This is a genomic window from Streptomyces sp. NBC_00203 (genome assembly GCF_045206325.1).
GTDB lineage: Bacteria > Actinomycetota > Actinomycetes > Streptomycetales > Streptomycetaceae > Streptomyces > Streptomyces lutosisoli.
Map to the genome: position 1 here is coordinate 687,158 of NZ_CP108126.1, position 55,844 is coordinate 743,001.

The 55,844-nt window shown below is 70.5% G+C and carries 54 protein-coding genes and 3 pseudogenes (1 of these 57 cut by a window edge); 31 read left to right on the top strand and 26 right to left on the bottom strand.

All coding sequences use genetic code 11. The features are described 5' to 3' along the window. The first annotated feature begins 166 nt into the window (after positions 1–166). Entirely contained in the window at positions 167–1,054 is an 888-nt protein-coding gene (locus OG975_RS03390) for an aminoglycoside phosphotransferase family protein (protein ID WP_406327294.1), read from the top strand. Between the two features lie 118 nt (positions 1,055–1,172). Here the strand turns inward: OG975_RS03390 and OG975_RS03395 are convergent, their stop codons facing one another. Further along, complete coding sequence (locus OG975_RS03395) at positions 1,173–2,015, bottom strand: helix-turn-helix transcriptional regulator (protein ID WP_406327296.1); 843 nt, start codon at positions 2,013–2,015, stop codon at positions 1,173–1,175. Positions 2,016–2,117: 102 nt separating this feature from the next. Between OG975_RS03395 and OG975_RS03400 the strand changes: the two genes are divergently transcribed. Together OG975_RS03400 and OG975_RS03405 are read left to right on the top strand one after the other, a co-directional pair. Continuing rightward, on the top strand, positions 2,118–2,825 hold the full coding sequence (locus tag OG975_RS03400; RefSeq protein WP_406327298.1) for an SDR family NAD(P)-dependent oxidoreductase: 708 nt from the start codon (positions 2,118–2,120) through the stop codon (positions 2,823–2,825). 58 nt (positions 2,826–2,883) lie between these two features. After that, positions 2,884–3,510 carry an alpha-ketoglutarate-dependent dioxygenase AlkB family protein gene (locus OG975_RS03405; RefSeq protein ID WP_406327299.1) on the top strand — a complete coding sequence of 209 codons (627 nt, stop codon included), beginning with the start codon at positions 2,884–2,886 and terminating at the stop codon, positions 3,508–3,510. 49 nt (positions 3,511–3,559) lie between these two features. Here OG975_RS03405 and OG975_RS03410 read toward each other — a convergent pair whose 3' ends face one another. The 3 genes and pseudogenes from OG975_RS03410 to OG975_RS03420 form a co-directional block, all read right to left on the bottom strand. Next, positions 3,560–4,159 (bottom strand): TetR family transcriptional regulator, encoded by a 600-nt coding sequence (locus OG975_RS03410; RefSeq protein ID WP_406327301.1) that lies wholly within the window; start codon positions 4,157–4,159, stop codon positions 3,560–3,562. Next, positions 4,156–5,601, bottom strand: coding sequence for an MFS transporter (locus tag OG975_RS03415; RefSeq protein WP_406327303.1), 1,446 nt, complete (start codon positions 5,599–5,601; stop codon positions 4,156–4,158). Before OG975_RS03415 ends, OG975_RS03410 begins: the two co-directional genes overlap by 4 nt. A gap of 101 nt (positions 5,602–5,702) precedes the next feature. Further along, positions 5,703–6,904: pseudogene (locus OG975_RS03420) on the bottom strand (FAD-dependent monooxygenase). A 338-nt stretch (positions 6,905–7,242) separates the two neighbouring features. On the opposite strand from OG975_RS03420, the gene melC1 reads away from it, so the two are divergent. The 3 genes from melC1 to OG975_RS03435 all read left to right on the top strand — a co-directional run bounded on the left by melC1 (position 7,243) and on the right by OG975_RS03435 (position 9,200). Then, positions 7,243–7,611, top strand: a complete 369-nt coding sequence (gene melC1, locus OG975_RS03425; RefSeq protein ID WP_406327305.1) for an apotyrosinase chaperone MelC1 — start codon at positions 7,243–7,245, stop codon at positions 7,609–7,611. A gap of 33 nt (positions 7,612–7,644) precedes the next feature. Beyond that, positions 7,645–8,469, top strand: coding sequence for a tyrosinase MelC2 (gene melC2 / locus OG975_RS03430; RefSeq protein WP_406327307.1), 825 nt, complete (start codon positions 7,645–7,647; stop codon positions 8,467–8,469). A gap of 92 nt (positions 8,470–8,561) precedes the next feature. Continuing rightward, complete coding sequence (locus OG975_RS03435; protein WP_406327309.1) at positions 8,562–9,200, top strand: hypothetical protein; 639 nt, start codon at positions 8,562–8,564, stop codon at positions 9,198–9,200. A gap of 30 nt (positions 9,201–9,230) precedes the next feature. Here the strand turns inward: OG975_RS03435 and OG975_RS03440 are convergent, their stop codons facing one another. The 3 genes from OG975_RS03440 to OG975_RS03450 all read right to left on the bottom strand — a co-directional run bounded on the left by OG975_RS03440 (position 9,231) and on the right by OG975_RS03450 (position 11,868). Then, complete coding sequence (locus OG975_RS03440) at positions 9,231–9,929, bottom strand: ribonuclease H (protein ID WP_406327311.1); 699 nt, start codon at positions 9,927–9,929, stop codon at positions 9,231–9,233. A gap of 33 nt (positions 9,930–9,962) precedes the next feature. Then, positions 9,963–10,961 carry an ArsR/SmtB family transcription factor gene (locus tag OG975_RS03445; RefSeq protein WP_406327313.1) on the bottom strand — a complete coding sequence of 333 codons (999 nt, stop codon included), beginning with the start codon at positions 10,959–10,961 and terminating at the stop codon, positions 9,963–9,965. 112 nt (positions 10,962–11,073) lie between these two features. Next, entirely contained in the window at positions 11,074–11,868 is a 795-nt protein-coding gene (locus OG975_RS03450; RefSeq protein WP_406327315.1) for a VOC family protein, read from the bottom strand. A gap of 146 nt (positions 11,869–12,014) precedes the next feature. Here OG975_RS03450 and OG975_RS03455 point away from each other — a divergent pair, with 146 nt between their 5' ends. Next, positions 12,015–13,031 (top strand): zinc-binding alcohol dehydrogenase family protein, encoded by a 1,017-nt coding sequence (locus OG975_RS03455; RefSeq protein WP_406336130.1) that lies wholly within the window; start codon positions 12,015–12,017, stop codon positions 13,029–13,031. A gap of 62 nt (positions 13,032–13,093) precedes the next feature. Continuing rightward, positions 13,094–14,314: a PP2C family protein-serine/threonine phosphatase gene (locus OG975_RS03460; RefSeq protein ID WP_406327317.1), complete on the top strand. Its 1,221-nt coding sequence runs from the start codon at positions 13,094–13,096 to the stop codon at positions 14,312–14,314. A 6-nt stretch (positions 14,315–14,320) separates the two neighbouring features. Here OG975_RS03460 and OG975_RS03465 read toward each other — a convergent pair whose 3' ends face one another. Continuing rightward, entirely contained in the window at positions 14,321–14,722 is a 402-nt protein-coding gene (locus tag OG975_RS03465) for an STAS domain-containing protein (RefSeq protein WP_406327319.1), read from the bottom strand. Positions 14,723–15,002: 280 nt separating this feature from the next. Here OG975_RS03465 and OG975_RS03470 point away from each other — a divergent pair, with 280 nt between their 5' ends. The 6 genes from OG975_RS03470 (at position 15,003) to OG975_RS03495 (ending at position 22,906) form a co-directional block, all read left to right on the top strand. Then, a complete protein-coding gene (locus OG975_RS03470) occupies positions 15,003–15,677 on the top strand; it encodes a response regulator transcription factor (protein ID WP_406327321.1) in 675 nt (224 codons plus the stop codon). 8 nt (positions 15,678–15,685) lie between these two features. Then, positions 15,686–17,392, top strand: a complete 1,707-nt coding sequence (locus OG975_RS03475) for an ATP-binding protein (RefSeq protein ID WP_406327323.1) — start codon at positions 15,686–15,688, stop codon at positions 17,390–17,392. Between the two features lie 45 nt (positions 17,393–17,437). Then, on the top strand, positions 17,438–18,118 hold the full coding sequence (locus OG975_RS03480; RefSeq protein ID WP_406327325.1) for an IclR family transcriptional regulator: 681 nt from the start codon (positions 17,438–17,440) through the stop codon (positions 18,116–18,118). A gap of 147 nt (positions 18,119–18,265) precedes the next feature. Then, a complete protein-coding gene (locus OG975_RS03485) occupies positions 18,266–20,641 on the top strand; it encodes a hypothetical protein (RefSeq protein ID WP_406327327.1) in 2,376 nt (791 codons plus the stop codon). An 11-nt stretch (positions 20,642–20,652) separates the two neighbouring features. Further along, the gene (locus tag OG975_RS03490) at positions 20,653–21,852 is read left to right on the top strand and encodes a hypothetical protein (protein ID WP_406327329.1); all 1,200 of its coding nucleotides are present in this window, start codon (positions 20,653–20,655) and stop codon (positions 21,850–21,852) included. 121 nt (positions 21,853–21,973) lie between these two features. Then, positions 21,974–22,906 (top strand): SGNH/GDSL hydrolase family protein, encoded by a 933-nt coding sequence (locus OG975_RS03495; protein WP_406327331.1) that lies wholly within the window; start codon positions 21,974–21,976, stop codon positions 22,904–22,906. 49 nt (positions 22,907–22,955) lie between these two features. Here the strand turns inward: OG975_RS03495 and OG975_RS03500 are convergent, their stop codons facing one another. The 6 genes and pseudogenes from OG975_RS03500 to OG975_RS03525 all read right to left on the bottom strand — a co-directional run bounded on the left by OG975_RS03500 (position 22,956) and on the right by OG975_RS03525 (position 28,033). Next, on the bottom strand, positions 22,956–23,711 hold the full coding sequence (locus OG975_RS03500; RefSeq protein WP_406327333.1) for a hypothetical protein: 756 nt from the start codon (positions 23,709–23,711) through the stop codon (positions 22,956–22,958). 222 nt (positions 23,712–23,933) lie between these two features. Further along, positions 23,934–24,779 (bottom strand): annotated as a pseudogene (locus OG975_RS03505) (protein kinase domain-containing protein); the annotation flags it as partial. 174 nt (positions 24,780–24,953) lie between these two features. Continuing rightward, positions 24,954–25,703 (bottom strand): annotated as a pseudogene (locus tag OG975_RS03510) (caspase domain-containing protein); the annotation flags it as partial. Next, a complete protein-coding gene (locus OG975_RS03515) occupies positions 25,657–26,109 on the bottom strand; it encodes a hypothetical protein (RefSeq protein ID WP_406327335.1) in 453 nt (150 codons plus the stop codon). The pseudogene OG975_RS03510 and the gene OG975_RS03515, both read right to left, overlap by 47 nt. Before the next feature lie 40 nt (positions 26,110–26,149). Further along, a complete protein-coding gene (locus OG975_RS03520) occupies positions 26,150–27,349 on the bottom strand; it encodes a GDSL-type esterase/lipase family protein (RefSeq protein ID WP_406327337.1) in 1,200 nt (399 codons plus the stop codon). Positions 27,350–27,463: 114 nt separating this feature from the next. Next, entirely contained in the window at positions 27,464–28,033 is a 570-nt protein-coding gene (locus OG975_RS03525) for a WHG domain-containing protein (protein WP_330302280.1), read from the bottom strand. A 71-nt stretch (positions 28,034–28,104) separates the two neighbouring features. On the opposite strand from OG975_RS03525, the gene OG975_RS03530 reads away from it, so the two are divergent. The 3 genes from OG975_RS03530 (at position 28,105) to OG975_RS03540 (ending at position 30,167) form a co-directional block, all read left to right on the top strand. After that, complete coding sequence (locus OG975_RS03530; protein ID WP_406327339.1) at positions 28,105–28,596, top strand: FBP domain-containing protein; 492 nt, start codon at positions 28,105–28,107, stop codon at positions 28,594–28,596. Between the two features lie 247 nt (positions 28,597–28,843). After that, on the top strand, positions 28,844–29,431 hold the full coding sequence (locus OG975_RS03535; protein ID WP_406327341.1) for an RNA polymerase sigma factor: 588 nt from the start codon (positions 28,844–28,846) through the stop codon (positions 29,429–29,431). After that, positions 29,421–30,167 carry a hypothetical protein gene (locus tag OG975_RS03540; RefSeq protein ID WP_406327343.1) on the top strand — a complete coding sequence of 249 codons (747 nt, stop codon included), beginning with the start codon at positions 29,421–29,423 and terminating at the stop codon, positions 30,165–30,167. Before OG975_RS03535 ends, OG975_RS03540 begins: the two co-directional genes overlap by 11 nt. A 125-nt stretch (positions 30,168–30,292) precedes the next feature. Here the strand turns inward: OG975_RS03540 and OG975_RS03545 are convergent, their stop codons facing one another. After that, complete coding sequence (locus OG975_RS03545) at positions 30,293–30,646, bottom strand: hypothetical protein (protein ID WP_406327345.1); 354 nt, start codon at positions 30,644–30,646, stop codon at positions 30,293–30,295. Positions 30,647–31,221: 575 nt separating this feature from the next. On the opposite strand from OG975_RS03545, the gene OG975_RS03550 reads away from it, so the two are divergent. Beyond that, a complete protein-coding gene (locus tag OG975_RS03550; RefSeq protein ID WP_406327347.1) occupies positions 31,222–33,009 on the top strand; it encodes an ABC transporter ATP-binding protein in 1,788 nt (595 codons plus the stop codon). Between the two features lie 108 nt (positions 33,010–33,117). Here OG975_RS03550 and OG975_RS03555 read toward each other — a convergent pair whose 3' ends face one another. Next, the gene (locus OG975_RS03555) at positions 33,118–33,600 is read right to left on the bottom strand and encodes a VOC family protein (protein ID WP_406327349.1); all 483 of its coding nucleotides are present in this window, start codon (positions 33,598–33,600) and stop codon (positions 33,118–33,120) included. A 124-nt stretch (positions 33,601–33,724) separates the two neighbouring features. Here OG975_RS03555 and OG975_RS03560 point away from each other — a divergent pair, with 124 nt between their 5' ends. The 4 genes from OG975_RS03560 to OG975_RS03575 all read left to right on the top strand — a co-directional run bounded on the left by OG975_RS03560 (position 33,725) and on the right by OG975_RS03575 (position 36,881). Then, on the top strand, positions 33,725–34,921 hold the full coding sequence (locus OG975_RS03560; protein ID WP_406327351.1) for an epoxide hydrolase family protein: 1,197 nt from the start codon (positions 33,725–33,727) through the stop codon (positions 34,919–34,921). A gap of 131 nt (positions 34,922–35,052) precedes the next feature. Beyond that, positions 35,053–35,484 (top strand): (2Fe-2S) ferredoxin domain-containing protein, encoded by a 432-nt coding sequence (locus tag OG975_RS03565; protein ID WP_406327353.1) that lies wholly within the window; start codon positions 35,053–35,055, stop codon positions 35,482–35,484. 139 nt (positions 35,485–35,623) lie between these two features. Continuing rightward, on the top strand, positions 35,624–36,277 hold the full coding sequence (locus OG975_RS03570) for an ATP-dependent Clp protease proteolytic subunit (RefSeq protein WP_330302289.1): 654 nt from the start codon (positions 35,624–35,626) through the stop codon (positions 36,275–36,277). A gap of 1 nt (position 36,278) precedes the next feature. Then, positions 36,279–36,881 (top strand): ClpP family protease, encoded by a 603-nt coding sequence (locus OG975_RS03575; RefSeq protein ID WP_369255088.1) that lies wholly within the window; start codon positions 36,279–36,281, stop codon positions 36,879–36,881. A 40-nt stretch (positions 36,882–36,921) separates the two neighbouring features. Here the strand turns inward: OG975_RS03575 and OG975_RS03580 are convergent, their stop codons facing one another. Next, on the bottom strand, positions 36,922–37,374 hold the full coding sequence (locus OG975_RS03580) for a helix-turn-helix domain-containing protein (protein ID WP_406327356.1): 453 nt from the start codon (positions 37,372–37,374) through the stop codon (positions 36,922–36,924). Between the two features lie 81 nt (positions 37,375–37,455). Then, a complete protein-coding gene (locus tag OG975_RS03585) occupies positions 37,456–37,977 on the bottom strand; it encodes a DinB family protein (protein ID WP_406336132.1) in 522 nt (173 codons plus the stop codon). 158 nt (positions 37,978–38,135) lie between these two features. On the opposite strand from OG975_RS03585, the gene OG975_RS03590 reads away from it, so the two are divergent. Further along, positions 38,136–38,618, top strand: coding sequence for a hypothetical protein (locus OG975_RS03590; RefSeq protein WP_406327357.1), 483 nt, complete (start codon positions 38,136–38,138; stop codon positions 38,616–38,618). A gap of 54 nt (positions 38,619–38,672) precedes the next feature. Then, positions 38,673–40,409 carry a multicopper oxidase family protein gene (locus tag OG975_RS03595; protein WP_406327359.1) on the top strand — a complete coding sequence of 579 codons (1,737 nt, stop codon included), beginning with the start codon at positions 38,673–38,675 and terminating at the stop codon, positions 40,407–40,409. Positions 40,410–40,462: 53 nt separating this feature from the next. Here the strand turns inward: OG975_RS03595 and OG975_RS03600 are convergent, their stop codons facing one another. After that, complete coding sequence (locus OG975_RS03600; RefSeq protein ID WP_406327361.1) at positions 40,463–41,911, bottom strand: DUF6777 domain-containing protein; 1,449 nt, start codon at positions 41,909–41,911, stop codon at positions 40,463–40,465. 163 nt (positions 41,912–42,074) lie between these two features. Here OG975_RS03600 and OG975_RS03605 point away from each other — a divergent pair, with 163 nt between their 5' ends. Further along, positions 42,075–43,382, top strand: coding sequence for a streptophobe family protein (locus OG975_RS03605; protein ID WP_406327363.1), 1,308 nt, complete (start codon positions 42,075–42,077; stop codon positions 43,380–43,382). Positions 43,383–43,406: 24 nt separating this feature from the next. On the opposite strand, the gene OG975_RS03610 is transcribed toward OG975_RS03605, so the two are convergent. The 4 genes from OG975_RS03610 to OG975_RS03625 all read right to left on the bottom strand — a co-directional run bounded on the left by OG975_RS03610 (position 43,407) and on the right by OG975_RS03625 (position 47,981). Continuing rightward, on the bottom strand, positions 43,407–44,435 hold the full coding sequence (locus tag OG975_RS03610) for a serine/threonine-protein kinase (RefSeq protein ID WP_406327365.1): 1,029 nt from the start codon (positions 44,433–44,435) through the stop codon (positions 43,407–43,409). Between the two features lie 34 nt (positions 44,436–44,469). Continuing rightward, positions 44,470–45,081: a hypothetical protein gene (locus tag OG975_RS03615; RefSeq protein WP_406327367.1), complete on the bottom strand. Its 612-nt coding sequence runs from the start codon at positions 45,079–45,081 to the stop codon at positions 44,470–44,472. Between the two features lie 6 nt (positions 45,082–45,087). Beyond that, positions 45,088–47,430 carry an FHA domain-containing protein gene (locus OG975_RS03620; RefSeq protein ID WP_406327368.1) on the bottom strand — a complete coding sequence of 781 codons (2,343 nt, stop codon included), beginning with the start codon at positions 47,428–47,430 and terminating at the stop codon, positions 45,088–45,090. A 140-nt stretch (positions 47,431–47,570) separates the two neighbouring features. Beyond that, entirely contained in the window at positions 47,571–47,981 is a 411-nt protein-coding gene (locus OG975_RS03625; protein WP_406327370.1) for a hypothetical protein, read from the bottom strand. A gap of 359 nt (positions 47,982–48,340) precedes the next feature. Between OG975_RS03625 and OG975_RS03630 the strand changes: the two genes are divergently transcribed. Then, on the top strand, positions 48,341–48,718 hold the full coding sequence (locus tag OG975_RS03630; protein WP_406327371.1) for a nuclear transport factor 2 family protein: 378 nt from the start codon (positions 48,341–48,343) through the stop codon (positions 48,716–48,718). A gap of 211 nt (positions 48,719–48,929) precedes the next feature. On the opposite strand, the gene mgrA is transcribed toward OG975_RS03630, so the two are convergent. Next, the gene (mgrA, locus tag OG975_RS03635) at positions 48,930–49,922 is read right to left on the bottom strand and encodes an L-glyceraldehyde 3-phosphate reductase (protein WP_406336133.1); all 993 of its coding nucleotides are present in this window, start codon (positions 49,920–49,922) and stop codon (positions 48,930–48,932) included. 172 nt (positions 49,923–50,094) lie between these two features. Between mgrA and OG975_RS03640 the strand changes: the two genes are divergently transcribed. The 3 genes from OG975_RS03640 to OG975_RS03650 all read left to right on the top strand — a co-directional run bounded on the left by OG975_RS03640 (position 50,095) and on the right by OG975_RS03650 (position 53,109). Continuing rightward, entirely contained in the window at positions 50,095–50,985 is an 891-nt protein-coding gene (locus OG975_RS03640) for a LysR substrate-binding domain-containing protein (protein ID WP_406327372.1), read from the top strand. A gap of 99 nt (positions 50,986–51,084) precedes the next feature. After that, positions 51,085–52,572, top strand: coding sequence for a carotenoid oxygenase family protein (locus OG975_RS03645; protein ID WP_406327373.1), 1,488 nt, complete (start codon positions 51,085–51,087; stop codon positions 52,570–52,572). A gap of 27 nt (positions 52,573–52,599) precedes the next feature. Beyond that, on the top strand, positions 52,600–53,109 hold the full coding sequence (locus OG975_RS03650; protein WP_406327374.1) for a mycothiol transferase: 510 nt from the start codon (positions 52,600–52,602) through the stop codon (positions 53,107–53,109). Here OG975_RS03650 and OG975_RS03655 read toward each other — a convergent pair. Both OG975_RS03655 and OG975_RS03660 read right to left on the bottom strand, forming a co-directional pair. Then, positions 53,097–54,161: an adenosine deaminase gene (locus OG975_RS03655; protein WP_330302307.1), complete on the bottom strand. Its 1,065-nt coding sequence runs from the start codon at positions 54,159–54,161 to the stop codon at positions 53,097–53,099. The genes OG975_RS03650 and OG975_RS03655 overlap by 13 nt on opposite strands. Positions 54,162–54,206: 45 nt before the next feature. Continuing rightward, positions 54,207–54,599: a VOC family protein gene (locus OG975_RS03660; RefSeq protein ID WP_381251926.1), complete on the bottom strand. Its 393-nt coding sequence runs from the start codon at positions 54,597–54,599 to the stop codon at positions 54,207–54,209. Between the two features lie 224 nt (positions 54,600–54,823). Between OG975_RS03660 and OG975_RS03665 the strand changes: the two genes are divergently transcribed. Together OG975_RS03665 and OG975_RS03670 are read left to right on the top strand one after the other, a co-directional pair. Next, complete coding sequence (locus tag OG975_RS03665; RefSeq protein WP_406327375.1) at positions 54,824–55,567, top strand: phosphatase PAP2 family protein; 744 nt, start codon at positions 54,824–54,826, stop codon at positions 55,565–55,567. Further along, positions 55,521–55,844: the beginning of a sodium-dependent transporter gene (locus OG975_RS03670; protein WP_406327376.1), read on the top strand. It continues 729 nt past the right edge of the window; 324 of the gene's 1,053 nt are visible here — the first part of the coding sequence; its start codon is at positions 55,521–55,523; its stop codon lies beyond the right edge, outside the window. Before OG975_RS03665 ends, OG975_RS03670 begins: the two co-directional genes overlap by 47 nt.

Consider the following 55,844-nt stretch of genomic DNA (forward strand, 5'->3'; position numbering starts at 1 on the left):
CCTCACTCACCAAGGTTCACGCGCTGCCCACCCGTTGCCGATCAAGACGACGGCGGCGCCCGCAAGGTTGCCTGGCCTTGCGGGGAAGCCGAAATTGCGCTGCGAGGAAGCTTGAACGAGCCACAGAATGGCGGAAGTTGACCTCTCACACCGGAAGCAGGCGCCGATGCCCGCAAGCCCGATGCACGCCGACGAGGCGCGGATCGACGACTCGCTCGTACGACGGCTGCTGGCCGCGCAGTTCCCGGTGTGGGCCGACCTGCCGTTGAAGCGCGTCGAGTCGTCCGGCACCGTCAACGCCGTCTACCGGCTCGGCGACGACCTGGCCGTACGCCTCCCGCGCATCCCGGCGGGCGCCGGTGACGTGGAGAAGGAGGGGGACTGGCTGCCACGGCTCGCGCCGCTGCTGCCCTTCGCCGTGCCCGAGATCCTCGCCATCGGTGTGCCCGGGGAGGGGTACCCCTGGTCGTGGGCCGTGCTCCGCTGGCTCGACGGCGAACTTCCCGTCCCCGGCCGCCTCCCCGACGCCCAGGCGCTGGCCGTCGATCTCGGCCGGTTCGTCGCCGCGCTGCGACAGGTCGACCTGCCCGGAGGGCCGCCCGCCTACCGGGGCGGGCCCCTGACGGCGGTGGACGCCGAGACGCGCTCGGCGATCGCCGAACTCCACGGCGTGATCGACACGTCGGCCGCGACCGCGGCCTGGGAGGCCGCGCTGGCGGCACCTCGATGGACCGGCCCGCCCGTGTGGGTCCACTCCGACCTGATGCCGATGAACCTCCTCACCCACCAGGGCCGCCTCAGCGCCGTCCTCGACTTCGCCACCCTCGGCACCGGCGACCCCGCCAGCGACCTCATCCCGGCCTGGAATCTCCTCCCCGCCGAGGCGAGACCCGCGTTCCGAAGCACCGTGGGCACCGACGACGCCATGTGGGCACGGGGGCGCGGCTGGGCCCTGTCCATGGCCCTGACCCAACTCCCGTACTACCGCACCACGAACCCCGTCATCGCGGCCAACGCCGAGCATGTGATCGGTGAGGTCCTTGCCGATCTCTAGCCCGGACTCGTATCAGATCCGCTACGGGTGGACGCGTGGATCCCGCCCGGCTCAAGGAAGCGGTCCAGGGGTTCGCCCCGGGGAACGGGTCTTCGGCGACGTCGCCTAGGGAAGTCCCCTAGGACTCCACGAGCGCCTGCGTGCCCAACACGCCCAGCAGCGCGAGCCGTTCGGCGTCCTGGGTGCCGGGCTCGGCCGTGTAGAGCATGATGCGCAGGTCGCCGCCCGCGACGCTGAGGATGTCGCAGTCGAGGGTCACGGGCCCGACCTGGGGGTGGTCGATGGTCTTGCGGGACGCCTCGTGGCGGCCCACGGCTCCGGACTCCCACAGTTCGGCGCACCGGTCGCTGTTCGCGCGCAGTTCCGCGATCAGGCGCCGTAGCCGCTGGTCGGCCGGATACCGGCTCGCGGTCGCGCGGAGGTCGGCGACGAGCGTGGCCTCGAATGTGCGCCGCTCCTCGGGGGTGTGGCGGACGCGGCTGCCCGGGCCGATGAAGTTGCGCCAGACGCCGTTGCGCTCGTTGCCGCGCCAGCCCGACGGATCGCCCAGCAGCGCCGCGTACAGCGGGTTGGCCAGCAGCAGGGTCCACGCCGCGTCGTAGACCGCGGCGGGCGTGCCGGTGAGCCGGTCCAGCAGCCGGTGCACGCCCGGTGTGATGTGGGCGGGCACCATGTCCCGCCCCGGCGGTACGAGCCCGGCGACATGGAACAGATGCTCGCGCTCGGCTCCGGACAGCCGCAGCGCGCGGCCCAGCGCCTCGACGACCTGCTCCGACGGGTTGGCCGCCCGGCCCTGTTCGAGGCGGGTGACGTAGTCGACGGAGATCCCGGCCAGCAGGGCCAGCTCCTCGCGGCGCAGCCCGGCGGCGCGGCGGTGGCCGCCGGCCGGCAGTCCGGCCGCCTCCGGCGGGACCCGGTCGCGCCAGCGCCGCACCATCTGCCCGAACTCCGTACTCGCCATGCCATCAACTGTGCACCGCCCGGCGCGGACATGCCTGGTACTGACAGTCCCAGGAAGACAGGACTCCTGGCTGACCGCACCGCCGCGCCGGAACCTGGACCCATGACTACGACACTGATCACCGGAGCGAACAAGGGGCTCGGTTTCGAGACCGCCCGTCAGCTCATCGAGGCAGGCCACACTGTCTACATCGGCAGCCGGGACCCGGAGCGCGGGCGACGGGCCGCCGAACAGCTGGGGGCGCGGCTGGTCGTCCTCGACGTCACCGACGACGCGTCCGTCGCCGCCGCCGCGAAGACCATCGAGGCCGACGGCGGACTCGACGTGCTCGTCAACAACGCCGGCGTCGAAGGGCGCGGCGAGGGGAACACCGTGGTCGGCGCCGCGGACGTGACCGCCGACATGATGCGGTCGGTGTTCGAGACGAACGTCTTCGGCGTAGTACGCGTCACCCACGCGTTCCTGCCACTGCTGCGACAGTCCGCCGCCCCCGTCGTGGTGAACGTGAGCAGCGGCCTCGGCTCGATGGCCCTGGTCACCGCCCCCGACACCCCGACGTACGCCTACCCGGGCGTCGCCTACCCGGCGTCCAAGACCACCGTCAACATGATCACCGCGCAGTACGCGAAGGCGTTCCCGGCCATGCGGATCAACGCGGTGGAGCCGGGCTACACCGCGACCGACCTGAACGGCCGCACGGGTACGCAGACCGTCGCGGAGGGCGCCGAGATCATCGTCCGCATGGCGCGGACCGGCTCGGAAGGACCCACCGGCGGCTACTTCGACGCCTCGGGACCGGTCCCCTGGTGAGCGAGACGACCACACCGGACATGGAACATATATTCGATTACGGGGGTACGCTGGTCGCATGGCCATGCACCTCCAGGGCTCGCTCTTCGACCAGACCGACGAGCTCCACCTCAGTCCGCTGAACCGGATACGCCGGACCGCGCTGGGCGCCGGGGCCTGGATCGACCTGCTGCCCGGGTGGCTCGGCGGGGCCGACGCGCTCTTCGACCGGCTCGCCGCGGAGGTGCCGTGGCGGGCCGAGCGACGGCAGATGTACGAGCACGTGGTGGACGTACCGCGGCTGCTCGCCTCCTACCGCGCGGGCGACCCGCTGCCGCATCCGATCCTGGACGAGGCCCGGGACGCGCTGTCCGCGCACTACGCCGCAGAGCTGGGCGAGCCGTTCACGACGGCCGGGCTCTGCTACTACCGGGACGGCCGGGACAGCGTGGCCTGGCACGGGGACAAGATCGGGCGGGGCGCCCGTGAGGACACCATGGTCGCCATTCTGTCGGTGGGCGCTCCGCGCGATCTCCTGCTGCGGCCGCGCAGTGGCGGGGACACCGTGCGGCGCCCCCTCGGCCACGGCGACCTGATCGTCATGGGCGGCTCCTGCCAGCGCACGTGGGAGCACGCCATCCCCAAGACGGCGCGGGCGGCGGGACCTCGGATCAGCATCCAGTTCCGGCCGCACGGGGTGAACTGAGTCCGCGGCCACACCGAGCGGAACGCGCTACCGCTCTTCGAGGGACACCTCAGGGTGTGAGCTGGCTCTGCACCGTCGGTGCGTACCGTTCGACGATGTCGTCGATCGTGGTGGCGCGCAGACGGGTGCCGCGCGCGATGCCGTACATCACGCCGAGGCCGAGCAGGGTGCTGACGGCGAGTTCGGCGCGCAGGCCCGCGTCGGGGCCGGTGAGGCGCTCGGCGAGGCGATCGCTGACCTGGGTACGGAAGTTGGCGCGCAGTATGTCGCCCTGCTCGCCCTGGAGCGGGGCGAAGACGATCCGCAGAATGGGGTCGGCGCCGCGCTGGGTCTGGCCTTCGAGGAGATGGCGGACCATATGGCGGCCGAGTTCCTCCAGCGGCGCGTCCAGCAGGGCGTCGGCGTCGGACTCGAAGGACATCACGCGCGCGAACAGCGCGTCCTTGTTGCCGAAGTACTTGAGGATCAGCGGCGCGCTCACTCCCGCCCGGTCGGCGACCGCCTTGAGCGTGATGTCCGCGTGCGCGTGCCGGGCCAGCAGATAGCGGGCCGCACGCAGGATGGCCGCCTTCGTCGCCTCCGCGTCACGGCGCGGCGGTGCGGCGGGGGGTGCCGTGAGACCGGGGTGCGGGGTGGTCACGGTGCTCATGCTCCTTCGAGGGCTTCGTCGCGGGGCGCCGTCGTACGGCGGCGGGCGCGCCGGGTGTCGCTTGAGGCGGGGTCGGCGGGTATGGCGAGGGCGGCGGCGCAGGCCACCAGTGCGACCGTACCCGCCATGGCGAAGGCCAGCAGATAGCCGTGCAGCGTGGGGACCGGGGCGCCGCCGATCAGGCTCGTGTGGTGGACGAGTACGGCGGCGACGGCGGCGCTGCACATGGCCTGTCCGATGGTGCGCATCAGGACGTTGACGCCGTTGGCGGACGCGGTCTGCCCGGGGGGAACGGCGCGCAGGATGAGGGTGGGGAGGGCCGAGTACGCGAAGGTCGTGCCCGTCGCGCAGATGGTCGAGCCCACGATGATCACCCACAGGTCGCGGCTGTCCGCGATGCGTATGACATAGCCGAAGGCGATGATCGCGGCCCCGATGGCCAGCGTCACGCGCGGACCGCGGGCCGCCGAGATGCGCGCCGACACGGGCGACAGCAGCAGCATGGTCACTCCGCCGGGCAGCAGGCACACGCCCGTCGCCACGATGGAGAGTCCGAGCCCGTAGCCGGTCGCCTCCGGCGCCTGCACCAGTTGCGCCGTCACCAGCGAGTTGCCGTAGAAGGCGAACCCGGTCAGGAGCGCGGCGATGTGCGGCAGGGCGACCCGCGGGCGGGCGGCCAGTTTCAGGTCGACCAGGGGGCGTTCGGCGCGCCGCTGCTGCACCCACCACAGGGCCAGGATGACCACGCAGGCCACGAGCAGACCCAGGATCCGGGGGCTGGTCCAGCCCCACGTACCGCCCTGGGACACCCCCAGCAGCAGGCATACGAGTCCCGCGGCCAGGCCCAGCGCGCCCGTCGTGTCAAAGCGGCCCGGCTCGCGTACGGGCGACTCGCGCACCGCCCACCAGGCCAGCGTCAGTCCGCAGACGCCGAGCGCGGTCGTCGCCCAGAACATGACATGCCAGTTGGCGTACTGGACGATCAGCGCGGCGAGCGGCAGACCGAGCGCGGCGCCGATCCCCACGGTGGAGCTCATCAGCGCGACGGCGGAGCCCGTGCGCTCCGGCGGCAGTTCGTCCCGCAGGATGCTGATCGACAGCGGTACGACGGCGGCGGCCGCGCCCTGCAGGGCCCGCGCCGCGATGAGCAGACGGATGTCCGACGTGAGGGCACACACGAGCGAGCCCACCGTCATCATCCCGAGGGCCATCAGCAGCACGCGCCGCTTGCCGTACATGTCTCCCGCGCGGCCCAGCACCGGCGTCAGCACCGCTCCGGACAGCAGCGTCGCCGTCACCATCCAGGAGACCGTGCTCGCCGAGGCGCCCGTCAGCCGGGGCAGATCCGGGAGCAGGGGCACCACCACCGTCTGCATGACGGCCATGAGAATCCCGCCGAACGCCAGGACAGGGACCGCCAGCCGATCGCGCAGGACCGCCATGGGCACTCCAGAAGTCGACGCGAAAAAGAAGGTGAATGGTGATTCACCATAGCGGTGAATCACCATTCACCCAAATGCGCCGGCGACATATTGCCAGGTTGCTACCGGTGGGAGCGGGCCTGCACCGTGCGGGCCACCTGGGGGCCCAGCCAGCGCTTGAAGCGGCGCAGCGCCTCCAGCTGTCCGGCCGCGCGGTCGATCCGGTAGTACAACTGCGGCGGGATGTACGGCAGCAGCGGTGAGTGCCGCTGGCCGAGCAGGGCGAACATCTGCGCCGGTGGGAGACGGATGTAACGCGGGAGGTTCTCGTACCACTGGGCGCTGTGCCGGGCCGCGCTCTGGACCGACAGGAGCGCGGATTTGCGTTCCCGCTCGTAGTCGGCGAGCGCGGACTCCAGTTTCTGGTGGTCGCGCAGCGCTCCGGCCAGGGAGATGGCGTCCTCCAGGGCGAGGGTGGTGCCCGCGCCGATCGAGTAGTGCGTGGTGTGGGCGGCGTCGCCGAGCAGGACGAGGTTGCCGCGGCGCCAGGTCCGGTTGGTCAGGGTGCGGAAGTTGAGCCACTGCGCGCTGCCGTCGGCCTGCGCCCTGCCGATCAGCCCGTGTCCGTCCAGCAGGTCGGCGAAGAGCTTCTCCAGCCGGGCCAGCCCGTCGGCCTCGCTCGCCCGGTCGAGCCCGAGGCCGGTCCAGGTCTCCGGGGAGCATTCGACGACGAGGGTGCTGTGGTCGTCGCCGAACCGGTAGGCGTAACACCAGATCCAGCCGTGGTCCGTCTCCACGAACGAGAAGGTGAAGGAGTCGAAGACCTTCGTCGTGCCGAGCCAGATGTAGATGTTGCGGCCCAGCGTGACCTTGCTGCCGAAGTGGTCGGCGTGCCGCTCGCGCAGCGCGCTGTTCACCCCGTCGCCGGCGACGACGAGGTCCGCGTCGGGCAGCCGGCCGGGCGTGATCTCGTGCTCGAACTCGACGCGTACGCCGAGCGATGCGGCACGCTCGGCGAGCAGGTCGAGCATCCGCCGACGTCCGATGCCGAATCCCTCGTCACCGTGGTGGACCGTCGTCCGGCCGCCGACGTGGGCCACCCCGTCGCTCCAGCGGACCGAGTTCTCGCTGACGGCGAGCGCGGACTCGGAGTCGCCCTCGCGCAGTTTGTCGAGCAGGCCCGAGCAGTAGGTCACCCCCAGCCGTAGGTGGATCCGGCCGGGTTCCGCTCGTAGACGGCGATGTCATGGGACGGGTCCTGGCGCTTCATCAGGATCGAGAAGTACAGGCTTGCGGGTCCGCCACCGACGCACGCGATCTTCACGCGCACTCCCCTTTGTTGCACAAAGCGGTCAATTGATCACGAAGAGTAGCAGGAGGTATCACCGTGGGAGTTCACGTCACCTTGCGGGCGTGAGCCGCGCCACTCACCGCGAGCCACCCCAGCAAGATCATCGCCAGCGGGCCGCCCAACGGGAGGAATTTCGCCCTCCGGTGGCTCGCGAGCCCCTCCGACAGCAAGATCATCTTCGTTCAAGCTTGCACGACATTTACTTAATTGTCCGGATCACAGCCAACCGACATTCGGCGATTTCTCCCGCTCTTTGAGGACCCGATAGGCATGACGAGTCGTCAACAGAGCTGATCACTGGAGGTCTCCGCATGCCGGAACTCACTCGTCGCCGTGCCCTCGGGGCCGCGGCCGCGCTGGCCGTCGCGGCCGGAACCCAGGCCGTCGCCGCACCCGCGGCGTCCGCCGCCGAACACCACCACGGCGGGCCCGACCCCTTCGACGAGGTCTACCGCGGACGCCGAATAGAAGGCCGTCCCGTCAGCGGGGGCGGTCACCACCACGACGCCGGATACACCGTGCTCATCGACGGCGTGGAACTACACGTCATGCGGAACGCCGACGGCACCTGGATCAGCGTCGTCAGCCACTACGACCCCGTACCCACCCCCCGCGCCGCCGCCCGCGCCGCGGTCGTGGAGCTGCAAGGGGCCCCGCTCGTCCCCTTCCACACCAACTGAACCGCCCCGCAAGCAGATCGTGGAGTCCCGCACATGACCGTACGCAAGAACCAGGCGAGCCTGAGCGCCGACGAGAAGCGGCGTTTCACCGACGCGCTCGTGCAGCTCAAGCGCAGTGGCCGGTACGACGCCTTCGTCACCACGCACAACGCCTTCATCATGGGTGACACCGACAACGGCGAGCGGACGGGTCACCGTTCACCGTCGTTCCTGCCCTGGCACCGCAGATTCCTCCTCGAGTTCGAGCAGGCCCTGCAGTCCGTCGACTCCTCCGTCGCGCTGCCGTACTGGGACTGGAGCACCGACCGCACGGCGCGCTCGTCCCTGTGGGCGCCCGACTTCCTCGGCGGCACCGGGCGCAGCCTGGACGGCCGGGTGATGGACGGCCCGTTCGCGGCCGCGTCGGGCAACTGGCCGATCAACGTGCGTGTCGACAGCCGTACGTACCTGCGCAGGTCGCTCGGTGGCAGCACCCGGGAGCTGCCGGCCCGCGCCGAGGTGGAGTCCGTGCTCGCCATGGCGACGTACGACATGGCGCCCTGGAACAGTTCCTCGGACGGCTTCCGCAATCACCTCGAAGGCTGGCGGGGCGTCAATCTGCACAACCGCGTCCACGTCTGGGTGGGCGGTCAGATGGCCACCGGCGTCTCCCCCAACGACCCGGTCTTCTGGCTCCACCACGCCTACATAGACAAGCTGTGGGCCGACTGGCAGCGCCGCCACCCCGACTCCGGCTATCTGCCGCTCGCCGGTACCCCCGACGTCGTCGACCTCAACGACACGATGAAGCCGTGGAACGACGTGCGGCCGGCGGATCTGCTGGATCACACCGCGTACTACACGTTCGACACCGCCTGACCAGGACCGGCTCCGGTCGCGGAGGATCCTCGCACGAGGGGCCTCCGCGACCCGCGGAAAAGGAGCGGCGCTCAGCCGCGCCGATCGGCAGGATGAGAGACGTGCTGATCATGGACGCCGTACTGGAGACCTACGAAGCCACCGACTTCACTCTGTGGCCCACCGCCGAACAGCCGGCGGACCGCTTGCTCGCCCTCTCCGGCGACCTGTCGCCGCTTGAGGTCGGCACCGCGATGGCGGTCCTGGCCGGCTACAACCAGACGCAGCACACGCGCGATGACCCCGGCCCCCAGGACGGCCTCGCGTTGCTTCGCCGCCTGGTCTCGGTCGAGTCCGTCATCGCTCCGGGCGGCCTGCGACTCAGGGACACCGCCACCGGAATCACCGTGTCGCCCGGGTGCTGCTTCGGTCTCGAGAACTGGCGGGACTGGCCGGATCTGCTGGACGGCGAGACGCCCTGGCTCGGCCACGACCCCGCGCCGGGTGTGGAGCACTCCGGCTCGCTCGTCCGGCTCCGGCCGGACGCGGAACGCCCGGCCGGCCCGCCGGTCGAACTGCCCCTGAGCGAACTTCCGGTGCTGCTCGGCACCGTGCGGAGCGCGCTGGCCGGGTTCCTGAGCCTCGTCGGGCAGTGGACGGAACGGGACTTCCCCTCAGCGCTCGCCGCACAGGTCGTCGCCAAGCTTGGCGACGGCCTGGCCGTCGGCGCACCTCTGCGGGAAGTCCCCTGAAGCTCTGGAAAGCGCAGATCCGGAGGTCGCCTACGCGTTGCTCGTCTCGGCGGTACGGCACTCCGGGTGCCCCCACCCCTGGCCGAGCTTGGCGATCGACTCGCCCGCCGCGTACGAGCGGCCGCACAGGCACCGGCCCGGGAACTTCGCCTTGATGGTGCGGCTCGATGTGCTCTGCCGCGCGGTCTTCGCGGCCGGGCGGCGGCGGGCGGGGGCAGGCGTGTCGGGAGAGGACGGCGGCTCCGGGGAGCCGAGCTCGCTGCCCGCCGGCTGCTGGACGATCGCGGCCTGGCTCGCGGCGCGGTCGGCGAAGTCGTTGAGCCGGTCGCCGTCGACCTGGTGCGCGGGGACGTAGCGGAACTCCACGGTGCGGCCGTCGAGGAGCTCGTCGATGCGGGCGACCAGTTCCTGGTTGGCTACGGGCTTTCCCGCCGCCGTCTTCCAGCCCTTGCGCTTCCAGCCCGGCAGCCAGGTCGTGACGGCCTTCATCGCGTACTGGGAGTCCATCCGGATCTCCAGCGGCACATCCGGGGCGATCGCCGTCAACAGCCGCTCCAGCGCGGTGAGTTCGGCGACGTTGTTGGTCGCCGTGCCCAGCGGGCCGGCCTCCCAGCGGGTGGGACTCTCGTCCCCGTCGGCGACGACCCAGGCCCATCCGGCGGGTCCCGGGTTTCCCTTCGAAGCCCCGTCACAGGCGGCCACAACGCGTTCAGGCATGGCCCCGATCATGCCACGGTCCGGCCGGGGCCCCGCGCCGCGGGCTCACCGGGCCCCGGAGAAGCTGCCCGCGCCGAGGAGTCGCCGGCCCAACGGGGTTGCCGTGTGCAGGACGTACTTGCCGTCGCGGTGGCTGGCCACCAGTCCCCCGTCGCGCAGGACGCCGAGCTGGTAGCTGACGCTCGGCAGCGTGATCCCGACGGCCTCGGCGACTTCGGAGGTGGTGCGCGCGCTGCGGCCCGCCACCTCGGTCAGTACGGCGGTCCTGGTGCGGCCCAGCAGGCGTTCGAGCCCGTCGTCCGTGCCGCGCGCGATGGCGAGGGGCGCCTTCTCGACCGGGTAGACGAGCACCGGATCGAGGCCCGGGTCGGCCAGCGCGGTCGGTCGGCGCCAGCAGAAGTAGGACGGGACGAGGAGCAGGCCGCGGCCCTCCAGATACAGATCGCGCTCGGCGGGGTAGTCCACTTCGAGCACGGGAGCGTTCCAGCGGGCCAGCGGGCGCAGTCCGTCGAGGAGCGCCCCGGTACCGCCGTCGAGGAGGGCCCGGGAGCGCAGGTCGACATCGTTGCCAACCGCCGTGCGGATGTGCGCCCAGTACGGTTCCAGCAGCGCGCGGAAGTAGCCGCCGAGGGCTCCCGCCAGGGACTTGAGGGCATCGCTGCCGGGTCTGCCCAGTGAGGTCGTCCAGTTCGGCAGCGGGCGTGAGTCGGCCAGCCGCGTCAGTTCGCGGACCAGCCGTGGGCGAGGGGTGCTCCGCAGTTGGTCGAGAGCGGCGGGCAGACCCCCGCCGGTGACCGGCGGGGTGAGAAAGTCCGGGATGTAGCCGGTCGCGGGGATCAGTGCCCGCAGCGGGCGCAGCGCGCGGCCCGCGACCGCGTCCCTGGAGAGCCGGTCATGGGCCGCGCGCCGCCACTGCCCGAAGTCGAGCGGTCCCTGCCCGGTCTCCAGCCGGCAGACGCTGCAGATCAGTTCCCACAGCGGATCGGGTTGCCGGGCCACGCGAATGTTCAGCAGATCGTGCGAGGTGAAGTGAATGCGGAGCATGCGGTCTCTTTCGCTCGCCGTCCTGGTGGGGGATCCGGCCACCCGAAGGTGGCACGGCCACAAAGTGGGACGAGCACCGCATCCACGCGGTTGCCCTCGTGCGGGGAATGCCTCACACGTCGGTCGTCTTGGGCATGTCCCCTTGGGTGGTCTTCATGTCGATGACGGAGAACGACGCGCCCTGCGGGTCGCTCAGCGCGGCGAACCGGCCGAACGGGCTGTCCATGGGCCCGAAGCGCAGGATGCCGCCGCGCTCGGTCGCCTTCGCCACGGCCGCGTCGCAGTTCTCGACGGTGAAGTACAGGTTGACGTACGACGGCACCTCGGGCGGGAAGTCGTCCGTCATCTTCATCCGGCCCAGGACCGTGCCCTCGCCCAGGTTGTACATCCGGTAGTCGACCGCGTCGTCCTGCATCTGCTTCGCGGTGTACCCGAAGACCGCCGGGAAGAACGCGTCGGACTTGTCGGGTTCGCGGGTGAAGACCTCGGCCCAGGCATACGCGCCGGGCACGCCCGTCGCCTCGAAGCCCTCGTGGGTGCCCGCCTGCCAGACGCCGAAGACGGCACCGCCGGGGTCGCGGGCCAGCGCCATCGTGCCGAACTCGCCGACCTGCATCGGCTCCATCAGCACCTCACCGCCGTTGTCCTTGATCTTCGTCGCGGTCGCGGCGGCGTCGGGCGAGGCGAGATACAGACACCAGGCGGACTGGCCTTCCTGCCCGGGCATCGGCGGGACGACGGCGGCCACCGCCTTGCCGTCCGCGTACGCCTGCGTGTAGTTGCCGTACTCGGAGGACGATTCGCCGAACGTCCAGCCGAGTACGTCACCGTAGAAACTCTTCGCTCCCTCGACATCGCTGAACATCGCGTCCGCCCAACAGGGCGTTCCTTCAGGCTGTACGGCCATGACGTCGACCTTCTCCGGTTCGGTGAACGGTTCCGCCTGTCACGCTAGCCAGCGTTCCGCCGGGCCGCGCGCCGAGCGGGGTGTCCTGCACGACACTGGAGGGCGGGCACGGTGGTCGTCGACGCGACGGGACGGGACGGGCGATGATGCAGGCGTGGCAAGTGGCCCGGCCTGGGCCGGTCGACGGGAATCCGCTGCGCTTCGTCGAGAAGCCGGTGCCGGTACCCCGATCCGACGAGCTTCTTGTCCATGTCCGCGCCTGCGGGGTGTGCCGCACCGATCTGCACGTCGCCGAGGGCGACCTGCCTGTGCGCCGGCCGGGGGTGACACCGGGGCACGAGGTCGTGGGTGTGGTCGCGGGCATGGGCGAGGACGTGAGCGGGTTCGCCCTCGGCGACCGGGTGGGCGTCGCCTGGCTGCGTCGTACGGACGGCACCTGCGGGTACTGCGTGCGCGGGTCCGAGAATCTGTGCCCGGCCTCCGAGTACACGGGCTGGGACGCCGACGGCGGGTATGCGGAGTACACGACCGTTCCGGCCGCCTACGCCTACCGGCTGCCCGCCGATGTGGACGACGTCGCCCTGGCCCCGCTGCTGTGCGCGGGCATCATCGGCTACCGCGCGCTGCTGAGGGCCTCGCTGCCGCCGGGCGGGCGGCTCGGGCTGTACGGCTTCGGCGGCAGCGCCCACCTGTGCGCACAGCTCGCCGTGGCGCAGGGCGCCACCGTGCACGTACTGACCCGTGACCCGGCCGCCCGGCGGCTGGCGCTGGAGCTCGGCGCCGCATCCGCCCGCGGGGCGTACGACGAGCCGCCCGAGCCGCTGGACAGCGCCATCCTGTTTGCACCGGTCGGCGACCTCGTCCCGGTGGCGTTGCGGGCGCTCGACCGTGGCGGGATCCTGTCGGTCGCGGGGATCCACCTGAGCGACACCCCGCCCCTGCGCTACGAGCGCGAGCTGTTCTACGAGAAGGAGCTGCGCAGCGTCACCTCCAACACCCGCGAGGACGGCCGGGACTTTCTGACGCTCGCGGCGCGGTACGGCGTACACGCCACGACGCACACCTATCCGCTGTCCGAGGCCCAGCAGGCCCTGAAGGACCTCGCGGCGGGCCGCTTCGAGGGGGCGGCGGTGCTGGTGAACGACCTTTCGCCACGGCACTGAGCATGCGGGCGCCCCGCCCGCGTGCGTGGATGGACCCAGGCGTGTGCGGCGGTGGAGGTGGCATGGCGGGCCGAGGCGGTGCAGACCCTGCGGGTGACCGGACCCCGTCCGGCGCCATGGAGGACGCCGTCGAGTCGATCGGCACCACCTTGGACGAGCAGACCACGTGTACCGAGCTCGCGGCGTTCGTGTGCCGGTACTTCTGCGACGCCGCGGCGGTGGATCTGCTGCCCGCGGACGCCCCGGCCACCCGGCAGACGCCCGACCCCGGCCTCTCGCGGGTCGCCACGGCGGGCCACACCGAACTGCTGACCCCGGCGCGAGGTGCGCGTCCGCTGGCCGTGCGGGCGCTGGACGAAGGACACCCGATCACTGCCTCGCTCGACCTGTCCGGCCGGGTCCCGCGGCAGGTCATGACCGTGCCGCTGCTCGCCCACGGCCGTGTGTACGGGGTGCTGCTGACCGTCCGGCGGGGGCCGGCGTACACCGACGCGGAGACCACCGGCACGCACTACGCGGCACGCCTGGCCGCCGTCCACCTCGGCCATTCCCGCCAGCACAACGCCGTCCGCAGCGCGGTTCTCGACCTTCAGCGGGCGCTGCTGGCCGAGCCGGGGCGGCCGCATCCCAACCTCGATCTGGCCACCCGCTATCTCCCGGCCGGGGACAGCACCCTGGTGGGCGGGGACTGGTTCGAGACCGTACGGCTGCACTTCGGGCGCACCCTGCTGGTCGTGGGCGATGTCATGGGGCACGGGCTGGAGGCGGCGGTGGACATGAACGCGTACCGCTCGATGCTGCGCTATGTCGCCTCCACGGATCTGCCGCCGCACCGGGTGCTGCGCCGCCTGGACGCCGCGGTCGCCGAGGACGGCACCCGGCGTCCGGCCACCTGTCTGCTCGTCCAGGTCGACCCGGCCCGCGGCACGGCGGTCCTCGCCGGGGCCGGGCACCTGCCGCCGGTGGTGTTCGCCGGGGACGGCACCGGCGAGCTGCTGAATCTGCCGGTCGGTCCCCCGCTGGGCACCGGCGTCGGCGGCTATGAGCCGGCCACCCGTTCACTCGCGCCCGACGACACCCTGGTGATGTTCACCGACGGTCTGGTGGAGCGCCGCGGGGAGGACATCGACGCATCGCTCGCCCGGCTGGCCGGGCTGCGGATGCCGCCCGGGGCGGCCGTCGACGAGCTGCTCGACGAGGTCCTCCTCAAGCTCGACGCCCGCCACGCGGAGGACGACGTGGCGGTACTGGTCGCCCGCATCCGCCCCCGGCACCCGACATGACGTCGCTCAGCGGGCGCATCCCCGCCTCCGCCGGGCGAGGACTTCGTCGAGGGTGGCCGCGGGGCTGAGCATGTCCAGGCTGCCGTGCGCGCGCAGCAGCCGGTGGACGCGCCGCGTACAGAGCAGACCGAAGTCCGCGTCGGCGTCGGTGACCCGTTCGCGGAAGCGCAGCACCATGCCCAGGCCGGTGCCGTCGACGAAGGACGTGCGGCGCAGGTCCACGACGTACAACCGGGCGGGCAGGGCCGCCACCGAGTCCAGCCACGGGCGTACGTGCAGGACGGCGGCCAGGTCGATGTCGCCGCGCAGTTCGACGAGCAGCAGACCGGCTCCCGCGTAGAGGTGGGCGTGGTCGCTGGGCGGTGGCCAGGAGACCCCGTTGATCCGCTCCAGGGCGTGCTCGCTCAAGCTGTCCCGATCCGTTCTGTGGGCGGCGCGGGCCTGGCGGGGCGTACGCGGCCGGATCACCGTGGCGCCGGGAGGTGACAGCCGGCGCGTCCCGGCGCGGGTTCGTGCGGCGGCGATCCATCCCCGCACCGCACGAGCCCGCGCCGGAACTCCCCCCGTGCGGCTCCCCCTTGAACCGTGGGCGGTTTCTGTTCTACCTTCGCCACATGGTCGGGGCATCAACGCCCGCTCACCAGCGCAACAACGTGGGGGCGGCGGCAGCTGGGCCGGGTGGTGCGGGATGCGTCCTCACCTCGCGCTGATCGAAGACGATCCCGACTTCGCACTGATGTGCCGTACGTATCTGGAGCGGGCGGGGTTCACCGTCACGTGGGCGATCGACGCCCGGGCCGGCAAGTCCGCCCTGTACGACGGCGGCATCGCTCTGGCCGTCCTCGATCTGGGGCTGCCGGACGGCAGTGGCCTGGAGCTGCTGCGGGCGCTGCGTTCCACCAGCCGCCTCCCGGTGATCGTCGTCTCCGGGCGCGGCGGCGAGGCGGACCGGGTGGCGGGCCTGGAGATCGGCGCCGACGACTATCTGGTCAAGCCCTTCTCACAGCGGGAGTTGGTGGCTCGCATCCGTGCGGTGCTGCGCCGGTCCCAACCGCCCGACGCGCCGGTCGTCCTGGAGGTCGGGGCGCTGCGCGTCGACACGGCGGGCCATCAGGCCGCCGTCGCGGGCATCGCGCTGACGCTGCGGCCCAAGGAGTACGCCCTGTTGGAGCTGCTGGCCCGCTCCCCCGGCCGGGTCTTCTCCGCCGAGCAGTTGCTGGAGCAGATCTGGGGAGCGTCCTGGCAGCAGCCCGCGACCGTCGTCGAGCACGTCTACCGGCTGCGCGGCAAGCTCTCCGGGCTCCCCACGCCCGCGCCGCGGATCACCACGGTGCGCGGCTTCGGTTACCGACTCGATCCCTGAGGGCCGCCATGTCCACGAGCACCCCGCATCCCGCCCCGGACTTCCAGAGCCTGTTCGACGCGACGCTCTCCCCGCTGCTCGTACTGGCGCCCGATTTCACGATCGTGGAGGTCAACCGTGCGTATATGACGGCCACCCGCACCGGGCGGAGCATCGTCGGGCGCCCCATCTTCGACGTGTTCCCCGACAACCCGGACGACCCGTCGGCCGACGGCGTGGCGAACCTGCGCCGTTCGCTGCGGACCGTGGTGGACACCGGGCGTACGGACTCCATGCCGTTGCAGCGCTACGACATCCCCACGGGTGACGAGGGCGCGTTCGCCGAGCGGTACTGGAGCCCGGTCAACACACCGGTGGTGGACGGTGACGGCCGGGTGACCCACATCATCCACCGCGTCGAGGACGTCACCGACTTCGTCCATCTGCGCCGAGTCGGGCGCGAGCAGGAGCGTGCCGTCGCCGAGGCGCAGATGCGCGCCGAGGGCATGGAGATCGACCTGTTCGTCCGTGCCCGGGAGATCCGCGAGGTCAATGAGCAGCTCAGCCGTGTCAACGCCGAACTCGACGCGGCGGGGCGGACGTTGAAGGAGGAACAGCAGGCCAAGGACCGCTTCATCGCCACCCTCTCGCACGAGCTGCGCAATCCGCTCGCCGCCGCCACCGCGGCCACCGAACTGCTCGCGCTCGACCTGCCGGACGGCCATCCGGCACTGCCGGTGCTGGAGCGGCAGCTCAGCACGCTGGTGCGGATGAGCAACGACCTGCTCGACGGGACACGGGCCGTGACCGGGCGCCTGGAGCTGGTGCGCCAGCGGACCGACCTGTGCACCGTCGTGCACGGCGCCTGCGCCGACATCCGCGGCCTGTTCGGCCACGAGGACCGCGCCCTCGACGTCGACCTGCCCGCCGATCCGGTGCTGGTCGACGGGGACGGGCTGCGACTGGCCCAGGTGCTGACCAATCTGCTGTCCAACGCGCTCAAGTACACGATGCCGGGCGGCCGTACGCGGGTACGGCTGTCGACGGCGAAGACGGCGGCCATGACGCGGGCCCCGTACGGGCAGGTGCGGCTGACCGTCGAGGACGACGGGATCGGCTTCGCACCGGGTCAGGCCGAGGAGTTGTTCGGGGTCTTCATGCGGGCGGCCCCCGCCGGACCGAGCACCCCCGAGGGCCTCGGTCTCGGGCTCGCGGTGGCCCGGACGATCGTCGAACTCCACGGCGGCCGGATCACCGCGCACAGCGACGGACCGGGAACCGGCGCCTCGTTCACCGCGCTGCTCCCCCTCGCCCCCTCCGGCGCCCCGGAGCCGCGCCGCGCACCGTCCGCCCGGCCCGCGCCACGGCAGTTGGCCGTCCTGATCGTCGAGGACAACACGGACCTCGCCACCACCTATCGCACCCTGCTGGAGCGGCAGGGGCACCACGTCACGGCCGTGCACACCGGCGCGGACGCGCTCACGGCCACCGAGTCCCACCTCTTCGACGTCGTGCTGTGCGACCTGGGGCTGCCCGACATCGACGGCTACGCGGTGGCGCGCGCGATCCGCTCCCGCCCGCACGGCCAAAAGGTCCGCCTCATCGCGGTCTCCGGGTTCAGCCGGGGCTCCGACCGCGGCCAGTCCACGGCGGCCGGGTTCGACGCCCATCTCGCCAAGCCGCTGCCCCTTGCCGACCTGCTGGAACTCCTGGAAGGCACACTCCCCGAGCGGTGATCTCCGCTGGTTTCACGGGTGTGGCAGTTGGGCCATTTATCCCTTGTGCAAGGGCGTGGGGTTCTGGACGGGGCGTTCGCGCTGCTCGACGCGGTCGAGCAGGCGGGTGAGGCGCGTCTGAGCGCGCTGGCGGCGGACTCCGGGCTGCCGAAGAGCACCGCGCGGCGGCTGCTGGAACAGCTCGTGGAGCTGGGCGCCCTGGAGCGGTCCGGCGGCCTCTTCCGCATGGGCTCGCGAATGTTCCGGCTCGGGATGGGCTGGCAGCCGTCCCCCGGAATACTGGCGGGCGCGCGCGGGCCGGTGCACGAACTGGCGCGCGCCACAGGCGCCACGGTCGCGCTCTTCGTGCTGCGCGAGGGCCGGACCATAGCGGTCACCGCGGTGCCCGGAGAGCTGGAGCCGTTGCTGCCCGTGCGGGCGGGGATGACCTTCCCCTGGACGACCGCCGCGGGCAAGGTCCTGGTGGCGGGGGCGCCCTCCGGGCTGCCGGTGGACGGGCCTCCCGGAGCCTGGCGGCGCGAGGCGGCCACGATCCGGGATGCCGGTTTCGCCGTCGACCACCAGGAGGTCGTGGACGGCGTGTGCTGTGTCGCCGTACCGCTGCGCGACCGCACCGCGGCGGCCGTCGCCGCCCTGTGCGTCCTGGTCGACTCGACGAGGCCGCTGCCCGCGCTGACGGACGCGGCGATCCGGGCCGGGCGGGCCATCAGTGCCACGATCGGGTGAACTCGGGCCGTCCGAACGGCTTTTGATCCGCTGAGCGGCACACCACGCGCCTCGCTTCCCGGTCCCGTGGCAGCGTTGGGTCAGGTGGCCCGCACGGGCCCCACGGGGTCATCGCGCGTCGCGTGATGAGAGCGGGAGGGGACCGCCATGCCGACGCCTTTTCCTACGCCGTCGAGTGAGGAACTGCCGCATGCGCGGCGCGGAATGTACAAGGCGACGTACTCGCCGCTGGCGATCCCGCAGACCGCTGCCGGCGGGTCGCAGCTGCTGCGCGGGGTGGAGAAGGCCGCGTTCGTCCGCTCGCTGGCGCTCGCTCCCGCCGAGGTCGAGGAGGTGCGGGAACGCGGAGGCGTGCCGCCCGCCGTGCTAGACGCGCTGGTGCCGCCCCAGGGCCCGGCCGTCGGGACCCACGCCGCGCGCCTGGGGCAGGTGCCGGTCGAGGCGCTGGTGCTGCTGGGCAACGCGGTCGCGGAGCTGCGCAAGGACGTCGCCGAGCGGCTGCGCACGGAGGGTGAGCGCGGTACCGGCTCCGCGGGTCTGGCGGGGCTGATCGCCGCCGTCGCGGAGAGCCCCGCCGAGCTGGCCCGGACCGCCGACCGGGCAGCCGCGCAGGCCCGGTTCGCCGAGCAGGCCACGCTGGACTTCTCGCAGCGGGTCGCGATCACCCCGGTGGGCCGGCTGCACCTGGAGCGGATCGACATGACACCCGCCGGGACCGAGCGCGGCGAACTCCTGTCCACGATCCCGCTCTCCCCCAAGGAGACCGTCAACGTCGTCCACAAGGAATGGTCGACCGTCACCGACACCTTCGAGTCGGTGGTCAAGGACGAGCTGGAGAGTTACAGCGAGAAGGGCGTGACCGAGAAGACGGAGCTGACGCAGTCCGCCGAGTCGCAGACGAAGGTCGCCAACGCGCTGGACCTGAGCGCCCATGTATCGGGCAGCTATGGCTTCGTGACGTTCTCCACCGACTCGAACTTCAAGCACGAGGAGAACGAGACCAGCACCCGCAAGGACAGCTCCAACCACAGCATGGAGCTCACCCAGAAGGCGTCACTGCGGGCCAAGAAGGAGCACAAGGTCACCATCTCCACCGTGTCCGTGGTGGGCAAGGAGGAGACCTCCACCCGCACGCTGACCAACCCCAGCGCCACCGAAGCCATGCGGATCGACTACTACTCGCTGATGCGCAAGTGGCGGGTCCAGCTGTTCCGTTACGGGCTGCGGATGACGTACGACCTGGTACTCCCCGACGTCGGCGCCGGGTTCCGCCGCACCTACGTGCGGCTGCGCACGATCGACATCGAGCTGGCCAAGTCGTTCGACTTCGGCCTCGATCCGTCCGACATCACCGAGGAGAAGCGCGTCCAGCTCCAGAAGGACTACAACGTCGTACTGGAGCCGCAACCCGATCCGCAGCAGGAAATCCGTACGACGCCACAGCACTTCGAGTTCGGCGACGACGAGGCCGTACACACCGGAGTGATCGACTTCGAGCTGCCCGAGGGATACGCGGTCTCCAAGGCCCACATCAACGCGGAACTCGGCAATGTCGCCAAACGGGGCCGGATGTTCATGCTGCTGGGGTTCACCGGGAACCTGGCCGTGGACGGCAAGGCGTTCCTCGACGACGACCTCGCGCCGCCCGCGTTCAACGGGATGCGCGGCAAGCAGAACTTCCTGTTCACCTCGCGGCTGATGGACCAGCTCTCGCTGACCATGCGGTTCACCGTCGACCGCACCGCCGAGCGGCTGTACGCCTGGCAGCTGGCCTGCTGGGAGAAGCTGCGGGCCGCCGCGCTGGACATGTACAACGCGGGCCGGCGGCGTCTGGAGGAGGAACGGACGGCTCTCTACGCCACCCTCGCCGGCACGGACACGCTGACGCTGCGCCAGGAGGAGCACGAGGAGATCATGCGGGCGGTGCTCGGCTGGCTGTTCGGCCCCGAGTTCGACCTGATGCCGGTGAAGGTGCACGACCTGTACCGCACGACGCCGTCCGGGGATCTGCTGGAGATCGGCGAGCCGAGCGGGCTGCCCGGGCCCGACCGGCAGAAGGACTGGAAGCTGGCGCTGCACTACGGCGAGGTCATCAAGTTCCTGCACCAGGCCATCGAGTGGGAGAACGTCCTGTATTTCCTCTACCCCTACTTCTGGGACCCGAGGGAGAACTGGGACGCCGTGCGGTCCATGAGCCATCCCGACACGACCCGGCAGGCGTTCCTGCGCTCCGGTGCGGCGCGCGTGGTACTGACCATCCGCCCGGGCTTCGAGGAGTCCTTCGCGGCCCTGATGGAGAACGGCGCGTTCAGCGACGAACTCCCTGCCGGACACCCCTATCTGACGATTGCTCAGGAAATGCGGGCGTACGCGCTGCGCACCTATCCGGGCATCCCCGCGGCCAACCCCGGAGGCGGCCCGATCGCGGACGACAAGCTGCGCGGGGTCCTGGTCAACGAGTGGTACCAGTACACGCCCACCAGCGGTGTCGACATCGGCATCGTGATGCACGGCCCCGAGTGACGGGAGGCGTCATGGGACCCCAGCCTTCCCTCTCCGGTCTCGGGCTGCCGGCGTGCAACACCTGGCCGGTGCGCCCGGGCAAGAAGTCGTACTTCGAGTACACCGCCGCGGAGTTGTTCATCCGCTACCAGTTCGGCGACTGGTTCCGCAAAAAGTACGGCGCCGTCGGCAGCGCCGTCACCTGGCAGCTGGACTTCCTGTTCACCTCGTACGAGGCCGAGCAGTTCTCGCCGGTGGTGGGGACGATCTTCAAGTACATGCGCTCGGACTTCGCCAATCCGCCGAGCCTGGACAAGATGGCCCGGTTCCGCAGGAACCGCGAGACCGGCACACTCACCGAGCGGCTCCTCAACGACGTCATCAATTTCATCGGCGGCTTCCGCAAGCCCGACATGTGCGGGGTCACCGACAGCGTCGACCCGGCGAGGATCGAGCTGGTCGAGGTCAGCACCGAGGGCCAACGGGCGGAGACCCGCAAGGAGTTGCAGGAGAAGATGGACCAGCTCCGCAACCAGGTGGTGCGTCCGGCGATGGCCGAGATCCTCACTGCCGGGCTGCACGCGGGCTACAGCCCCGGTGTCTCGAACATCGTGGTCGCCCCGTCCGCCTTCCGGCCGGCCATCCGGATCTGCCCCCTTCCCGTCCCCTTCACCACGAACCCGGACGGCTCCGAGACTCCGCTGCGCTTCGACTGGATCTGCTACGAGCCGACCTTCGCCGACCCGACAGGGCTGGGCGAGGACGGTCTGGTGCTCTACCACATCCATTCGGTGTCCGTGGAGGACCTGCGCGGACTCAAGGTGCCCGCAGAGCTGCTGACCGACGCCAGGAGGGCGATCCAGCGCTTCACCTTCAACCGCCAATTCCCCCAGCTGCTCCCGGAGCTGCAGCCCGTGTGGGCGAAGTACGAGCCGCTGTTCAGCGAGGACACGATGAAGATCTTCGCGTACGGCGCCACGGGCATCGTGGCCATCCTGGCCTTGGCGAGCCTCTACGGGGTGGCGGCGCTGGCGTCCACGGCGCTCGTCGGCGGTGCCGCGACCGCCGGGGGCGCCGCCGCCGAGGGCGCCACGCTGGCCCCGCAGTTCGCGGGGTTCGTCGCCGCGCTCGGCACCATCGACCACGTCACGTCGGGTGCCGAGGAGGCCGCGCAGGCGTTCAGCGGATTCGCCCAGGACTCACTGGCGAGGAGACGGTCCCGGCCGAGGTGAGGGCGGCCCTCAGAGGTTCCGTCGCTTCGCGCGCACCGTGTGGCCGACGCGTGTCTTCCGCCTTCCGCCCGCCTGTGCTTGCCTGGGGAGCTCTTTCGGCGGGCGGGGCGGGAGTTGCCGTATGCGGAAGCCGTGGATCGTGGGCGTGCTGTTGGCCGCGCTGCTGCTCGGCGCGTGCGGTGATCCGGCCTCGGGCCCGGAGGCGTCGCCGCCCTCTCCCGAGGCGCCCTCAGGCGCGGGGTCGGCGGCCCCGACCACTCATCAGGGAGCCGTCGTGTCCCCGGAGCCGAGCGCCCCGGCGAAGGCGCCCACGGTTCTCTATCTCGGGGACTCGATCGCCATGGAGAACCAGAAGGTGCTCGGCGGGCTGCTCCGGGACCGGCTGCACGCCCGCTACACGAGCGCCCCGTACTCGGGCACCACCCTGTGCGACTACCTGGAGGGCACCAAGGAGAAGTCTCTCGTCCCGACCGCGGACAAGGCAGCCGCGCTGGTCCGCTCCCTGCGACCGGACTTCGTCGTCCTCCAGTTCTGGGGCAACGCGTGGGGCTACACGCCCTGCATGGACGGCATCACCTACGACCAGGCGCGGAGCACGTACTTCGCACGCTACGAAGCCGACATGAAGCGGCTGACCGACCAGATCGCGCAGGCGGGCGGAGCCCGACGCCCGAGGATCGTGTGGGTCCTCCAGGGTCCCGACCCGATCACCCCCACCCGGGTCCAGACCGTGAACACCCTGTACAAGACGCGCGCCCGCGCCGCCGGCGACCTCGTCGCCGACGCCGGCCGGACGGTGAGCCCGGCATCCGCCCGCTACACCTGGACCCAGTACCTGCCCTGCACGGCGTACGAGCACGACCACCCCGCGTACTGCACCCAGGCGACCCGCGACCGCACCGCCCTCCACCGCGACGACGACTACCTGCACTTCTGCCTGGCCCCCACCACGACCACCCCGAAGCCGTGCCCGGTCCGCTCGCCCGGAATCATGCGCATCACGCGCGAGATCACCCGGGTCGTCGCCGAGGCCGACGACGGGACCTCCCCTTAACACCCCGTAGCAGGAGTGCGTCCGGATTCATCGGTTCGGCGGCGCGCCGTCACTGGATGAGACGGGCACCCAGGACAGGAAGCAACCGGTCCGCCAAGAGGCGGCGCGCCGGCTCGGAGGCCAGCCACAGGAGCTTGTGCCGCGTGCCGTCGACCATCGAGACCGTCAGGGCCGACGTGGTGAGACCACCGTGCAGACGGGCACTTGCCACGGCGTCGAACGGGATGACCTTGTTGGTGCGGTGTCCGGCCAGGACAGCCGTGGGGTCGTAGCCGATGAGGTGGCCCGGATTCGGCGCCGTCAGCGAGGAGCCCAAGGAGTTCGCCACGGTCTCCGTCAACCCACTGCGTGTCCGGACCAGGCTCGTCGGCAGCAGCCACAGCTCCCCGTGGATCCAGTCCAGCCATCCGGTGGTGCAGGTGCGGGCCAGCAACTGGGCGTGCGTCAGACGGATGCGGGAGGCGCGCGACACCGCCTCGTCCAGCAGGCTGCTCCACATGTCGAGCGACCGGACCCGCCACCGCTCGTGCACACCGCCGCTCTCCGCCAGGAAGCGGAGATGCGCCCACCCCGTGGCCTCCAGCTCCACCACGAGCCGGACCTCCCAGCCCGCATGGGCCACGCCTACTCCCAGGCAGTCCGGACTGGCCAGTTCACCGCGGTCGGCGACGGGAGAACCGTCCTTGCCCTGTCGCCACCGGATGGGAGAAACCACGCAGTGCTCGGACGACCATCGCGCTGCGTGCTCGATCAGCGTGGCCGCGGCGTGGTCCAGGTGTATGCGCTGTCTTACTCCGCCGATCATGGCCGGCCCTTTCCTCCCTGTGCCCTAACCGCGTATGAGGCCGGACGTGTCCCTGAGCAGTCCCCGAAGCCCGTCCTGAATCCGTACCGCCAAGTTCGCCCCTTGCCGCTCCACCGCCAAATACCAGGTTCCCGGCTCCAGCTCGAAGATCACCCGGCTATCGGTCTCGGACACCAGCGGGCGACGCTCGGGCACCGCGAACCAGTAGGCCGAGAAGGAGCGGGCAGCGAGCTGGCTGTCGAAGCAGGCCTTGATGTCGGCGCGCATCTCACCGGCGGACTGGTAGCGGTGGTCCGGATCCTTGGCCAGCGCCTTCAGGACGATCGCGTCCATCTCGGACGTGATCTCCCGGTCCACAGCGCTCGGCGGCAGCGGATCTTCTCGTACGTGCTGATAGGCCAACGCCACCGGGGATTCCCCGATGAACGGAGTTCGGAGCGTGAACAGTTCATAGAGGAGGCAACCGGTCGAGTAGAGGTCGGAGCGGGCGTCGACCTGCTCGCCCTTCGCCTGCTCCGGCGAGAGGTAGTGTGCGGTGCCGATGACGGCGACCGCCTGCAAGAACGTCGTGCTGGCGCCGCTCCTGCCGACGCCGCCCATGGTGGGGGTGGCGCCGAACTCCTTCACCTTGACCTGGCCGTTGCGCGTCAGCATGACGTTGGCCGGCTTGATGCCGAGGTGGACGATGCCGTTGCGGTGGGCGTACTCGAGCGCTTGGAGGATCCCGATGGTCACCTCCATGGCGCGTTCGGGCAGCAGCTTGTCGCCCGAGCGCAGCAGCTCGCGCAGCGTGGACCCGCCGACGTACTCCGTCACGATGTACAGGATGGAGGTCCCGTCGACGTCCTCCTCACCCGTGTCGTACACGGCGACGATCGCGGGATGGTTGAGCGAGGCGGCCGACTGGCCCTCCTGGCGGAACCGGGCCAGGACCGACGAGTCGCGTGCGAGATCCGCGCGCAGCGTCTTCACCACCACGGTGCGGCCGAACCGGTTGTCACGCGCGAGGTAGACCTCCGCCAAGGCACCCCGGCCGAGCAGCTGGCCGAGCTCATACCGGCCACCGATGCACGTTCCTTCGGGCCAAGTCGTCCCCTCACCCTGGGCCTTCGGGCCGGGCGCCTTCGTCCGCTGCCCCGTCGGCAACGCCTCCCTTTCCTCTTCCTCGCGCTCCTCACGCTCCGCCCGTCTGTCGCCAAGGAGCGAGCGCGCGATCACGACCCGGTACTCCAGTTCCGCCCACATCTGCGGCCGCTGCTTGACCCCGTCGGCACGCAGCCGCTCATAGACGTAGTCGTACAGGTCGTTCACGCTCACCAGGCCGTCCCGATTGCCGTCGGCCTCGCCCGAGCGCAGGCCTTCGATCACCGCGCCCGTGAACCGCGATGGTTCGGGTTCCAGTTCACTGAGCTGGTTGCCCTCCCAGGCGTATTCGGCGCGGTTGGTCGCCGTGAGCACGGCCCGGCCGTGCCCGGCCAGTTCCTCGTTGACGTGGACCGCCGTATCGCCCTTGCTTCCGGGAAGGAAGGCGCCGCTGTAGCAGCAGTCGAGCAACAGCACGATCGACCTGGCGCGGCAGCGGCGCATCTGGGTGTGCAGAAAGGCGGCCGAGACGCCCGTGGAGCCGAGCAGTCTTCGGTCGGTGTCGCGGGCCGCGAAGTACAGTTCGCCGTTGTCGTTCTTGATGCCGTGGCACGAGATGTGCAGCAGGAGCAGATCATCCCTGCCGCGGTCGAGGAAGAAGTCCTCGATGGCCCGGTTCACCTCATGCTGGCGGCCGTCGACGACCGTCCGTACATCGAAGCCACCGATGCGCTGGTCCTGGAGGACCTCCGTGAGGCCTTCGGCATCACGGACGGGTGAGCGGAGCTGTTGCAGGCCGGGATGGTCGTAACGGCCTGTGGCGATGAGCAGTGCGAAGCGACTTTCAGACACGGCCGCGACCTCAGGCCCCCTCGGCGGTACCACCACCGGACTCCGGTGGTGGCCCACTCGCCGAATCCCCCGCGGGTGGTGGCGTCGGACCGTGCTGGGTGATGAACGCGTCGATCAGTTTCCGCTGGTCACCGGGGGAGACCGCCTGCAGTTCAAGGCTGTCCTCGCCGATCGTGATGCTGACCGTACGAACGGGCCGGTGTCCGATCCACGTCTCCAGCAGCCGCACGACGCTTCGCAACGCGAAAGGAGCCATGGTCACCGCGAGAGCCCCGAGAGCGATCACATCGCCGGGTTTGGAACCGTCCGGAGCCCCGTCGGAGCGATTCAACTCGGCACGGTCGATGTCCAGTTCCAGCAATCGCTCACGCAACTGGAGGGTGAGTGTGTCCAGTTCTTCCTGGTCACTGTCCTCGCTGCCCTCCAGCACGAGATTCATCACGCGCGTCGCGTCGCCACCCACCGCGCCCCCCTTCCCCCGGTGCAGCTGATGCGGGATCAGCTTAGCCGTCAGCCAGTGGATTCCGGGCGGCGATCGCAGTGCGGGAACGGAAGAAGGCCAGCTCGGCGAACCGTTCGCCGATGCGGCGGTGGGTGGCGGCGTCCGGGTGGAGTTGGTCGGGCAGCGGCAGGTCGACGGAGTCGGCCTGACCGTAGAGGTCACGGCCATCGAGGTAGTGCAGGTTCGGGTCCTCGGCCGCGCGCTGCTCGACGATCCGGGCCAGCTCGTCGCGGATGACGCCCAAGGTCAGTTTCCCGTCGGCGCGCTCCGCCGGATCACCCGCGGCCCGGAACCGCAGTTGCCCGGTGCTGAGGGCGGTGAGGTCCGGGACGCTGGGGCCGGGTGTGTCTTCGTGGATGGGGCACAGGAGGGGCGAGACGACCAGCAGCGGTGTGGTGGGGTGGCCTTCGCGGATGGTGTCGAGGAAGCCGTGGACGGCGGGTGTGAAGGCGCGCAGTCGCATCAGGTCGGTGTTGACCAGGTTGATGCCGATCTTGACGCTGATCAGGTCGGCGGGCGTGTCCCGCAGGGTGCGGGCGGTGAACGGGTCGAGCAGGGCGCTGCCGCCCAGGCCCAGGTTGATCAGTTCCACACCGGCGAGGGAGGCGGCGAGTGCGGGCCAGGTGGTGGTGGGGCTGGCGGCGTCGGAGCCTTGGCTGATCGAACTGCCGTGGTGCAGCCACACCTTGCGACCCCGGTCCGGCGCCGGCTCGACGGGGGCGTCGGTGCGCAGGGCGACGAGTTCGGTGGTCTCGTTGTGCGGCAGCCAGATCTCGATGTCCTTGGCGCCGTCGGGCAGTTCGGTGAAGCGGAGGGTGCCGACCGGGCCGGGCTGGGCCTGGACGGATCCGGTGGTCATGTCGATGGTCAGGGTGTTGCCGCCCCTCACGCCGGCCTGGCCGGCCGGGCGGCCGTCGATGAGGAGGTCGTACACGCCGTCCGGGCGGGGCGGGGCACCCACGTAGACCCGCTTGGTGGGCAGCGTGTCCAGTTCGACGGCGGTGGCCCGGGTCCGGAAGACCAGCCGTACGCCGGAGGGCTGGGACTCGGCCATGGCGAGCTGCCCGTCGGGGATCTGCTTGCGGGCCCGGAAGGGCAGCCGATGCGGCAGCCATCCGTGCTCGGTGCGCTCCAGGTCGAGGGCGCCGCGCAGGAGGTCCCTGGTGATGGGTGTGGTGATCCAGTCGCGCTTGGTGTGCATGGCCTCGTTCTCTTGATCAAAATGTTCGCGCTGTGCCCGCTGTTCCCGTTCGCGCTGTTCGGAATCGCCGCCAGGCCGCGCGGCCGACGGACTCCGGCCGCTGCGGGGCCCAGGTCAGGGCGCGGGCCAGTTCCGCAGCAGGGCGTCGAGGGCGTCCAGCATCCGTGACCAGGTTTCCTGTGTGTCGGGCGCGCTGTGGCTGAACCCTCCCCCCATCTCCAGGCTGATGTAGCCATGGAAGGCGCTGCCCAGCAGCCGGACCGCGTGCGTCTGATCCGGTTCCGTCAGCTCGTAGCCGCGCAGGATCGCCCGCGTCATCTGCGCGTGTCTGACACCGGCGCTGGCGGCCGCCGTTTCCGGGTCGAGCCTCATCTGGGCCGCCGCATAGCGGCCGGGATGCTCCCGGGCGTAGTCGCGGTAGACGTTCGCGAGAGCGGTCAGGGCGTCCTTGCCGGCCCGGCCGGCCAGATCGGCGGCGCCCCGGTCCGCGAGTTCCTCCAGGGCGAGCAGGGCGATCTTGGTCTTGAGGTCCTGGGAGTTCTTCACATGCGAGTACAGGCTCGCGACCTTGACGTCGAACCGCCGGGCGAGCTCCGAGACGGTCACCTGGTCGAAGCCGACCTCGTCCGCCAGTTCCGCCCCTGCCCGAGTCAGGCGTTCCGTGGTCAGCCCTACGCGTGCCATACCCGTCCCCTCAATAGGCAGATACCATTATGCAATTGCCTAAAGCCTTTAGGCAAATTAGCCTGCCCCTTATGAAGCCGCTGACCGAGCAAGAGATCCGTACCGCGTTCGTGAACTGCACCAAGGGCGAGGCGAAGCGCCTGTCCGTCCCACGGGACCTGACCGACCGCCCCTGGGACGACCTGGACTACCTCGGCTGGCGAGATCCCCAGGCACCCGAACGCGCCTACCTCGTCATGGAGCTGGACGGCCTGACGAAGGCCCTCGCGCTGCGCTGCCCCAGCCCCGCCGCCTCCCGGATGCGGCGCAGCATGTGCTCCATGTGCGTGACCACCCACACCGGCGGCGTCTCCCTGATGGTCGCGCCGAAGGCGGGGAAGGCCGGGCAGCAGGGCAACTCGGTGGGCGCCTACATATGCAGCGACCTCTCGTGCTCGCTGTACGTGCGGGGCAAGAAGGACGCGGGCGTCGGCTCACGGCCCCACGAGTCGCTCACGCCGGAAGAGAAGATCCAGCGGACCGTGGCGAACCTCGCCGCGTTCATCGCCAAGGTGACCGCCTGACTCCCGTTCGATCGGCCGGTCAGGGGCTTCGACGCGGGCATGGAGGCCGCGGCCACATGCGGCACATCGCGGTGGACACGCTCGCATTGCCGCTGCGCCAGGGCGGCCACCCCGGCTTCGGTCCCCGGCCATGACGCTGGACGAAGTCCGGGTGCGCGGAGCCCGGCCGAGGGAGAATCGGACCATGACCTTCCGATTCCGTAGCGGTAGGGCAATCCCCGGACACGGGCGAACCGTATACACAGATATGTCGAGATTTCCGGTTTCCGTGGGCCGGCTCTCGGACGAGGCTCTGCTGTCCGGGCTGGCCACCGGCGATCCGGAGCTCGCCGTCACCTTCGTACGGAGGTTCCAGCACACGGTCTTCGGTGTCGCCATCGCCGTCATCGGGGATCCACAGCTCGCCGAAGACATCGCCCAGCAGACGTTCGAGCGCGCGTGGCGTTACGCGCAGATCTACGACGCGCGCCGCGGATCGGTAAGGACCTGGCTGATGGCCATCGCCCACAACCTCGCCATCGACGCCGTCCGGTCGCGACGGCCGGAGCCGGTGGCGCCCGAGGATCTTGACGCGATGCTCGGCGTCATCGGCGAGACGCCCGAGCAGCACGCACTGGCCGCCGAGGCGTCCTCCCAGCTGCGGGCAGCCGTGGCGGAGCTGCCGCGCGAGCAGGGCCGCGCCCTGGTGATGGCGGGGATCTACGGCATGACCGGCCAGCAGATCGCCGACTGGGAGAAGATCCCGCTGGGCACCGCCAAGACGCGCATCAGGACGGCGATGGGCAAACTGCGCATCACGCTCGCGTCTCCGAACCGAGGCGACCATGGCAAGTGATGTGACCTGCGAGAAGCTGCGGGAGGTCGGCGCCGAGCTCGCGCTCGGCGTGCTGCCCGGCCGTGAACGGGCCGGTGCGGTCGCCCATCTGGAGGGGTGTGCGGACTGCCGGGAGTACATCGAGCAGCTGACCCTCGTGGGCGACGGGCTCATCGGACTGCTGCCCGGCAGCGAGCCGCCGGTCGGGTTCGAGACCCGGGTGGCTCAGGCGCTGACGCAGGGGGCGCCGGTGCCCGAGGGGCATGCGCACGCTCGCGGGTCCGCCGTACCGCGCAAGCGCCTCCGTGGCCCGGTACGCCTGCGGGTCGCCTCCGCCGCGGCCGCGCTCGTCGTCGCGGTCGGGTTCGGCGGTTGGGCGGCCGGCACGGCGATCGAGAACGTCGTGGCCGGGCCTTCCGCCACCTCCACCGACACCGACCTGTTGTCCGGAGACCTGACCTCGACCGTCGCCCCGGGGAAGCCCGTCGGTGAGGTCTACGCACACGCCGACCCCGAGGGCTGGGTCTACATGACCATCGACCTCGCCCAGGCCGGTAGCCCCTCCAACGGCAAGGTCGTCTGCCTGCTGGAGCGCAAGGACGGCACCACGGTTCCCGTCGGCACTTTCACCCTGCGTGAGGGCCGTGGCTCCTGGGGCGGCCCCGCCTCCGTCGACCCCTCGACGCTCTCCGGCGCCCGGGTGACGGCGCCCGACGGCACCGTGCTCGCAACGGCTCACCTGGGCCTGGAGACCTGAACGACGAGGGGTGCCCCGGCGGACGGGCAGATGACGGGTTCCATGACGGACGGCCCTTGGGAGGGAGCCGTGGCGGGCCCTGTGACGGTCCCGCCAGGCCGCGTGCATGTTCGTCAGGCTCGGCGTCACCGGGGTTTTGATACGCCGGGCCCCACCGAGACCGGCTCGCGGTCCGCCCTGTACGGCAGTTTGGGCGCTACGCCGTGCGCGGCCCTGTCACCGAGCCAGGCGAGGAAGGCGAAGACGAAGAGTCCCTCAACGAGCACGGACAGGGGGCCGTACGGCGGCTCCCAGCCGGGTTCGTAGTAGCCGCCCGGCAGGCCGACGGTGCGCGAGAGCACAAAGCCGACGATCATGCCGAGGCTGACGAGCGTCCCGGTCAGCCAAGCGATCAAGGGACGTTTGACGATGACCAGCGCCACTGCCACGGCGAGCATGATGGCGCTGCCCACGGCGAACAGAAGACCGATGTAGAACATCTCCTCAAGATGAGCAGGGACCAGAAGCGTGTGCAGGACCGTATTGCCAACGGCGCAGCACACTCCCAGTCCCCTCAAGGTGGCTTCGGCAGCATTCGTGGAGTTCATCGTGACTCCAGGTGTTCAAGGGCATTGATGCAGAGGGGCCCCGGGGGAGACGGCATCCTGCCGCGTTCTCGTTCACACGGTTCGACGCAGCACGAACCAGGTCGCGGGGCGATCACTGCTTTGATCTTGAAGATTTTCAGGCCGCGCGGGTAACCGGTGCCTTTGCCGTCCGTGGGTGAAAAGGCAGTTGCGCAGTCGCACCAGCGTTGGGCGATGCCCAGGGGCACCCCGCACTGGATCGCCGTGCGGAGCCCGGCATCGCGAGCTGTTGATCAGAAGGAGTTGCCTCCTGTGAATCAATACGGAAAACAGCTCTCAGGGGATTGCACTTTCCGGCACTTGATCCAGGCGGTGACGGATGCCAGTCGTGAGTCCAGTACAACGGCGCCCTCGACCCGGTGTACTCCGGCGCAACGCGGGAAGAAAGCGCTTGCTCTCTACTCGGCCACTGGGGAGGACCATCGCCGATGGCGTCGTCCGAGAAACCGCTCGACCATCGCTACCGGGGCGAGCACCCGATACGCACTCTTGCCTACCTGTTCCGCGCCGACCGCCGAAAGCTGGCCGCGGCGTTCCTCGTCTTCGCCGTCAAGCACAGCCCGGTGTGGCTGCTGCCGCTGATCACGGCGTCCATCATCGACACCGTCGTCCAGCACCAGCCGATCGGCCGGGTGTGGCTGAGCGCCGGGGTGATTCTGTTCATCCTGCTGGTCAACATCCCGCTGCACCTGCTGTACGTGCGTCTGCTGTACGGCAGCGTGCGCCGCATGGGCACCGATCTGCGCTCCGCCCTGTGCACCCGTATGCAGCAGCTCTCCATCGGCTACCACTCACGGGTCAGCGCGGGCGTACTGCAGGCCAAGGTCATCCGGGACGTGGAGACCGTGGAGCAGATGGTGCAGCAGACCGCCGAGACCGGGCTCGGCGCGCTCACCGTGCTCACGGGCGGCCTGGTCGTCATCGCCGTCCGCACACCCGAGTTCGTGCCCGTCTTCCTGTGCGTCGTGCCGATCGCGGCCCTGCTCGTGGCGCGGCTGCGGACCCGGCTCCGCTCCCAGAACGAGCACTTCCGGCACGAGGTCGAGCATCTGTCGTCGCGGGTGACCGAGATGACGCGGCTCATCCCGGTCACCCGGGCACACGGCCTGGAGGGCAAGGCGCTGCGCCGCATGGACGGCACGCTGCGGCAGGTGCTCCGCTCCGGGCTGCGCCTGGACCTGCTCAACGGGCGGTTCGCCTCGCTGGCGTGGGTGTTCCTGAACGTCGTCGGCGTGCTGTTCCTCACCGGCGCGGCGCTGGTGTCGTACTACGGCTACTGGGGCGTGACACCCGGCGACGTCGTCATGCTCAGCGCCTTCCTGACCACCCTCACCAACTCCACGACGACGCTCGCGGGTCTGGCCCCGGTCATCACCAGGGGCCTGGAGTCGGTGCGTTCGGTCGGCGAGGTGCTCCAGGCTCCCGAACTGGAGGACAACGAGGGCAAGGCGGAGGTCACCTCGCTGCGCGGTGCCGTCACCTTCGAGGGCGTAGGACATACGTACTTCGAGGGGGCCGGGCCCGCGCGGGAGGAAGGCAGGCCCGCCGTACGGGACTTCACGCTGGCCGTCACTCCCGGCGAGACCATCGCGCTGGTCGGCGCCTCGGGGGCCGGGAAGTCCACCGTCCTCAATCTCGTCATCGGCTTCATCCGTCCCACGTCGGGCCGACTCCTGCTCGACGGGACCGACATGAACACGCTGGACCTGCGCACGTACCGGCGTTTCGTCTCGGTGGTGCCGCAGGAGTCGATCCTCTTCGACGGCACGGTCCGGGAGAACGTCGCGTACGGCATGGACGACGCCGGCGACGCCACGGTGCGCGAGGCGCTGCGCGACGCCAACGCGCTGGAGTTCGTGGACCGGCTGCCGCAGGGCCTCGACACCGTGATCGGCGAGCACGGGGCCCGGCTCTCCGGGGGTCAGCGGCAGCGCCTCGCCATCGCGCGGGCGCTGATCCGCGATCCCCGGGTACTCGTCCTCGACGAGGCCACCTCCGCGCTGGACACACACTCCGAGGCCCTCGTCCAGCAGGCACTGGCCCGGCTGCTGCGCGGGCGCACCACGTTCGTCGTGGCGCACCGGCTGTCCACGATCCGGGGCGCGGACCGCATCGTCGTGATGCGGGACGGGGCCATCCAGGAGATCGGCGCGCACGAGGAGCTGCTGCGGCGCGGCGGCGCGTACACGGCGCTGCACAGCGGCCAGCTCGCCTGATTCTTACGGGCGGCCACCAGCAGGCCCGCTGGACAGGAGGCTCCTGACATGGGGACGGGCCGCACACCGTGTACGACTCCTGGTGTGCGGCCCGCCCGTGCGGAGCCGCTACTCCCCCGCGTACGCCTTCTCCAGGGCCGCGATGTCCAGCTTGGACATCTGGAGCATGGCCTCGGTCGTGCGGGCCGCCTTCACCGGGTCCGGGTCGCTGATCAGGTCGATGAGCCTGCTCGGGACGACCTGCCAGGACAGACCGAACTTGTCCTTGAGCCAGCCGCAGGGGCCCGCTTCGCCGCCGTCGTCGATGAGCTTGTTCCAGTAGTGGTCCACCTCTTCCTGGTCCTCGCAGTGGATCTGGAACGAGATCGCCTCGTCGAACGTGAACTGCGGGCCGCCGTTCAGCGCGACGAACTTCTGCCCGTTGGCCACGAACTCGGCGGCGATCACGGAACCGGCGGGCCCGGGCCCGGCCTCCGTGTAGCGGCCCATCCTGCCGAGCCGGGAGTTCTTGAAGATCGAGACGTAGTAGTGCGCGGCCTCTTCGGCCTGGCCGTCGAACCACAGACATGTGGTGAATCCGTCGGCGGGCATGCGTGCCTCCTCGGGCGGGAAACGTCGTCACTTCTGTCGACTGATCGTCGTCCGAAAACTCATCGTCGGCACGGCGAAAATATTCGGACGCACCCCTCCGCGGCCGGAGCTAGCATGCGCGGCGATGACTTCTTCAGACGGCACACGCATGGCCCCCTTCCGCATCGACTTCCCGCAGAGCGACCTCGATGACCTCCATCAGCGCCTCGACCGCACCCGCTGGCCCGACGCGTTGCCGGGCGTGGGCTGGGCGTACGGAGTTCCCCGGGACTATCTGGAAGGGCTCGTACGGTACTGGCGGCACGAGTACGACTGGCGTGCGGCCGAGGCGCGGCTGAACGCATGGCCGCAGTTCACGACGGAGATCGACGGCGCGCGGATTCACTTCGCCCACATCCGGTCGCCGGAACCGGATGCGACTCCCCTGATCATCACGCACGGCTGGCCCGGCTCGATCGTCGAATTCACGGACATCGTCGGTCCGTTGACCGATCCGCGGGCGCACGGCGGTGATCCGGCCGACGCGTTCCATCTGGTCGTGCCGAGCATTCCCGGATTCGGGCTCTCCGGGCCGACGCGGGACACCGGCTGGGAGTTCCAGCGGGTGGCCGCCGCCTTCGCCGAGCTGATGGAGCGTCTCGGCTATCGGCAGTTCGGCGCGCAGGGCGGGGACTGGGGCGGGGGCATCTCGCGTGAGCTGGGCCGGGCGTACCCCGACCGCATGATCGGCGTCCATCTGAATCTGCTCCCCGGGTCCTCGGCGACGGCCGAACCGGACCCGGACGAACTGGCCGCGCTGAGCCCCGCGGAGCGCGAGCGCACGCTGTTCTCCTGGCGGCGGGGCCAGGAATGGCTCCGCGACGAACAGGGGTACGCCGACATCCAGTCGACGCGGCCGCAGACCCTCGCGTACGGACTCACGGACTCTCCGGTCGGCCAACTCGCCTGGATCGCGGAGAAGTTCAAGCAGTGGACGGACTCGCGAGACCGCCCCGAGGACGCCGTCGACCGGGATCTGCTGCTGACCAATGTGATGCTGTACTGGCTGACGGGCACGGCCGGTTCGTCGGCCCGTATCTACTACGAGCGGGCCCACGCGGACTATTGGGGCCTGCCGCCCGAGCGGTCGACCACCCCGACCGCTCTCGCCGTCTTTCCCCAGGAGAATTTCGTACCCCTGCGTCATCTGGCCGAGCGCACCGACAAAATCGTCCGCTGGACCGAGTTCGACCGGGGCGGTCACTTCGCCGCCATGGAGGAGCCGGATCTACTGATCGACGATGTACGGGCCTTCTTCCGGGAACTTCGCGAGGCCGGCTGACGGCACGGGCTCCTCGCACAGGGGGTGATCAACACCGGGTGCGAGCCGTCTCGTACGGTGATCACCGGCGCCGCCCGTGAGAACTCCGTCCTCCGGCGAACGGCACCCCAGGTGAAAGGACCCGCATCCCCGTGACCGGCGCTACGCCCCAGAGCTTTCGCAGGACCGCGATAGGCGCCGCCGGTTCGCGGCCCTGCACCCTGGTCGTCTGCCGGGGCTGCTGCTGCGGCAACCCGCGCAAGCACCCCGGTACCGACCACGACTGGCAGTTGGACCGGCTGCGCGCCGGTGCCCACGCCTCCGGTGGCCGTTTCGTCGTGCGTACGACGGACTGTCTCGGCCCGTGCGACCAGGCGAACGTCATCGTCGTGCAGCCGTCCGGAGCCGGGCGCCGGGCCGGCGGCCGGCCCACATGGATCGGCTTCGCCATGGACGACGACTGCACGGACGAGGTGCTGCGGTGGGCGGCCGCCGGAGGACCGGGCATCGCCGAACCCCCGGTCACCCTGGAACTCCAGTTCATCCGCCCGCCGAGCGAGGCCCGGTCCCGTACCCGCCGATAAGGCTGGTGCCGTAGATCTCGACGTGGACCTCTGCTCGCAGCGAATCTGCTGCGGGCCGAGAAAGCTGATCCACGGGCGTGTTCGGGCCGAGAGTGGAGCGTGTGCGGCGACGGCAGCCGCGTCACGACTAGGAGGACCGATGACTCCACTCATCACCGGCTGGGACCCGGCCCGTGCGCCGCGGGCCGAGGAGGGCGACACCCCCGCGACACGCTTCGACGACCATCTGGCAGCGCAGCTGCTCGCCCAGCGGATCGTCTTTCTCGGCACGCAGGTCGACGAGGTCTCCGCGAACCGGGTCTGCGCGCAACTGCTCCTGCTGTCGGCGGAGGACGCGCGGACCGACATCAGCCTGTACCTCAACAGTCCGGGCGGATCGGTGACCGCGGGCCTCGCGATCTACGACACGATGCGGCTGATCCCGAACGACGTCTCGACGCTCGTCATGGGATTCGCAGCGAGCATGGGCCAGTTCCTGCTCAGCGTGGGCACGCACGGGAAGCGCTTCGCGCTGCCGAACGCGCGGATCATGATGCACCAGCCGTCGGCCGGCATCGGCGGCACCACCGCCGACATCGAAATCCAGGCGCAGAACCTGGAGTTCACGAAGAAGGCCATCGAGCGGATCACCGCGGAGCACACCGGCCAGAGCGAGGAGACGATCTCCCGGGACGGCGACCGCGACCGCTGGTTCACGGCCGAGCAGGCCAAGGAATACGGCATGGTCGACCGGGTCGTGGAGTCGCTCGACGACGTCCGCCCGGCCGCGTCACGGCGACGGATGGGGCTCTGACATGGGTACGTACACGATTCCGAACGTCATCGAGCGGACCCCGCAGGGCGAGCGGTCGTACGACGTCTTCAGCCGGCTGCTGTCCGAGCGGATCATCTTTCTCGGCACGGAGATCGACGACGGGGTCGCGAACGTCGTCATCGCGCAACTCCTCCATCTGGAGTCGTCGAACCCGGAGAGCGAGATCGCGATCTACATCAACTCGCCCGGTGGTTCCTTCACTTCACTCATGGCGATCTACGACACGATGACGTTCGTGCAGGCGCCGATCTCGACGTTCTGCGTCGGGCAGGCGGCCTCGACGGCGGCGGTGCTGCTGGCCGGGGGCGATCCCGGGCGGCGGTTCGTGCTGGAGCACGCGCGGGTGCTGCTCGGCCAGCCGGCCAGCGGCGGCCGGCAGGGCACGGTCTCGGACCTCACTCTCCAGGCCAAGGAGATGCTCCGCATCCGCTCCCAGGTCGAGGAGGTCCTCTCCCGGCACACGCACCACGACACCGCGACACTGCGCGCGGACATGGACCGCGACAAGGTCTTCACCGCACAGGAGGCGGTGGCGTACGGAATCGTGGACGAGGTGGTGAGCCGGCGGCTCGCGGTGGTCTGACAACCGGGTTCGCGCCGCGGGCCGGACCACCGCGGGCCGGTCAGGCAGCCAGGCACATGCCGTCGTACCGCGAGGTCGAGGCCCTCGGGGTGGCGCGGCCCGGCCTCGCACGGTCGAGCCGGGTGAGTTCGTCCTGGGCCAGCGACAGCAGGTCGGTGAGGCCGAGGCCCAGGGCGCGGGCGGCGGCCGCGAGGACTTCGGAGGATGCCTCCTTGCGGCCGCGCTCCAGCTCGGAGAGGTAGGGCATGGAGATCCGGGCCGCGTCGGCCACGTCCTTCAGGGTGCGCTCCTGGGCGAGGCGCTCGTGCCGCAGGACGTCGCCGACGACGTCGCGCCACAGCGGTTCCCTGCCGGCGGGTGCCGGTGGCACCTGCCGTGGCGCGAGGACCGGCCGGGGCCGCTGCGGCACGCGTGCCGGGGCGGCGGCCGGGCGCAGCGGGATGACGCGGGCTTCGTCCGGCGCTTGCTTGCTGTTCGGCGCTTGGTTGCTCACCCCTTCAGCCTAGAAGCGCTGGGCCGTGGGGGAAGGGATCGGCGTTCTGCTCTCGGTGAATCCGCGGCGCCCGGCAGGGTGCTACTGCCCCACCCGGCCGTCGATCCGCTCGCGCAGGAAGTCCGCGTGGCCGTTGTGCCGGGCGTACTCCTCGATCATGTGCACCAGCACCTCGCGGAGAGCGATGGGCTCGTCGTCGTGCGTGCCGGTGACGCCCAGGTCGGGGGCCTCGGCCACGAACCGTTCGGCGAAGGCGACTTCGGAGCGCCAGGTTTCCCAGGCCTGTGCGACGGCCTCGGGGTCGGGCAGCGCGCCGTTGAAGTCTCCGCCGGGATCGTCGTCGGAGCGGTAGTGCCGTGGCACGTCCTGTCCGGCCATCACCCGCCGGAACCACGCCTGTTCGACCCCGGCGAGATGCCGCACGAGCCCGAGCAGCGACAGGTTCGACGGCTCGACCGAGCGCCTGGCCATCGCCTCGGCGTCGAGCCCGGCGCACTTCATCTCCAACGTCAGCCGCTGGTCCCGCAGAAACCCGACCAGCGTGTCCCGCTCCCCCACGAACCCGCCGTCGGACCGCGGATCCTGGTCCGGATGCAGGAACATGTCCCACCATCCGAAGCTCCGCTCAATCCCGGGACTGTCACCGGACTCCGGTCGGACACTGTCAGCCATGCCCACGAGCATCGACCGCCACCACACCATCCGCCACCGGTTTTCCACCGCCCTCCGGTCCTCCTGCCGTCCCTGCCACAATCCTTCGCGTGTTCGACTTCGGAATCGCGGGCTACGGACCTCGCTGGATGAACGGCGCGTCCGCCGTCAAAGCTGCGCACGGCGAGCGGTTGCGCGCCCTCACCGGTCGTCCGCTGACCCGTGTCTGGGCGGTCTGGGACCTTCACGACGGCGAGTGGTTCGCCGACTGTCCCGTTCTGCTCGACTTCGGAGGTGAGCAGGTCGAGGTCAACCACTGGAAGTTCGACGACCTGTCGCTGACCTGGAACTCGATCGACCCCCAACGGCCCGTGAAGTGGCCCGGCTTCGCACTCCGGTGGCAGCGGGACCCGTTCCCTGGGACGCGGGCCCTGCTCGACCAGCCCTTGCAGGACGTCGAACTGCTGGAGTGGACGGGTCCGGACGTCGCACAGGGTGCCGTGGACGTCAGCTTCGTCTTTCCCCAGGGACGCGTCACGGTATTCAACGCCCTGGATGAGAACGGGCTGTCGTTCGATCCGCGAGATTCGTGAGACGCGCCGCTTCAGTTCTCTGACATATCACCCTAAAACGTGTGTTATTCATCCATGCACACACCTACGCGGCGCACCTTGCTCGGCGCCTCGATCGTGGCCGCCGGCTCGGGACTGCTGGCCGCCTGTTCCGGGTCCGACTCCCCCTCCGAGGCCGGCGCCCGCTCGGGGGCCGGATCCCGCTCCGGGTCCAGCCCTCGGCCCGGGCCCGGGTCGCACTCAGGGGACGGCTCGCACTCGGGGACGGGCGCGCACTCGCAGGCCAGGACCACCGGCCATGACCATGGCGGCAGACCCTTTGTCCCCAGGGGGCCCAAGGGATACGTGAACCCGTCCGATCCCGAGGTCATCGCCGCCGAGCATGAGCGCGGGCACGGCCGCCTCCGCACGTTCGCGTTGACCGCCACCGAGACGTCCCTCGACCTGGGCGGGCGGACCGTCAGGTCGTGGGCGTACGGCGACGCGCTGCCCGGCAAGGAGGTCCGGGTCACCGCGGGCGACATCCTCAATCTGAGGCTCGCCAACCACCTGCCCGTGTCGACGACGCTGCACTCGCACGGTGTCCGTATGCGCTGTGACATGGACGGCGTCCCGGGCCTGACCCAGTACTCCATCCAGCCCGGCGCGGACTTCACCTACCGCTTCGCCGTGTCGCACCCGGGTACGTACTGGCTGCATTCGCACTCGGGACTCCAGCTGGACCGCGGCCTGTACGCACCGCTCATCGTCGAGGACCCCAGGGAGCCGTTGTCCTACGACAAGGAGTGGGTCGTCGTCCTGGACGACTGGCTGGACGGCGTGGGCGGCTCCAGTCCGGACCGCGTGCTCGCGCAGTTGCGGCACGGCATGGGTGCGCCGATGGGCATGGACATGGGTGAGGACGACGCCGGCGACGGTTCCGGCCACGACATGTCCGCCGGCGGGCACGCGTCGGATAACGACAGGTCCACCGGCCCCTCCCGCGTCCTGCGGAACTCCCACAGCCGCATGCTGCACGGCGAGGGCGGCAACATCGCCTACCCGTACTACCTGGTCAACGGACGCCTCCCGCACGCGCCTTCGGTCTTCCGGGCCCGCCCCGGCGACCGCATCCGGCTGCGGATCATCAACGCCGGCGGCGACACTGCCTTCCGGGTGGCGCTGGGCGGTCACGAGATGACGGTGACGCACACGGACGGCTACCCGGTCGAACACAAGAAGACGGAGGCGCTGCTGATCGGCATGGCCGAACGCTATGACGTGGTCATCACCGCCAAGGACGGGGTGTTCCCGCTGGTCGCGCTCGCCGAGGGCAAGAACGCACGAGCCCTCGCCGTCCTGCGTACCGGCAGCGGAGGCCGCCCCCACCCCTCCGTGCATCCGGCGGAGCTCGACGGCCGGGTCGTGCCGGCCAGACGCCTCGTGCCGGACGAATCCGTCGCCCTCTGCCACCGCGAGCCGGACCGCGAGATGCGCATCAGACTGACCGGCGGCATGAGGAAGTTCGACTGGAGCTTCGACCACCGGCCTTACTCCATCGAGGAACGCCATCCGGTCCGGGAGGGTGAACGGGTCCGCCTGACCCTCATCAACGCCACCGACATGTGGCATCCCATGCATCTGCACGGCCACACCTTCGCGCTCAGGGGCATCGACGCGGCCGGAGCCCGCAAGGACACCGCCTACGTACTGCCGCACCGCAAGATCGTCGTCGAATTCAACGCCGACAACCCGGGCCTGTGGATGCTCCACTGCCACAACCAGTACCACTCCGAGTCCGGCATGATGACCGTCCTCGGCTACCGGAAGTGACAACGGCTCCGGCTCCCCGTCCGCGGATCGGCTGAGGCTTCGGGCTCCGCTTCTCAGGGCCCCGGGGACACCACTTCGGACGACTCCGGGGCGCTGAAGGCCGAGGATTCCGTCGTCGTGGAGGTGTCGGCGGAGGAGGACTCCGACGAGGACTGTGTCGTCAGATCGGCGGACGCGGAGCCGGAGGTCGACGCCGACTCCGACTCCGACGCGGTCGTCGGCGGCTCGGTGGACGTCGACTCGGATGCCGATGACGAATCCGAGGACTGTGACGACGGTGAAGAAGGCGAAGAGGAGGACGAAGAGGGCGAAGAAGAGGACGACGAAGGCGAGGAGGAGGACGACGAGGGCGACGAGGACGCCGGCGACGGGGAGGACGGGGGGCACGTGCCACGCGAGCCCTTGGGCTCGGAGACGCACGGCGACGGAGAGCTGGGAGTCGGAGTCGAGATACTCACCGACGGGGTGGGAGGGTGCGCCGGCGGCTTCGTCTGCTGGTCGCGGTGGCCGGTGTCGCCCTTGTGCCGGGCGATCCACACGTCGTGGTCACGGTCGAAGATCACGAACACGTTGATGATGGTCGTCGAGGGCGCGACGACCACGACGTTCTGCGTCCGGTACGACGGCCACGAGTCGCCGGTCGGCTTGGGCGTGGTCTGCTGCGCGACCGGCCCCAGCAGCGGGTTGCCGCACGCACAGCGCACGCGGGGCACGCCGCGGGAGTCGACGAGGACGGCGGTGCCCGCCTGGAGGACCGCCTGATAGCTGGTGGCGACGCCATTGCGGTAGCCGTGGTTGGTGACACGGGTGTCCATACGCAGCTGTACGGGGGTGAGCGAGCGCAGATACGCGGGGACCGCGGACGGCTGGATGCCCTCCACCGAGGCGAACGACTTGTTCTTCGCCGGGTCCGCCTGGAGCGCGCTGATCTGCTTCTCCACATTGCAGCTGGAGACATTGCGGGTGCCGCCGTAGAGACCGGGCGTGGAACCATCGTAGCCACGCGTCACATGGGCGGACTCCGACGCGGCCGACGCCGTGGCTGTCTCGGGCGCGGTGGAACTGTTGTTCGCTGTCGACTCGGTGAACGGGTCGGGGCCTGCCTTGCTCGCGGACTGGAGGAAGACCTCACTGCCGGTGTTCTTGCTGCCGCCGCCGTTGTTGTTGGTGGTGAAGACGAGCCCCAGGATCACCGCGGCGGCCACGACACCGGTGAGGAGCGCGACGCGGGGCGCCGACTTCCACCAGGGAAGTCCGGACCCCTTCCCCGGCTCCCCCGGCCCGGACGGACCACCACCGGACCCGGAGGGTCCACCCGTACCGCCCGATCCGCTCCCCGCTCCGCTGTCACCGGCGCCCGAGGCACCGCTGGGCGGCTCCGAGGGCGAACGGCCGATCGGCTGGGTCGGGGTGGGTTCGGACCGGCCCGGCTGCGACGGACCCGACAGCGGGCCCGAAGGCGGTCCGGTGGGGCGGCCGGAAGTCGGCGGTTCGACACTCACGAGCTCTTCTTCCAGGCGTAGGGATCCTGCGGCACCTGAAACGCTTTGTGCCACTTTCTTCCGCAACGAACCTATTGTGTGCTCCGGTCCCGTACTGCCCGCAAGCTGACGCGGTCGGCCCACCCGAGGGGCGGACCTCGTCGGCGCTGCTTAGCGTGGCAGCGTGAGCCCCCAGACACCGTCCGACCAGGCAGTTGCCCGCAGCGGTGAGCGGACGGCCGCCCGCCACGGCTGGGTCCAGGCCCTGGTGGCGGTGCTGGCCGGGCTGATCGTCATGGTCGTGGTCGCCGCACTCGGGCTGTGGGCCTCGGGCGCCATGGATCTCCCCGACAACGCGTTCCCGCGGGTCGTCGCGGCCACGGTGGTGACGGCGGTCGGCGGCACCATCGAGTTCGCGGGCGACGCCGGAGTCATCGCCGACACCCAGGCGGGTCTGACGGTGACTCCGCTCTCGGTCACGCTGGCCGGAGCCCTGGTGATCGCGGCCGGCTTCCTGCGTCCGCTGCGGCACCGTGCCGTCGCCGGCGCTCCCGAACTGGCCGGGTGGGCCGCCCGGATCGCCGTCCTGTGGGTGCTGGCCCTGGTCGGACTCGGGCTCTTCGCCCGACAGAACTTCACGGTCTCCCTCGGGAACGGGACGATCGGCGACATCGGCGACCTGTTCGGTGTCACGCCCAAGGTGGGCTTCAAGACCGATATGACACCGACGCTGGTCTTCGGAGTGCTGTGGCTGGCGGGCGTGTTCGTCCTCGCCCTGCTGGTCTCGCGCGGGGCACCGCTCCCCGCGCGGCTGCTGCGCTTCCAGGAGTCGGTGCGTCCGGCCGCGTACGCCATGGTCGCGCTGTTGCTCGTGTGCGTCGCCCTGGGCCTGGTCATCGCGCTGGTGGTGGCGGCGACGCGTGGGCACGTCCCCGAGACGTTCGCCGTGATCCTCCTCGGACTCCCGAACCTTGTCTGGCTCACCTTCACCATCGGGCTGGGCGCCACCTGGAACGGGCGCGTGGACGGGCCCTTCGGGCTGCCGATGCCACATCTGCTCGACGAGGTGCTGCGCACCCCGGACGTCTCCACGCTCAACCTCCACACCCTCGCCGAGCACGACGGCAGGGTGTGGTGGCTGGTGGCCATCGACGCGGTGCTGGTGCTCGCGGCCGCGTTCCTGATGGCGGCCCGTTCACCGGCCCGGATGCGGGCCTGGCAGCACGCCGTGCACATGGCGGTCGCGCTCGCGCTCACCGTGCTGATGATCTGTCTGATCGGCCGGATCTCGGCGCACTACGGCCTGTCGATCCTCGGCATCGGCGACGTCGGCGGGGGCCTGAAGGGGGAACTCTTCCTGAAGCCCGAGCTGTGGACCGCGCTCGGGTTCGCCGTGCTGTGGGGGCTGGTCACCGGGTTCCTCGGCGGTCTGCTGGCGAAGGGCGTCCACCGCAAGGGCGAGGTCGATACCGCCGCGCCCGACCGGCGTTGACGTCGCGTCAGCCGAGCGAGGCCGCTAAGCCCGGAAGACCGGCCGGGCCCAGCTCGGCGGCTCCGGTGGCGGGCCGGGAGGTCCGGCCTCCGGTGACGGGCCGGGAGCTTCGGGCGCTTCCACGGCTTCGGCCTTCGGCTGAGTCGTCGTCCCGCCCACGACGGTGGGGCTGCGCGTCGCGGCCCGCAGCGCGTTCACGAAGGCGAGGCAGGAGTCGTACCGGTCGTCGGGGCACTTCGCGAGCGCCTTCTCCATGACCTCGTCGACGCCGGCGGCGAGGTCGGGGCGCTTCACGGTCAGCGCCGGCGGCTGGTCGTACTGGTGCGCCCACAGCAGCGCCATGGGGTCCTCGCGCTGGAAGGGCGTCCTCCCGGCCAGGGTCTCGTAGACGACGACGGCGAGGCTGTAGACGTCGCACCGGCCGTCCACGGGCTTCCCTGAGATCTGCTCCGGCGCCACGTACTCGAGCGTGCCGACGAACTGGCCCTGGCTGGTGAACCCGGTCATGGCCAGCGACTTCTTCGTCAGGCCGAAGTCCGTGAGGTAGACGTGCTCGGGGTGGTCGCTGTCGGTGCCCTCGGACACCAGGATGTTGCCGGGTTTCACATCCCGGTGCACCAGGCCGTGGTCGTGGGCCGCGTCGAGGGCCGACGCGACCTGGACGGCGATCCGGACGGCCACCGCGAGCGGCAGCGGCCCCTCACTGGCGAGCAGACGGCTCAGGTCGCGCCCGGGGACGCACCGCATGGCGATGTACAGGATGCCGTCCGCCTCGCCCGCCTCGAAGATCGGGACGATGTTCGGGTGTTCGATCGCGGCGGCCACCCGTGACTCGTGAGTGAAGCGCGCCCGGAAGGTGTCGTTGCTGGCGAGGTCCGGCGCGAGCAGCTTGAGGGCGACGACGCGGTCCAGGCGGAGGTCCTTGGCCCGGTAGACGACGGCCATCCCGCCGCGGCCGATCTCCCCCTCGATCCGGTAGTCCGCGATCTGCCGTCCGATCAGCTCGGACGGACTCCCCGAGAACACGCTGGTCTCGTGCCGCGCGCCTTCCATCAGCCACCCCCCGGGTCATGCCGCGCGCCGCCCATCAGGCGCCCCTCCGGTCGTCCTCGTCGGACGCCACGACGCGGGTGGGTTCACGGCCGTCCGGAGGGGCTTCGCGTACGGCCCTGGTCCGCTCCGGGGCCTTGTGCGCCTGCTCCGGTTCCACGAGCGCCGGATCCCTCTCGGCCGCGAACATGCTCAGCCGCGTGCCGTCGCAGTACACCCATCGCTCATGCTCGCCGTCGTACAGCCACAGGGACTCCCCGTCGACGACCACCCCGATCCGCTGCCCCTGCGTACGGCCGCGGAAGGACTCCCCGTCGAGCTGTCCGGCCGCGAGTTCCTCGGCGGCGCTGCGGTAGCGGGCGAGGGCCTCCTCGACACGGGCGAGCAGCGGGCGCGGGTCGGCCGTGCGGGCGATGGGGCTGGTCGCGGCGGGCGGTGCCTGCGGTACGGGGACCAGGAGGCGGCCGTCGACCCAGGCCGACCAGCCGTTGGCGCAGATGACCCGGCCCCAGTCCCCGCGCCGGTCGACGAGCTGGACCGGCAGCAGGGCGTCCAGCGGCACGGTGCGCCGGGACGGGTCCGGGCTCTCCCAGGCGGGCAGGCCGTCCTGGGGGACGACATGCGTGGGGCGGAAGCCGGGGGTCGTCATCGGCGCCTACTTCCGCATGACCGCGGGTTCGTGGCGCCGCAACAGGCGGGCCACCGCGAATCCGAAGACGACGGAGAGGACGACCAGCATCCCCACGTTGAACAGCCAGACGCCGGTCAAGTGCCGAAACAGCGGGTCGACGGTCAGGGGCCCAGGGAAGATCCGGGCAAGGCCTACGGTCCCCGCCATGGCGCCCAGGCCCCAGCGCGCGGGGACGAGCCAGGCCAGTTGCTCGATGCCGGGCACCCCGTGCAGCTTCAACAGCGCACCGCTGAAAACCACCTGGACGATGGCGAGCAGCACCAGCAGCGGCATGGTGACCTCCTCCTTGGTCACCACGGCGGAGACGACGAGGCCGAGCATCATTGCGGCGAAGGCGAGCAGGGCCACGGAGAGCGTCATCTCGAGGAGCGGCGGCATGAGGACCCCTTTGCCGCCCGGCGCGTTGAGGTCGACGCCGAACAGGGCGACCAGGGTCAGGACGACGGCCTGGAGCACGGTGATGGTGCCGAGGACCACGACCTTCGACATCAGGTACGCCGATCGGGACAGGCCGACCGCGCGCTCCCGCTGGTAGATGACCCGCTCCTTCACCAGTTCGCGCACGGCGTTGGCCGCCCCCGTCAGGACTGCGCCGATGCACAGGATGAGCAGCACGTTCATCGCCGTCTCCACCGTCAGTGCGCTGCCGGCCACCGCGTGGGCCATCGCGCCCATCACGCAGGGCAGGCCGACCATGACGGCGAGGAAGGTCCGGTCGGCGCTGAGCACGGCCGCGTACCGTCGCACCAGGGTGCCGAGCTGGGATCCCCAGCTCTGGGCCTTGGGCGGCGGTCCGACGACGGCGCCCGGGGCGGCCTCCGGCAGATGCGGCTGTGAGCTGGAGTTGTCGATGTACTCCTGGTGGAACGGCGACTCCCCGTACTCCCCCGCCCAGTCCCGGTCCTGGTCCCGCTCGAAGGCCTCGAACGCCTCGGGCCAGTGCCGGTAGCCGAAGAAGGCGAGAGCGTCGTCGGGCGGCCCGTAGTAGGCGACCTTGCCGCCGGGCGCGAGCACCAGGAGCCGGTCGCAGACCTCGAGGCTGAGCACGCTGTGGGTGACGACGATGACCGTACGGCCGTCGTCGGCGAGACCACGCAGCATCTGCATCACCGAGCGGTCCATGCCTGGGTCGAGACCCGAGGTGGGCTCGTCGAGGAACAGCAGCGACGGCTTGGTCAGCAGCTCCAGGGCCACGCTGACCCGCTTGCGCTGGCCGCCGGACAGGCTGTGCACGGGCTGGTCGACACGCTGCTCCAGACCCAGCTGGCCGATCACCTCGTCGACCCGCGCACGGCGCTCCGCCTTCGCGGTGTCCTGCGGAAAGCGCAGCTCAGCGGCGTAGGTGAGGGCCCGGCGCACGGTGAGCTGCGCGTGCAGGATGTCGTCCTGCGGGACCAGACCGATGCGCTGGCGCAGCTCGGCGTAGTCGCGGTAGAGGTCGCGGCCGTCGTACAGGACGGTGCCGCGGTTGGCGGGGCGCTGCCCGGTCAGGGCGTTGAGGAGCGTGGACTTTCCGGCGCCGCTCGGGCCCACGACGGCGAGCAGGGATTTCTCGCCGACGGGAAAGGACACCTGGTCGAGGAGCGTCTTGCGGCCCCGGTCGACCTCGACGGTGATGTCCTGGACATCCAGGGAGACCTCGCCCGTGTCGACGTACTCCTGCAGCTGGTCGCCGACGAGGCAGAACGCGGAGTGGCCGATACCGACGATGTCACCCGGTGTGACGGGGGCGTGCGCGACGGGGCTGCCGTTGAGGAACGTGCCGTTGTGACTGCCGAGGTCGACGATCTCGTACGTCCCGTCCGGGTGGGCGCGCAGCTCCGCGTGCCGTCGGGAGACCACCAGCTCGTCGATGACCAGGTCGTTGTCGGCGCCGCGGCCGATGTGGATGGTGCGCTCCGGGAGCGGCCGAACGGTGCTCGGCTGCCGGAAGGTGCCCGTGGCGGCCGGTACGGAGACGCTCGTGGGGCGCTCCGAGGCCGGTGGCGGGCGGTCGAGGAGAACGGCGCGGGGGCCGTCTGCGGGGCTGCCGAAGCGGATGACGCTGCCCGGTCCGACGCCCCACTCGTGGACGCGCCGCCCGTCGGCGTACGTACCGTTCGTGCTGTTCTCGTCCTCGAGCGTCCAGTGGTCGGCCTCGGGCCGCAGCACCGCGTGGTGCCACGAGACCCGGACGTCGTCGATGACGACGTCGCTCAAGGGGTCGCGCCCCACGTGATAGTCGCGGCTCGGACTCATCACCGTGGAGCCCGTCTCGGTCTCGAGGACGAGTTCAGGCGCAGTCGGCGCGACCGGCCGCTCTCCCATGCCAGAATTCTAGCTATTCGCCCACATGTGCGCCTGATCAGCGCACCCGAGGCGAGCCCTGATCAGCGCACCTGGGGCAAAACCCTTGTGAGTACGACGCGGGCGAAACAGAAAGCGATCAGACGGCTGTCAGGCGGCTTTCAGGCGGCGGAAATGCCCAGCACGGCGGCGGTCCGCTGCATGCGCAGGGCGTCCACGGATTCGGCGAGCAGTTCGTATTCGGTGGTGTCGTCACTGGTGGCGATGCGGACGAGTTTTCCCGCGGCTAATTCCTCGGCGACCAGTTCCTGTTGGTCCGAGTCGCCGCACCAGGCGCGGAGCATGCTCGGCACGTCCGGGACGGTGGCCGCCACCGGCGCGATCGAGTTCGGCGGGAAAGTGGGGTCCTCGGGCTGTGGATCGAGCCGCTCGGCCATCCACGCGGCGCGGTCCCGCATCCACCACAGGGCCAATGCCAGGGTCGGCGCGCGATACGTCCCCAGGGGTACGCCGATGCGCTGACCGCCGCATATTCCGTACGCGGTGACATGGCACAGGAATTCGTCGTGCACGATCGCTCCCCCATCGGCGTCGCTCGCTGCCGGTCCGGCCTCGCTTTCCCTGCGGCTCAGTGGTTGTGCACGATGGTGCTGTCCCCGGGCGTGGCTGAGTCGCCCTAGAATTGAGTATCGCCACTCCTGACACTCTGTCACCATGCCATTCCAGCCAGTCTCTTGGCATATTCACAGCTTGGTTTGGCTGAAACGGCACAGGCGGCGCCGACGCCCCCACGCTCGGGGCATTACCCGCGGGGTAATCGACGCCCCGATCGCCGCCCGGCAAGGTGGTCGTACCGGATCCCAACGGGGCACGAAACGTGGGGATGCGGACCCTGACCAGCAGGTACGACCTCGATGGAGGCTGATTCACCATGTCCGCGAGCAACGACCGTTACGAGACCGCCGTCGCCCGATACTTCGAGGCCTGGAACGCGGGCGGGCAGGACGCGCTGGCGAAGGCGGTCGCCGCCGCCTGGACCGCGGACGGCAGCTACACCGACCCGCTGGCCGACGTCCGCGGGCCCGAGCAGATCGCGGCCCTGATCGCGGCGGCACAGGAGCAGTTCCCGGGGTTCGCGTTCCGGCTCCTGGGCGCGGTCGACGGACACCACGACGTCGCCCGCTTCGGCTGGGAACTGGTGAGCGAGGCTGACGGCTCGGCGCCCGTCGCCGGATTCGACGTGATCACCCTGGACGGCGAGGACCGCATCCGGAGCGTCCACGGCTTCCTGGACCGCGTTCCGGCCTAGCCCGCGATGCGGCGAGGGGCCGGCACGGAGGTCTCCGCCTCCCGCAGCGCCCGCCGGGCCGGACTCGTACGCCAGTCGAGCAGGGGGCCGGCCACCAGCGTGTGGTGCGCCACCGGCCCCCTGCTCGACGGATTGCCCTACGCCGTCGCCCCGGAGGCGGCCGACCGGCTGTCGGAGCTCAGCGAGCCCCGCCCTGCCCGGCCGCCGGGCGTCACGGCTCGATGATCGCGTCGATCCGGGCGAGCTCGTCCGGATCGAAGTCCAGGTTCCCGATCGCCGCGACGCTGTCCTCCAGTTGCCGCGGGCTGCTCGCGCCGATCAGCGCGGAGGTCAGCCGCCCGCCGCGCAGCACCCAGGCCAGCGCCAGCTGAGCCAGGGACTGGCCGCGCGACTTCGCGATCTCGTCGAGGGCGCGCAGCCGTCGTACGAGATCCTCGGTGACCGTGTCCGCGCTCAGGAACGGGCTGTCGCTCGCGGCGCGCGAACCCTCCGGGATGCCGTCGAGGTAACGGCCGGTGAGCAGGCCCTGCTCCAGCGGGGAGTAGGCGATGGAGCCGACCCGCAGCTCGTCCAGCGTGTCCAGGAGCCCCTCCTCCTCAGGGCGGCGGTCGAGCATCGAGTAGCGCGGCTGGTGGATCAGCAGCGGGGTGCCCAGCTCGGCCAGGATGCGGGCGGCTTCGCGGGTCTCCTCGGGCGAGTAGTTGGAGACGCCGACGTACAGCGCCTTGCCCTGCTGGACCGCCGAGTGCAGGGCGCCCATCGTCTCCTCGAACGGAGTCTCCGGGTCGGGGCGGTGCGAGTAGAAGATGTCCACGTAGTCCAGACCCATCCGGGCCAGGCTCTGGTCGAGCGAGGACAGCAGGTACTTGCGTGAGCCCCATTCGCCGTACGGGCCCGGCCACATCAGATATCCGGCCTTGGTCGAGATGACCAGCTCGTCGCGGTAGGGCGCGAAGTCGGCCTTCAGTGCGTCGCCGAGGGCCGACTCGGCGGCGCCGGGCGGCGGCCCGTAGTTGTTCGCCAGGTCGAAGTGGGTGACTCCGAGGTCGAAGGCGCGGCGCAGGATCGCGCGCTGGGTCTCCACCGGCCGGTCGGGGCCGAAGTTGTGCCACAGGCCGAGCGACAGCGCGGGGAGCTTCAGGCCGCTGCGTCCGGTGCGTCGGTAGGGCATGTCCGCGTAACGGTCGGGGTGTGCGGTGTACAACGCGTACTCCTGGAAGGCCGGGAAGACAGGCAACGAGAGAACAGGTACCGAGAAGACAGGTACCGAGAAAGCAGGTCTCCACTCTCGCGCGCACCCGGGGCAACGGTCCAACGGGAGAATCGGATGGGATTCAGCGATGGCGGTTCTCAATCGGCGACTACGCTGTCCGCTCATGGAACTGCGCCACCTCCAGCACTTCGTCGCCGTCGCCGAGGACCAGCACTTCACCCGGGCCGCCGAGCGGTTGCTGGTGTCCCAGTCGGGCCTCTCGGCCTCGATCCGTGCGCTGGAGCGGGAGCTGCAGACCCCGCTGTTCGTGCGGACGACCCGCCGGGTGACACTCACGGAGGCCGGGCGGGCGCTGCTGGGCGAGGCGGTGCGGATCCTGGCGCAGGTGCGGTCGGCCCATGAGGCGGTGGCGGCCGTGCAGGGCGTGCTGCGCGGCACGCTGGCGCTGGGTACCGAGCAGTGCATCGCGGGTGTGCATGTGGCGGGGCTGCTCGCCGCTTTCCGGCGGCGTCACCCGGATGTGGAGGTCCGGCTGCGGCAGGCGGGGTCGGGCGAGCTGGCGGAGGAGGTCGCCGCCGGACGCCTGGACCTGGCCTTCGCCTATCGCACGCAGGCGGACACCGACCAGCTGCGGTCCGTGTCGCTGGCCAGCGAGCCGATGACCGTGCTGTGCCACCCGTCCCACCGGCTCGCCACGGCGGGCGTCGCGTTCACGCCGGAGGATCTGAGCGGCGAGACCTTCGTGGACTTCCACCCGGACTGGGGGCCGCGGCGCACCACCGACGCGGCCTTCGCGGCGGCGGGTGTGCGGCGGACGGTCTCGCTGGAGGTGAACGACGTGCACAGCCTCCTCGACCTGATCGACGAGAACCTCGGTATCGCCGTCGTACCGCGCCACTTCCGCCACAAGCGCGAGGGCCTCACCGCCCTCCCCCTCAAGGGCACCGGCGAGGCGGTGTACGAGACCGTCGCCATGCTGCCGCCGCCGGAGGCCACCAGTCCGGCGGCGCGGGCACTGATGGCGCTCCTCGACACCTCCGAAGAGGGGGTCTGACACCACCCCCAGAGGGGCTCCAGCACTCCTGACCGGGCCGTCGGTCCGCCGCAGACTCGTGGATGTCCAGCACGAGAACTGCGAGGCAGGAGTACGGAGATGACGGATCACACACGGCGCACGGTACTGCGGGGCGCGGCGGTCACGGCGGCCGCGGGGCTCGTCGGTGGCGTGAGCGGCCGGGCGGCGGCGGCCGGGGTCCGCGCACAGGACACGCGCCAATTCCCTTTCCTGGAGGGCGCGTTCAAGCCCGTCAGCGAGGAGCTGACGGCATTCGATCTGCCGGTCACCGGACGGATCCCCCGTGAGCTGAACGGCCGCTTCCTCCGAAACGGCCCCAACGTCCTGGGACTTGAGGACCCGCGCGCCCACCACTGGATGCTCGGCGACGGCATGGTGCACGGCGTGCGGCTGCGCGAGGGCCGCGCCGAGTGGTATCGCAACCGCTGGGTCCGCTCGGCCTCCGTGGCCAAGAAGCTCGGCGAGCCCTACCCCGGGCCCGTCCCGCCGGACGACTTCCCCTGCAACACCCATGTGATCGGGTACAAGGGACGGATCCTGGCGCTCCAGGAGAGCGGGCCGCTGCCGTACGAACTCGACCACGAGCTCAACACGGTCGGTACGTACGACTTCCGCGGCACCCTCAAGGGGGCCTTCACCGCGCACACCAAGTTCGACGCGGCGGCCGGCGAGCTGCACGCGATCGCCTACTACCCGGCATGGGACCACGTCCGGCACCAGGTCATCGATCACACGGGCCGGCTCGTGCGGACCACGAGGATCCCGGTGGCGGACGCGCCGATGATGCACGACTTCGCGCTCACCGAGAAGTACGTCGTGATCTTCGACCTGCCCATCACCTTCGACCCCGCGGGGGCCGAGCGGGGCGACATCGTGCCGTACGTCTGGAACGAGAAGCACCCGACGCGGGTCGGCCTGCTGCCGCGTGCCGGTGGCGAGGTCCGCTGGTTCGAGGTCGATCCGGTCTACTACTCGCACACCCTGAACGCGTACGACGAAGGCTCGTCCGTGGTCGTCGACATGACGACCTACCCGGCCCCCTTCTATGTCGCCGGCCGCGGCTCCGACGGGCCCTACGGGGCGGGCACCGCCTCGCTCCAGCGGTGGACGATCGACGTGGCGCACGGCCGCGTACGCACCAGGACGATCGACGACCGCCCGCAGGAGTTCCCGCGTATACGCGAGGAGCTGGTGTCCCGGCGGCACCGGTACGCCTACACGGCGGCCGCCGCCGACATGACGCTGGCGTATCTGACGCCCGACGGGAACCCGCCCGACCGCGCCTTCAGCAACGCGCTGATCAAGCACGACCTGTGCCGCGGGACCACGCAGGTCCACCGGCTGCCGCAGGACGCCGCCGCGGGGGAAGCCGTCTTCGTGCCGTCGCAGGGGGCGCGGGCCGAGGACGACGGCTATGCGATCGCGTACGTCCACAACCCCGACCGCGGGGCCGCCGACCTGGTGATCCTGGCCGCCCAGGACTTCACCGGCGAGCCGGTCGCCCGGATCCATCTGCCGGGCCGGGTGCCGCTCGGCTTCCACGGAAGCTGGATTCCGGACGCGTGAGGGAGCGCCATGCGCGATGGTGGACGCATGCATGCAAAGGACATCCTCATCGACGCGTTCAGCCGCATCCAGGAAGAAGTCCATGCCGCCGTCGAGGGTCTGGCCCCGGACCGGCTCAACGCCGCTCCCGCCGAAGGCACCAACCCCATCTCATGGCTGATCTGGCATCTCACCCGGATCCAGGACGACCATGTCGCCGACGCCGCCGGGCTCGACCAGGTCTGGCCGGCCCAGGGCTGGGAGAAGCGCTTCGGGCTCGATCTGCCCCGCCGCGACACGGGGTACGGCCACAGCCCCGCGAAGGTCGCCAAGGTGCGGGTCCACTCCGGTGAGCTGCTGACCGGGTACTACGACGCCGTGCACGAGCAGACGCTGGGGTTCGTGCGCGGGCTGACCGCCAAGGACTTCGAGCGCATCGTGGACGAGCGCTGGGATCCCCCGGTCAGCCTGGGCGTACGGCTGGTCAGCGTCCTGTCCGACGATCTGCAGCACGTCGGACAGGCCGCCTATGTGCGGGGGCTGCTTCAGAGGGCGTAGCCGGGAAGCACGACGTCCTCAATGAGGGCGTTGCGCTCGTCGAACGGGATGAACGCGCTCTTGATCGCGTTGACCGTGACCGTGCGCAGGTCCTCGACGCTCCAGCCCGCCTCCTCGACCAGCAGCGACATCTCGCGGGTCATCGTCGTGCCCGACACCAGACGGTTGTCGGTGTTGAGGGTGACGCGGAAACCCAGGTCGCGCAGGGCGGTGATGGGGTGCTCGGCGATGGAGGTGGCCGCGCCCGTCTGGAGGTTGGACGTGGGGCACATCTCCAGGGCGATACGGCGGTCGCGCACCCAGCCCGCGAGGCGGCCGAGCTTGCCGTCGACGATGTCCTCGGTGATGCGCACGCCGTGGCCGATGCGCTGGGCGCCGCAGACCTGAAGGGCCTGGTGGATGCTCGGCAGGCCGTGCGCCTCACCGGCGTGGATGGTGAACGGGACGCTCTCGCCGCGCAGGTGCTCGAAGGCGGCCAGGTGGTCGGCGGGCGGGAAGCCGTCCTCGGCCCCGGCGATGTCGAAGCCGACGACACCGGCGTCCCGGAAGGCGACGGCCAGGTCGGCCGCCTCGCGAACCCGGTCGAACATGCGCATGCCGCACAGCAGGGTGCCGACGCGGACCGGGGTGCCCGCGGCCGCAGCCTTCGCCATACCGGCGGCGAGGCCCTCCTGGACTGTCTCGACGACCTCGCTCATCGTGAGCCCGCCCTGCGTGTTCAGCTCGGGCGCGTAGCGGACCTCGCCGTAGACGACGCCGTCCTCGGCGAGGTCGAGGACGTACTCCTCGGCGGTGCGCAGCAGGCCCTCGCGGGTCTGCATCACGGCGAGGGTGTGCTCGAAGGTGGCTATGTAGCGCACCAGGTCACCGGAGTTGGCGGCCTCGTAGTACCAGTCGGCCAGCGCCTGCGGGTCGGTGGTGGGCAGGGTGTGGCCGACCGTCTCCGCGAGCTCCACGAGGGTGGTGGGGCGCAGACCGCCGTCGAGGTGGTCGTGCAGCACGGCCTTGGGGAGGCGGCGGATGGTGTCGATGTCGATGCGGGGCGCGGTCATGCGTGTCTTTCCTCGGCGGGTTGTTTCCGGGCGGTGGAGGTCTGGCTACTGGGCGGGCTGCAGCAGGTCCCAGCGGTTTCCGTACAGGTCCTGGAAGACGACGACCGAGCCGTACGGCTCATGGCGCGGCTCCTCCAGGAAGGTCACGCCCGCAGCGCGCATCCGTGCGTGGTCGCGGGCGAAGTCGTCGGTGTGCAGGAAGAAGCCCACGCGCCCGCCGGTCTGATCACCGACCCGGCCGCGCTGCGCCTCGTCCTTGGCCCGGGCCAGCAGCAGGCCGCTGCCGCTGCCCTCCGTGCCCGGCTCGACGACGACCCAGCGGGAGCCGTCGGGACGCGGCGTGTCCTCGACAAGGCGGAATCCGAGGGCTTCGGTGTAGTGGCGGATCGCCTCGTCGTAGTCGTCGACGACGAGGGTGACCAGGGCGATGCGTCTCATCGGAACCTCTCCAGGGTTATACGTAACACGTAGGGTACGGCATCCCGCGGAGTGGTCCGCTTGCGGCGGAGGCGCCGACGCCGGAGCCCATCCGTTCAGCCGCACCGGGAACGATCTCGGCGCCACCCTCGTCTACAGTTTTGTAGACCGACTACAGAACTGTAGTCATCGCGGACGCGGTCTCCTGTGCGCCCGCGCGCCCAGCGTGAAAGGGGGACCCTGCCGTGAAGCGCGAGGACGCCACGGATCTCGCCGGTTCGACGGCGGTGGGGAGCACGATCGCGTTCGTGCTGCTGACACTGATCCTGACCGGCCGGGACGGCGACCCTCTGTTCGGAGACCAGGACCTCACCTCCTGGTCGGTGGGACACCGCCCGGATGTGGCGCTCGCCGTGGCGCGCGGGGTGACCTACACCGGCACGGGGATCGTTCCGTACGTCCTGGTCGCCCTGGCTGGCCTCATTCTCGGTCGTACGGCGCGTCAGCGCGTCCTCGCCGTCATCGGCTGCCTCGGCTGTCTGGCCGCCGCACAAGCCGTGCGGTACGGCGTGATGTCCCTGGTCGCCCGCCCCCGCCCCGCCACGGCGGACTGGGCCACGCACGCCTCCGGCTGGTCCTTCCCCTCGGGCCACACCACCACGTCCGCCGTCGCCGGCGGACTGCTCATTCTCGCGGTGCTCGCGCGAGCTGCGTACGGCAGGAAGTCGCTCGTCCTGGTCATCGGCTGCTGGGCCGCACTGGTCGGACTGTCCCGTGTCTACCTGGGAGTTCACTGGTTCTCCGACGTCCTGGGCGGCTGGCTGTTCAGCCTCTGCTGGCTGAGTCTGTGCACATACGTCTTCGCACGGTTCATTCCCCGTGCCTGGTCCGCGATATCGGCGCCCCGTCTCCGCCCAGGTCCCACGACGGAAGAGCGCCGCCATGAATCGCACGCCCAGCGGAAATTCCCCCCTCACTCTGCTCCGTAGCCATCTCGGATGGGCCGCCGGCGCGTCCTACCTCGCCGCCACGACGGTGCCGGCCCCGGGTCTGTGGCTGCGCCACCCGCACACGATCGGCGCGTCCGGAATCCTTGGAATCCCCTTCCAGACGCCGCATTTCCTGCTGTCTTTCGTCCTGTTCACCGCGGGTCTCCAAGTGCCCCTGCACGAGCTGCGGACGGTACTCGGCCGCCCCACCGCGCTGCTGACCGGGCTCACCCTCCATCTGGTCGCACCGCTGCTGATCATTCCGGGGGTCGCGTTC

Coding starts and splice junctions, on each gene's coding strand:
- OG975_RS03390 (WP_406327294.1), top strand. CDS start 167: ATGCCCGCAAGCCCGATGCACGCCGACGAGGCGCGGATCGACGACTCG.
- OG975_RS03395 (WP_406327296.1), bottom strand. CDS start 2,015: ATGGCGAGTACGGAGTTCGGGCAGATGGTGCGGCGCTGGCGCGACCGG.
- OG975_RS03400 (WP_406327298.1), top strand. CDS start 2,118: ATGACTACGACACTGATCACCGGAGCGAACAAGGGGCTCGGTTTCGAG.
- OG975_RS03405 (WP_406327299.1), top strand. CDS start 2,884: ATGGCCATGCACCTCCAGGGCTCGCTCTTCGACCAGACCGACGAGCTC.
- OG975_RS03410 (WP_406327301.1), bottom strand. CDS start 4,159: ATGAGCACCGTGACCACCCCGCACCCCGGTCTCACGGCACCCCCCGCC.
- OG975_RS03415 (WP_406327303.1), bottom strand. CDS start 5,601: ATGGCGGTCCTGCGCGATCGGCTGGCGGTCCCTGTCCTGGCGTTCGGC.
- melC1 (WP_406327305.1), top strand. CDS start 7,243: ATGCCGGAACTCACTCGTCGCCGTGCCCTCGGGGCCGCGGCCGCGCTG.
- melC2 (WP_406327307.1), top strand. CDS start 7,645: ATGACCGTACGCAAGAACCAGGCGAGCCTGAGCGCCGACGAGAAGCGG.
- OG975_RS03435 (WP_406327309.1), top strand. CDS start 8,562: ATGAGAGACGTGCTGATCATGGACGCCGTACTGGAGACCTACGAAGCC.
- OG975_RS03440 (WP_406327311.1), bottom strand. CDS start 9,929: ATGATCGGGGCCATGCCTGAACGCGTTGTGGCCGCCTGTGACGGGGCT.
- OG975_RS03445 (WP_406327313.1), bottom strand. CDS start 10,961: ATGCTCCGCATTCACTTCACCTCGCACGATCTGCTGAACATTCGCGTG.
- OG975_RS03450 (WP_406327315.1), bottom strand. CDS start 11,868: ATGGCCGTACAGCCTGAAGGAACGCCCTGTTGGGCGGACGCGATGTTC.
- OG975_RS03455 (WP_406336130.1), top strand. CDS start 12,015: ATGCAGGCGTGGCAAGTGGCCCGGCCTGGGCCGGTCGACGGGAATCCG.
- OG975_RS03460 (WP_406327317.1), top strand. CDS start 13,094: ATGGCGGGCCGAGGCGGTGCAGACCCTGCGGGTGACCGGACCCCGTCC.
- OG975_RS03470 (WP_406327321.1), top strand. CDS start 15,003: ATGCGTCCTCACCTCGCGCTGATCGAAGACGATCCCGACTTCGCACTG.
- OG975_RS03475 (WP_406327323.1), top strand. CDS start 15,686: ATGTCCACGAGCACCCCGCATCCCGCCCCGGACTTCCAGAGCCTGTTC.
- OG975_RS03485 (WP_406327327.1), top strand. CDS start 18,266: ATGCCGACGCCTTTTCCTACGCCGTCGAGTGAGGAACTGCCGCATGCG.
- OG975_RS03490 (WP_406327329.1), top strand. CDS start 20,653: ATGGGACCCCAGCCTTCCCTCTCCGGTCTCGGGCTGCCGGCGTGCAAC.
- OG975_RS03495 (WP_406327331.1), top strand. CDS start 21,974: ATGCGGAAGCCGTGGATCGTGGGCGTGCTGTTGGCCGCGCTGCTGCTC.
- OG975_RS03500 (WP_406327333.1), bottom strand. CDS start 23,711: ATGATCGGCGGAGTAAGACAGCGCATACACCTGGACCACGCCGCGGCC.
- OG975_RS03520 (WP_406327337.1), bottom strand. CDS start 27,349: ATGCACACCAAGCGCGACTGGATCACCACACCCATCACCAGGGACCTC.
- OG975_RS03525 (WP_330302280.1), bottom strand. CDS start 28,033: ATGGCACGCGTAGGGCTGACCACGGAACGCCTGACTCGGGCAGGGGCG.
- OG975_RS03530 (WP_406327339.1), top strand. CDS start 28,105: ATGAAGCCGCTGACCGAGCAAGAGATCCGTACCGCGTTCGTGAACTGC.
- OG975_RS03535 (WP_406327341.1), top strand. CDS start 28,844: ATGTCGAGATTTCCGGTTTCCGTGGGCCGGCTCTCGGACGAGGCTCTG.
- OG975_RS03540 (WP_406327343.1), top strand. CDS start 29,421: ATGGCAAGTGATGTGACCTGCGAGAAGCTGCGGGAGGTCGGCGCCGAG.
- OG975_RS03545 (WP_406327345.1), bottom strand. CDS start 30,646: ATGTTCTACATCGGTCTTCTGTTCGCCGTGGGCAGCGCCATCATGCTC.
- OG975_RS03550 (WP_406327347.1), top strand. CDS start 31,222: ATGGCGTCGTCCGAGAAACCGCTCGACCATCGCTACCGGGGCGAGCAC.
- OG975_RS03555 (WP_406327349.1), bottom strand. CDS start 33,600: ATGCCCGCCGACGGATTCACCACATGTCTGTGGTTCGACGGCCAGGCC.
- OG975_RS03560 (WP_406327351.1), top strand. CDS start 33,725: ATGACTTCTTCAGACGGCACACGCATGGCCCCCTTCCGCATCGACTTC.
- OG975_RS03570 (WP_330302289.1), top strand. CDS start 35,624: ATGACTCCACTCATCACCGGCTGGGACCCGGCCCGTGCGCCGCGGGCC.
- OG975_RS03575 (WP_369255088.1), top strand. CDS start 36,279: ATGGGTACGTACACGATTCCGAACGTCATCGAGCGGACCCCGCAGGGC.
- OG975_RS03585 (WP_406336132.1), bottom strand. CDS start 37,977: ATGTTCCTGCATCCGGACCAGGATCCGCGGTCCGACGGCGGGTTCGTG.
- OG975_RS03595 (WP_406327359.1), top strand. CDS start 38,673: ATGCACACACCTACGCGGCGCACCTTGCTCGGCGCCTCGATCGTGGCC.
- OG975_RS03610 (WP_406327365.1), bottom strand. CDS start 44,435: ATGGAAGGCGCGCGGCACGAGACCAGCGTGTTCTCGGGGAGTCCGTCC.
- OG975_RS03615 (WP_406327367.1), bottom strand. CDS start 45,081: ATGACGACCCCCGGCTTCCGCCCCACGCATGTCGTCCCCCAGGACGGC.
- OG975_RS03620 (WP_406327368.1), bottom strand. CDS start 47,430: ATGGGAGAGCGGCCGGTCGCGCCGACTGCGCCTGAACTCGTCCTCGAG.
- OG975_RS03630 (WP_406327371.1), top strand. CDS start 48,341: ATGTCCGCGAGCAACGACCGTTACGAGACCGCCGTCGCCCGATACTTC.
- OG975_RS03640 (WP_406327372.1), top strand. CDS start 50,095: ATGGAACTGCGCCACCTCCAGCACTTCGTCGCCGTCGCCGAGGACCAG.
- OG975_RS03645 (WP_406327373.1), top strand. CDS start 51,085: ATGACGGATCACACACGGCGCACGGTACTGCGGGGCGCGGCGGTCACG.
- OG975_RS03650 (WP_406327374.1), top strand. CDS start 52,600: ATGCATGCAAAGGACATCCTCATCGACGCGTTCAGCCGCATCCAGGAA.
- OG975_RS03655 (WP_330302307.1), bottom strand. CDS start 54,161: ATGACCGCGCCCCGCATCGACATCGACACCATCCGCCGCCTCCCCAAG.
- OG975_RS03660 (WP_381251926.1), bottom strand. CDS start 54,599: ATGAGACGCATCGCCCTGGTCACCCTCGTCGTCGACGACTACGACGAG.